51 protein-coding genes, 2 tRNA genes and 1 riboswitch (1 of these 54 running past the window's edge) are annotated in these 57,671 nt (G+C 63.5%); of the genes, 8 read left to right on the top strand and 45 right to left on the bottom strand.

Annotation, left to right across the window (positions count from 1 at the left end):
• The 18 genes from lepB to HMPREF3087_RS01230 form a co-directional block, all read right to left on the bottom strand.
• A protein-coding gene (gene lepB, locus HMPREF3087_RS01315; RefSeq protein ID WP_070427777.1) for a signal peptidase I crosses the window boundary here: on the bottom strand, positions 1-390 show its 5' portion. It extends 210 nt beyond the left edge of the window; 390 of the gene's 600 nt are visible here — the first part of the coding sequence; it begins with the start codon at positions 388-390; its stop codon lies off the left edge, out of view.
• A gap of 57 nt (positions 391-447) precedes the next feature.
• Positions 448-789: a 50S ribosomal protein L19 gene (gene rplS, locus HMPREF3087_RS01310; protein WP_019174827.1), complete on the bottom strand. Its 342-nt coding sequence runs from the start codon at positions 787-789 to the stop codon at positions 448-450.
• A gap of 293 nt (positions 790-1,082) precedes the next feature.
• A complete protein-coding gene (gene trmD / locus HMPREF3087_RS01305) occupies positions 1,083-1,847 on the bottom strand; it encodes a tRNA (guanosine(37)-N1)-methyltransferase TrmD (protein WP_061943773.1) in 765 nt (254 codons plus the stop codon).
• Complete coding sequence (gene rimM, locus HMPREF3087_RS01300; RefSeq protein WP_070427776.1) at positions 1,844-2,350, bottom strand: ribosome maturation factor RimM; 507 nt, start codon at positions 2,348-2,350, stop codon at positions 1,844-1,846. The genes trmD and rimM overlap by 4 nt, the downstream gene beginning before the upstream one ends.
• A 337-nt stretch (positions 2,351-2,687) precedes the next feature.
• On the bottom strand, positions 2,688-2,915 hold the full coding sequence (locus HMPREF3087_RS01295) for an RNA-binding protein (protein WP_019174823.1): 228 nt from the start codon (positions 2,913-2,915) through the stop codon (positions 2,688-2,690).
• Between the two features lie 2 nt (positions 2,916-2,917).
• Positions 2,918-3,349 (bottom strand): 30S ribosomal protein S16, encoded by a 432-nt coding sequence (gene rpsP / locus HMPREF3087_RS01290; RefSeq protein WP_061943767.1) that lies wholly within the window; start codon positions 3,347-3,349, stop codon positions 2,918-2,920.
• A gap of 193 nt (positions 3,350-3,542) precedes the next feature.
• Positions 3,543-5,132 (bottom strand): signal recognition particle protein, encoded by a 1,590-nt coding sequence (ffh, locus tag HMPREF3087_RS01285; RefSeq protein ID WP_070427775.1) that lies wholly within the window; start codon positions 5,130-5,132, stop codon positions 3,543-3,545.
• A 140-nt stretch (positions 5,133-5,272) separates the two neighbouring features.
• Entirely contained in the window at positions 5,273-6,397 is a 1,125-nt protein-coding gene (ftsY, locus tag HMPREF3087_RS01280; RefSeq protein ID WP_070427774.1) for a signal recognition particle-docking protein FtsY, read from the bottom strand.
• 10 nt (positions 6,398-6,407) lie between these two features.
• On the bottom strand, positions 6,408-6,797 hold the full coding sequence (locus HMPREF3087_RS01275) for a hypothetical protein (RefSeq protein WP_040377204.1): 390 nt from the start codon (positions 6,795-6,797) through the stop codon (positions 6,408-6,410).
• A 119-nt stretch (positions 6,798-6,916) separates the two neighbouring features.
• Entirely contained in the window at positions 6,917-10,453 is a 3,537-nt protein-coding gene (smc, locus tag HMPREF3087_RS01270) for a chromosome segregation protein SMC (RefSeq protein ID WP_070427773.1), read from the bottom strand.
• Positions 10,454-10,481: 28 nt separating this feature from the next.
• A complete protein-coding gene (locus tag HMPREF3087_RS01265) occupies positions 10,482-11,546 on the bottom strand; it encodes a ThiF family adenylyltransferase (protein ID WP_070427772.1) in 1,065 nt (354 codons plus the stop codon).
• Positions 11,543-12,409 carry a thiazole synthase gene (locus HMPREF3087_RS01260; protein ID WP_370919310.1) on the bottom strand — a complete coding sequence of 289 codons (867 nt, stop codon included), beginning with the start codon at positions 12,407-12,409 and terminating at the stop codon, positions 11,543-11,545. The genes HMPREF3087_RS01265 and HMPREF3087_RS01260 overlap by 4 nt, the downstream gene beginning before the upstream one ends.
• Entirely contained in the window at positions 12,357-12,593 is a 237-nt protein-coding gene (thiS, locus tag HMPREF3087_RS01255) for a sulfur carrier protein ThiS (protein ID WP_070427771.1), read from the bottom strand. Before thiS ends, HMPREF3087_RS01260 begins: the two co-directional genes overlap by 53 nt.
• Positions 12,590-13,675 carry a glycine oxidase ThiO gene (gene thiO / locus HMPREF3087_RS01250; RefSeq protein WP_070427770.1) on the bottom strand — a complete coding sequence of 362 codons (1,086 nt, stop codon included), beginning with the start codon at positions 13,673-13,675 and terminating at the stop codon, positions 12,590-12,592. The genes thiS and thiO overlap by 4 nt, the downstream gene beginning before the upstream one ends.
• A riboswitch (TPP riboswitch) is annotated at positions 13,661-13,767 on the bottom strand. (Overlaps the previous gene by 15 nt.)
• Positions 13,768-13,829: 62 nt before the next feature.
• Complete coding sequence (gene mutM, locus HMPREF3087_RS01245) at positions 13,830-14,762, bottom strand: bifunctional DNA-formamidopyrimidine glycosylase/DNA-(apurinic or apyrimidinic site) lyase (RefSeq protein WP_070427769.1); 933 nt, start codon at positions 14,760-14,762, stop codon at positions 13,830-13,832.
• Positions 14,762-15,472, bottom strand: a complete 711-nt coding sequence (gene rnc / locus HMPREF3087_RS01240) for a ribonuclease III (RefSeq protein WP_070427768.1) — start codon at positions 15,470-15,472, stop codon at positions 14,762-14,764. Before rnc ends, mutM begins: the two co-directional genes overlap by 1 nt.
• 4 nt (positions 15,473-15,476) lie before the next feature.
• Positions 15,477-15,680, bottom strand: coding sequence for a 50S ribosomal protein L32 (rpmF, locus tag HMPREF3087_RS01235; RefSeq protein WP_019174811.1), 204 nt, complete (start codon positions 15,678-15,680; stop codon positions 15,477-15,479).
• A 2-nt stretch (positions 15,681-15,682) separates the two neighbouring features.
• Complete coding sequence (locus tag HMPREF3087_RS01230) at positions 15,683-16,198, bottom strand: YceD family protein (protein ID WP_070427767.1); 516 nt, start codon at positions 16,196-16,198, stop codon at positions 15,683-15,685.
• A gap of 178 nt (positions 16,199-16,376) precedes the next feature.
• Between HMPREF3087_RS01230 and HMPREF3087_RS01225 the strand changes: the two genes are divergently transcribed.
• Positions 16,377-17,366, top strand: a complete 990-nt coding sequence (locus HMPREF3087_RS01225; protein ID WP_070427766.1) for a DUF808 domain-containing protein — start codon at positions 16,377-16,379, stop codon at positions 17,364-17,366.
• Entirely contained in the window at positions 17,363-18,178 is an 816-nt protein-coding gene (locus HMPREF3087_RS01220) for an aspartate dehydrogenase domain-containing protein (protein ID WP_141738840.1), read from the top strand. Before HMPREF3087_RS01225 ends, HMPREF3087_RS01220 begins: the two co-directional genes overlap by 4 nt.
• An 18-nt stretch (positions 18,179-18,196) precedes the next feature.
• Here HMPREF3087_RS01220 and HMPREF3087_RS01215 read toward each other — a convergent pair whose 3' ends face one another.
• Genes HMPREF3087_RS01215 through thiL form a run of 6 tightly spaced genes read right to left on the bottom strand, consistent with a single transcriptional unit; the run spans position 18,197 to position 25,395 of the window.
• Positions 18,197-19,390, bottom strand: coding sequence for an MFS transporter (locus HMPREF3087_RS01215; RefSeq protein ID WP_070427765.1), 1,194 nt, complete (start codon positions 19,388-19,390; stop codon positions 18,197-18,199).
• On the bottom strand, positions 19,390-19,875 hold the full coding sequence (gene coaD / locus HMPREF3087_RS01210; protein WP_070427764.1) for a pantetheine-phosphate adenylyltransferase: 486 nt from the start codon (positions 19,873-19,875) through the stop codon (positions 19,390-19,392). Before coaD ends, HMPREF3087_RS01215 begins: the two co-directional genes overlap by 1 nt.
• The gene (gene rsmD / locus HMPREF3087_RS01205) at positions 19,872-20,441 is read right to left on the bottom strand and encodes a 16S rRNA (guanine(966)-N(2))-methyltransferase RsmD (protein ID WP_070427763.1); all 570 of its coding nucleotides are present in this window, start codon (positions 20,439-20,441) and stop codon (positions 19,872-19,874) included. The genes coaD and rsmD overlap by 4 nt, the downstream gene beginning before the upstream one ends.
• Positions 20,438-22,531: an ATP-dependent DNA helicase RecG gene (locus tag HMPREF3087_RS01200; protein WP_070427762.1), complete on the bottom strand. Its 2,094-nt coding sequence runs from the start codon at positions 22,529-22,531 to the stop codon at positions 20,438-20,440. The genes rsmD and HMPREF3087_RS01200 overlap by 4 nt, the downstream gene beginning before the upstream one ends.
• On the bottom strand, positions 22,528-24,246 hold the full coding sequence (locus HMPREF3087_RS01195; RefSeq protein WP_070427761.1) for a DAK2 domain-containing protein: 1,719 nt from the start codon (positions 24,244-24,246) through the stop codon (positions 22,528-22,530). The genes HMPREF3087_RS01200 and HMPREF3087_RS01195 overlap by 4 nt, the downstream gene beginning before the upstream one ends.
• Positions 24,247-24,285: 39 nt before the next feature.
• Positions 24,286-25,395: a thiamine-phosphate kinase gene (gene thiL / locus HMPREF3087_RS01190; protein WP_256173008.1), complete on the bottom strand. Its 1,110-nt coding sequence runs from the start codon at positions 25,393-25,395 to the stop codon at positions 24,286-24,288.
• 44 nt (positions 25,396-25,439) lie between these two features.
• Between thiL and HMPREF3087_RS01185 the strand changes: the two genes are divergently transcribed.
• Entirely contained in the window at positions 25,440-25,958 is a 519-nt protein-coding gene (locus tag HMPREF3087_RS01185; RefSeq protein WP_070427759.1) for a DUF3515 family protein, read from the top strand.
• Positions 25,959-26,505: 547 nt separating this feature from the next.
• Here HMPREF3087_RS01185 and HMPREF3087_RS01180 read toward each other — a convergent pair.
• The 7 genes from HMPREF3087_RS01180 to leuC all read right to left on the bottom strand — a co-directional run bounded on the left by HMPREF3087_RS01180 (position 26,506) and on the right by leuC (position 33,566).
• Positions 26,506-27,612, bottom strand: a complete 1,107-nt coding sequence (locus tag HMPREF3087_RS01180; protein ID WP_070427758.1) for a D-alanine--D-alanine ligase family protein — start codon at positions 27,610-27,612, stop codon at positions 26,506-26,508.
• 8 nt (positions 27,613-27,620) lie between these two features.
• Positions 27,621-28,148: a YbhB/YbcL family Raf kinase inhibitor-like protein gene (locus tag HMPREF3087_RS01175; protein WP_061943695.1), complete on the bottom strand. Its 528-nt coding sequence runs from the start codon at positions 28,146-28,148 to the stop codon at positions 27,621-27,623.
• Between the two features lie 60 nt (positions 28,149-28,208).
• Entirely contained in the window at positions 28,209-29,213 is a 1,005-nt protein-coding gene (locus tag HMPREF3087_RS01170) for an NAD(P)H-dependent glycerol-3-phosphate dehydrogenase (protein WP_083271959.1), read from the bottom strand.
• Entirely contained in the window at positions 29,210-30,061 is an 852-nt protein-coding gene (locus HMPREF3087_RS01165; RefSeq protein WP_083271958.1) for a lysophospholipid acyltransferase family protein, read from the bottom strand. Before HMPREF3087_RS01165 ends, HMPREF3087_RS01170 begins: the two co-directional genes overlap by 4 nt.
• Positions 30,058-31,377: a UDP-N-acetylglucosamine 1-carboxyvinyltransferase gene (gene murA / locus HMPREF3087_RS01160; protein WP_062019444.1), complete on the bottom strand. Its 1,320-nt coding sequence runs from the start codon at positions 31,375-31,377 to the stop codon at positions 30,058-30,060. Before murA ends, HMPREF3087_RS01165 begins: the two co-directional genes overlap by 4 nt.
• A 167-nt stretch (positions 31,378-31,544) precedes the next feature.
• On the bottom strand, positions 31,545-32,150 hold the full coding sequence (gene leuD / locus HMPREF3087_RS01155; protein WP_070423918.1) for a 3-isopropylmalate dehydratase small subunit: 606 nt from the start codon (positions 32,148-32,150) through the stop codon (positions 31,545-31,547).
• 12 nt (positions 32,151-32,162) lie between these two features.
• Positions 32,163-33,566, bottom strand: a complete 1,404-nt coding sequence (leuC, locus tag HMPREF3087_RS01150) for a 3-isopropylmalate dehydratase large subunit (protein ID WP_019174794.1) — start codon at positions 33,564-33,566, stop codon at positions 32,163-32,165.
• Between the two features lie 107 nt (positions 33,567-33,673).
• Here leuC and HMPREF3087_RS01145 point away from each other — a divergent pair, with 107 nt between their 5' ends.
• On the top strand, positions 33,674-34,393 hold the full coding sequence (locus tag HMPREF3087_RS01145) for an IclR family transcriptional regulator (protein WP_019174793.1): 720 nt from the start codon (positions 33,674-33,676) through the stop codon (positions 34,391-34,393).
• A 354-nt stretch (positions 34,394-34,747) separates the two neighbouring features.
• On the opposite strand, the gene HMPREF3087_RS01140 is transcribed toward HMPREF3087_RS01145, so the two are convergent.
• The 5 genes from HMPREF3087_RS01140 to HMPREF3087_RS01120 all read right to left on the bottom strand — a co-directional run bounded on the left by HMPREF3087_RS01140 (position 34,748) and on the right by HMPREF3087_RS01120 (position 38,568).
• A tRNA-Glu gene (locus HMPREF3087_RS01140) sits at positions 34,748-34,820 on the bottom strand.
• Positions 34,821-34,844: 24 nt separating this feature from the next.
• Positions 34,845-34,919: transfer RNA gene (locus HMPREF3087_RS01135), tRNA-Gln, on the bottom strand.
• 88 nt (positions 34,920-35,007) lie between these two features.
• Positions 35,008-36,261, bottom strand: coding sequence for an alpha/beta fold hydrolase (locus HMPREF3087_RS01130; protein WP_070427756.1), 1,254 nt, complete (start codon positions 36,259-36,261; stop codon positions 35,008-35,010).
• A 6-nt stretch (positions 36,262-36,267) separates the two neighbouring features.
• The gene (gene gltX / locus HMPREF3087_RS01125) at positions 36,268-37,740 is read right to left on the bottom strand and encodes a glutamate--tRNA ligase (RefSeq protein ID WP_070427755.1); all 1,473 of its coding nucleotides are present in this window, start codon (positions 37,738-37,740) and stop codon (positions 36,268-36,270) included.
• 18 nt (positions 37,741-37,758) lie between these two features.
• Positions 37,759-38,568 carry a fumarylacetoacetate hydrolase family protein gene (locus tag HMPREF3087_RS01120; RefSeq protein WP_061943674.1) on the bottom strand — a complete coding sequence of 270 codons (810 nt, stop codon included), beginning with the start codon at positions 38,566-38,568 and terminating at the stop codon, positions 37,759-37,761.
• Positions 38,569-38,586: 18 nt separating this feature from the next.
• On the opposite strand from HMPREF3087_RS01120, the gene hrpB reads away from it, so the two are divergent.
• The 3 genes from hrpB to glsA all read left to right on the top strand — a co-directional run bounded on the left by hrpB (position 38,587) and on the right by glsA (position 43,287).
• Complete coding sequence (gene hrpB / locus HMPREF3087_RS01115) at positions 38,587-41,028, top strand: ATP-dependent helicase HrpB (RefSeq protein ID WP_070427754.1); 2,442 nt, start codon at positions 38,587-38,589, stop codon at positions 41,026-41,028.
• Positions 41,025-41,933 carry a 3-methyladenine DNA glycosylase gene (locus HMPREF3087_RS01110; RefSeq protein WP_070427753.1) on the top strand — a complete coding sequence of 303 codons (909 nt, stop codon included), beginning with the start codon at positions 41,025-41,027 and terminating at the stop codon, positions 41,931-41,933. Before hrpB ends, HMPREF3087_RS01110 begins: the two co-directional genes overlap by 4 nt.
• Before the next feature lie 67 nt (positions 41,934-42,000).
• Positions 42,001-43,287: a glutaminase A gene (gene glsA, locus HMPREF3087_RS01105; protein WP_070427752.1), complete on the top strand. Its 1,287-nt coding sequence runs from the start codon at positions 42,001-42,003 to the stop codon at positions 43,285-43,287.
• A 100-nt stretch (positions 43,288-43,387) separates the two neighbouring features.
• Here glsA and HMPREF3087_RS10580 read toward each other — a convergent pair whose 3' ends face one another.
• The 9 genes from HMPREF3087_RS10580 to HMPREF3087_RS01065 form a co-directional block, all read right to left on the bottom strand.
• Positions 43,388-43,534 (bottom strand): GPGG-motif small membrane protein, encoded by a 147-nt coding sequence (locus HMPREF3087_RS10580; protein WP_176744992.1) that lies wholly within the window; start codon positions 43,532-43,534, stop codon positions 43,388-43,390.
• Positions 43,535-43,653: 119 nt separating this feature from the next.
• Positions 43,654-44,382 carry a glucosamine-6-phosphate deaminase gene (locus HMPREF3087_RS01100; RefSeq protein ID WP_070427751.1) on the bottom strand — a complete coding sequence of 243 codons (729 nt, stop codon included), beginning with the start codon at positions 44,380-44,382 and terminating at the stop codon, positions 43,654-43,656.
• 51 nt (positions 44,383-44,433) lie between these two features.
• On the bottom strand, positions 44,434-45,099 hold the full coding sequence (locus tag HMPREF3087_RS01095; RefSeq protein ID WP_070427750.1) for a maltokinase N-terminal cap-like domain-containing protein: 666 nt from the start codon (positions 45,097-45,099) through the stop codon (positions 44,434-44,436).
• Positions 45,100-45,144: 45 nt separating this feature from the next.
• Entirely contained in the window at positions 45,145-45,930 is a 786-nt protein-coding gene (gene thyX / locus HMPREF3087_RS01090) for an FAD-dependent thymidylate synthase (protein ID WP_070427749.1), read from the bottom strand.
• Positions 45,931-46,092: 162 nt separating this feature from the next.
• The gene (locus HMPREF3087_RS01085) at positions 46,093-46,572 is read right to left on the bottom strand and encodes a hypothetical protein (protein ID WP_061943273.1); all 480 of its coding nucleotides are present in this window, start codon (positions 46,570-46,572) and stop codon (positions 46,093-46,095) included.
• Positions 46,573-46,628: 56 nt separating this feature from the next.
• On the bottom strand, positions 46,629-47,759 hold the full coding sequence (locus HMPREF3087_RS01080; protein WP_070427748.1) for a lipoate--protein ligase family protein: 1,131 nt from the start codon (positions 47,757-47,759) through the stop codon (positions 46,629-46,631).
• A complete protein-coding gene (locus tag HMPREF3087_RS01075; RefSeq protein WP_070427747.1) occupies positions 47,752-49,899 on the bottom strand; it encodes a prolyl oligopeptidase family serine peptidase in 2,148 nt (715 codons plus the stop codon). The genes HMPREF3087_RS01080 and HMPREF3087_RS01075 overlap by 8 nt, the downstream gene beginning before the upstream one ends.
• An 85-nt stretch (positions 49,900-49,984) precedes the next feature.
• The gene (locus HMPREF3087_RS01070; RefSeq protein ID WP_070427746.1) at positions 49,985-51,367 is read right to left on the bottom strand and encodes an MFS transporter; all 1,383 of its coding nucleotides are present in this window, start codon (positions 51,365-51,367) and stop codon (positions 49,985-49,987) included.
• Between the two features lie 78 nt (positions 51,368-51,445).
• Positions 51,446-52,543, bottom strand: a complete 1,098-nt coding sequence (locus HMPREF3087_RS01065) for a branched-chain amino acid aminotransferase (protein ID WP_070427745.1) — start codon at positions 52,541-52,543, stop codon at positions 51,446-51,448.
• A 274-nt stretch (positions 52,544-52,817) separates the two neighbouring features.
• On the opposite strand from HMPREF3087_RS01065, the gene HMPREF3087_RS01060 reads away from it, so the two are divergent.
• Positions 52,818-57,671 (top strand): G5 domain-containing protein (locus HMPREF3087_RS01060; RefSeq protein WP_070427790.1); only part of this gene is annotated, 4,854 nt, incomplete at its 3' end.

Genomic DNA, 57,671 nt, shown 5'->3' with positions numbered 1-57,671 from the left:
CAATGGCTCACCGTTGACGGTCAGCTGGTTGTCCTCGCAGCAGACGATTTCGTCGCCGCCGATGCCGATGACGCGTTTGACGTAGAAGACGTTCTTCGGTCCGATCCCGAACCACGATGCGATGTTCTGCACCCCGCCGGGACCTGTGCCGGGGATCATGCTGCCGCGGCCGTCGAAGACGACGACGTCGCCGCGTTCAATGTCTCCCTTCAGCGCCGGGACGCGCCAGACGGTGATCTTCTGCCCCGGCTGCAGGGTGGGCTCCATGGATTCAGACGGGATGGAGAATCTCTGCACGACAAAGCCGCGCAGGATGCCGGCCAGCAGGAGGCCCACGATGGCCAGCCATGCGATGACCGGCAGGATGCGGCGAGTGCGTGATGTGTGCATGTTCCGGATATGACGAAGGGCGCGAACCGATCGGTTCGCGCCCTCAGTTCGTCATGCTCAGCGCTTCTCGCGGATGCGAGCGGCCTTGCCGTGACGGTCGCGCAGGTAGTACAGCTTGGCGCGGCGAACGTCACCGCGGGTCAGCACGTCGATCTTGTCGATCGTGGGTGCGTGAACCGGGAAGGTGCGCTCGACGCCGATGCCGAAGCTGATCTTGCGGACGGTGAAGGTTTCGCCAACACCCTGGCCCTGACGGCGCAGAACAACACCGCGGAACACCTGGACACGCGAACGCGAGCCTTCGATGACGCGCACGTGCACGTCAACGGTGTCACCGGCCTTGAAGTTGGGAATGTCGGTCTTCAGCGAAGCCTTGTCGAGAAAATCAAGTTTCTGCATTGGTTTCTCCTGCATGCGCGCCCCGGATCGTACATGCGCGTGTCAGTATCCGCAGAAAGCGGATGGGCGGATGGTCTGCCGGATGGCCTTGCGGCTTCCCTTGTGGACTTGCGAGCCCTCCGAGGCAGGCTGAAGTCAGCAAACGCAGAGACCCAGTTTAGTGCACAGGCGCACGCCTCGCCAAGTCGAGATCAGAACCGCAGATCCGCACCGTGCCGGGCCGGCACCTCGTACGCCCGAGAGCGCCGGCTCAGTGCCGCCAAAGTGCCCGCGCAGTGCGGCACGGCACCTGGTCAGTGCCGGCCGCGAAGCGAGTCGAGGTAGTCGCGGTCCTTCTTGCTGAGGCTGTCCCACAGCTTTTCGAGCATGTCGGGACGCACTTCGCTTGTCCTGCGCAGCCGCTGTTCGTAGCGCCAGCGGGCAATTGCCGCGTGATTCCCCGACAGCAGAACCTCGGGGATGCCGCGGCCGCGCCATTCGGCGGGCTTTGTGTAGGCGGGATATTCGAGCAGCCCGTCTTCGTGGCTTTCCTCGTCCAGTGATTCCGGGTTGCCGATGATGCCCGGGATCAGCCGGGCAATCGCCTCGATCATGACGAGTGCCGCGACTTCACCGCCGTTGAGCACGTAGTCGCCGATGCTGATGAGCTCAACATCGAAGCGGCCATCGTCTGCGGCCCATTCGACGACCCTCTGGTCGATGCCCTCGTAGCGCCCGCAGGCAAACACGAGGTGTTCACGCTGAGCGAGATCGCGCGCGATCTGCTGGGTGAAGGGGACACCCGCTGGGCTGGGCACGATCAGCACGGGCCGCTCCCCTGTTCCCGAGGCGCCCTCGAGTGTGCTTTCCAGGGCCTGTGCCCACGGCTCGGCTTTCATCACCATGCCAGCACCGCCCCCGTAGGGAGTGTCATCAACGGTGTGGTGGCGGTCAGTGGTGTAGTCGCGCGGGTTGCTCACCCGCAAGTCCAGGTGGCCGTCCCTGCGGGCTTTGCCGATGAGGGAAAGGTCGAGCGGGCTTAAGTAGTCCGGGAAGATCGTGAGAACGTCGAGTCTCACGATTCGCCGTCCTGCGGCAGCAGTCCCGCCGGCGGGGTGATCGTCACGGTACCGGAGTCGATGTCGACGTGTGGAACGATTTCCTCAACGAACGGGATAAGAGCCTCAGCCCCGCTGTGCAGGGTGATTTCGAGGAGATCCTGCGCGGGGTTGTTGATGACGTCGGCGACTTTGCCGATCACGGTGTCGTTTTCGATCACGTCGAGACCGATGAGGTCGGCAACGTACCAGGCGCTGTCGTCGTCACTGTCATCCGCTTCGACGCTGATGAGGGTGTTGCGGACCTCTTCCGCCCGCGTGCGGTCGCTGATTTCGGCGAAGGTCAGCAGCAGGCGGTCGCGATGCCACCTGGCGCGGGTCAAGGTGAGAGTGCCGATGTCCGGCTGAGTGGAGAACTCACTGCCGACGAGGAAGCGCTCATCGGGATCATCGGTGCGGACTTCGACGGTGAACTCACCGCGGATTCCGTGTGGCTTGCCCAGCCGGGCGACAACTTGACTCACAGGGGCCTTTCACAGCTTGACGGACCCCTCCAGTGTAACGGCGGGCGGTCTGCCGTGGGCGCGCCCGAGGTCCTGCGGCCCAGCCGCACCCTGCACCCCGGCGGCCGACGAAAACCGGACCTCCACCTCGGCCCCTTCCTGCACCCGCACGCCGTTTAGCAACAAAAACACCCGAAAACAGTGGCGGCTAACGGGAGTTTTTCTTGCTAACGGGTGGGCCCTTGCGGCTAAAGCGCAGATCCGTCGCTAACGGGTGTGCCAAAACTGCGATATCAAACACAACAGCGCCCCGGGAGGAAATCCTCCACGGGGCGCTGTTTGAAGACTGCGAGTGTGATCAGGCTTCGACAAGATCGACGCGCACGCGTTCGCCGGAAATGGCGTTCACGACTTTGCGCAGCGACTTGGCGGTGCGTCCGGCACGTCCAATGACACGACCGAGGTCGTCAGGGTGGACGCGCACTTCGAGGGTCGTACCGCGGCCGCTGCTGCGCTCCCTCACGGAAACGTCGTCAGGATTGTCGACGATTCCCTGTACGAGGTGTTCAAGCGCCTGCGCAAGCATGATCAGGCCTCTTCTGCTTCTTCAGCAGCGGGTGCTTCTTCAGCAGGAGCTTCGGCGGCTTCTTCAGCCGGAGCTTCCTCAGCCTTTTCTTCCTTCGGCTTGATGACCGACTTGGCTTCGGGAGCTTCGAATTCCTGCTTTTCAGCCTGGCCCTCGACGCGGTTGGTGGTGTCACCTTCGCCGGTGAACTTAGCCCAGTCACCCGTGAGCTTGAGCAGAGCCTTGACCTGGTCGGTGGGCTGAGCGCCCACGGAGAGCCAGTACTGTGCGCGCTCCGAGTCGATCTTGATGACCGACGGGTTGTAGGTGGGCTGGTACAGACCGATCTCTTCGATCGGACGGCCGTTCTGGCGGGTCTTCGAGTCAGCCACGACAACGCGGTAGTGCGGTACGTGGACCTTGCCGATGCGGTTCAGACGAATTTTGACTGCCACTTCTGTGGTGTCTCCTTTTGCAATCAGGGTGAAGATCCGAGCGCATGACGTGGGGATGTCAGCGGTTCGTGTCTTCGTGTTCCAGCCTGTCCGCTGGTTGAGAGGGATCAGCGGGCAGACAAGTACAGCAGATTATTGTGCCAGAAAAGACGCTGGCTTGCCACCGGGAGCTGGCCGGGCTTTCCAGCGCCGGTTACTTCGAGAAGCCGCCGAAGCCCTTCGGCAGCTTCGACAGGTCGAACTCTTCGTCATCCCCCAGGTCGATGCCGCCGAAGGATGCGCCCTGCTGGCTGGATGCCTTGCCTTCGCGGCGCAGCTGCGCTTCGCGTTCCTGCTGTGCGCGCTTTGCCGGGTTGCCGGATTTGCCGGCACCACTGCGCTTCTTGCCGCCGGACTTGCGGCGCTGCTTGCGGCCTCCCCCGGCACCCATGCCCGGCATTCCCGGCATGGCGGGCATACCCGGCATCTGCGGCATGCCGCGGCCGCCGCCCATCTGCTTCATCATCTTCTGCATGGCGGCGAACTGCTCCATGAGCTGATTGACGCGGCTGACCTCAACACCGGCACCGCGGGCAATACGGGCCCTGCGGGATCCGTTGAGAATCTTGGGGTTGGCGCGCTCAGCCGGTGTCATCGAGCGGATGATCGCCTCGATACGGTCGAATTCACGTTCGTCGAACTGTTCGATCAGCTGGCGGTGCTGGGCCATGCCCGGAATCATGCCGAGCATCTTCTTCATCGAGCCCATCTTGCGGATGGCGCCGATCTGCTTGAGGAAGTCCTCGAGGTCGAAGCCGTCACCGGATTCGACCTTCTTGGCGAGCTTTTCGGCTTCCTTCTTGTCGAAGGTGCGCTCGGCCTGCTCGATGAGCGTCATGATGTCGCCCATGTCGAGGATCCGGTCGGCCATGCGGTCCGGGTGGAACTGTTCGAAGTCCTTCAGCCCTTCGCCGGTCGAGGCGAACATGATGGGCTTTCCGGTGACTTCGGCGACCGACAGGGCGGCACCGCCTCGTGAATCACCGTCGAGCTTCGACAGGACGACACCCGTGAAGTCGACGCCCTCAAGGAAGGCCTCGGCGGTCTGCACAGCGTCCTGACCGATCATGGCGTCGATGACGAACAGGACTTCGTCGGGGTTGACGGCAGCACGGATGTCGGCGGCCTGCTGCATAAGCTCCTGGTCGATGCCCAGGCGGCCCGCGGTGTCGACGATGACCACGTCGTGCAGCTTCTGGCGGGCTTCTTCGATCGAGTCCTTGGCAACAGCCACGGGGTCGCCCACGCCGTTGCCCGGCTCCGGAGCGTAGACGGGAACGCTGGCGCGTTCACCCATCACCTGGAGCTGGTTGACTGCGTTCGGCCTCTGAAGGTCACAGGCCACGAGCATGGGGCGGTGGCCCTCGCCGCGCAGCCAGTGAGCGAGTTTTCCGGCCAGGGTGGTCTTACCGGCACCCTGCAGACCGGCGAGCATGATGACCGTCGGCGGTTTCTTGGCGAATTCGAGGCGGCGGGTCTGCCCGCCGAGGATTCCCTTGAGTTCGTCACCGACGATCTTGACGACCTGCTGGCCGGGGTTGAGCGCCTGCGAAACCTCTTCCGACAGCGCGCGTTCGCGCACGCGCCCCGTGAAGGAGCGCACCACCGGAAGCGCGACGTCAGCGTCGAGAAGCGCACGGCGGATTTCGCGGATTGTCGCATCGACATCTGCTTCCGACAGGCGGCCTTTGCCGCGCAGATTGCGGAAGGTTGCTGTCAGGCGATCGGAAAGAGAGTTGAACACGGGTTCTGACTGCCTTCTTATGTGGACTGAAACTCAACAGACAAGGATAGACGATGCGCCGGGCCCGGTTTCTCAGCTGTTGCCGTCCGGATCCGCTGTCCCACGGCACCGGTGGGGTCAAGCGGCTGTGCCGGTCCCGGTCAGGATTCGAGCAGCGCGTCGACGAAGCCCTCGGCGGTGAACGGCGCGAGGTCGTCAGCGCCTTCGCCCAGGCCGATGAGTTTGACGGGCACTCCCAGGGCACGCTGAACGGCGACGACGATGCCGCCCTTTGCGGTGCCGTCAAGCTTGGTGAGCACAATGCCGGTGATGTCGACGGATTCGGCGAACACCTTCGCCTGCTGCATGCCGTTCTGACCGGTGGTGGCATCCAGGACGAGCAGAACTTCGTCAACTTCGTGCCCCTCGCCCAGCGGGCGGGTTGCCACGCGCTTGACCTTGCCGAGTTCGTCCATGAGGTCGCGCTTGTTCTGCAGGCGGCCGGCGGTGTCGATGACGACAACGTCAACGCCGTCGCGCTTGCCCTGTTCGACGGCTGCGTAGGCAACCGATGCGGGGTCGACGCCCTCTTCTCCGCGGACGGTCTCGACCCCCACGCGGTCGCCCCACGTGGTGAGCTGCTCTGCGGCTGCCGCACGGAAGGTGTCCGCCGCTCCGAGTACGACCTTGCGGTCTTCGGCTACAAGGACGCGGGCGATTTTGCCCACGGTGGTGGTTTTGCCGGCACCGTTGACGCCCACCACGAGCATGACGGCGGGGTCGCCGGCTGCCTGAGCGGCCTCCGTGCGATCGACGTTGAGCGTGCGGTCCATGGTCGGGTCGACGACTTTGATGAGCTCTTCGCGCAGCAGGGGCTTGAGGTGTTCGGGGTCGCGGGTGCCGAGCACTCGCACCCTTTCGCGCAGCGAGTCGACCAGTTCGGCGGTCGTGTCAACGCCGAGGTCGGCCATGATGAGCGAATCTTCGATGTCTTCCCACGTCTGTTCGTCCAGAGTGTCCTGGGAAAGCAGAGTCAGCAGACCGCGGCCGAAGACGTTGTTGGACTTGGCCAGTCGAGCGCGCAGCCGGGCCAGGCGGGTGGTCGGTTCGGTGGGGGTTTCGTACCGCCGCTCCTCTTCGACCTCAGTGGGTTCGGTGTCCTCGACAAGGTCCGGCACGTGTGCCGGCGGAGTGCGGCGCTTAGTACGCGCAGGGCCGAAGAGCACAAAGCCCACGGCGATGAGAACAATGGCCAGGATGATGCCGACTGTGACAAGAGTGTCCATGGCACCCAATCTAGCGGAACAGAATATTCAGGGTGGTCCTCAGCCCCGCACCGGTTTCCGGGACCTTCCAGTGTCGGGTGCGCGGCCGCAGCGTTGAGAGGCTCGGTGCCGCGTGACGGCGCGGCTGCGGTATGAGCACGTAGTGGTGGTCGGCCATCGCGGTGACGGCGGCTTGTTCGCGCGTGGGAAGGTGCGCGGTTTCTTCGTCTGCACCGAAGAAGCCGTAGTCGTCATAGCCGGTCCACGAGTGAGGCAGGCGGAAGCGCTGCGAGGAGCTGGCCCTGATGCGGCCTTCTTCGCGCAGGCGCGGCACAGCCACAGCGAGCACGATGATGATGCCGATCGTCAGAATGATCGCCAGGCCGATGAGGAGAATGACAAAGCTGCCCAGACCAGCCATCAGCACCCCGTGATTGGGCGGTTGCAGAACATGGGCAGAAGCTCCTCGGCGCGTGATTTCGGCGGATCTCAGAAGACCAGCTTAATGCGACCAAGCTGATAGTTCTATTCGAGAACCACCTATTCGCCTCGCCGGCTGTCGGCCAGCCGCTGTGAGACGACCTTTGAGATTCCATCGCCGCCCATTGTGACGCCGTAGAGGGCATCGGCGATCTCCATTGTGCGCTTCTGGTGGGTGATGACGATCAGCTGCGAGCTTTCCTGCAGCTCTTTGAAAACACCGAGAAGACGCGTGAGGTTCGCGTCGTCGAGTGCCGCTTCGACTTCGTCCATGACGTAGAAGGGGCTGGGCCGGGCTTTGAAGATCGCCACGAGGATGGCAACAGCGACGAGCGAGCGTTCCCCACCCGACAGCAGCGACAGCCTGCGGACTCGCTTTCCGGCTGGCCGGGCGAACACCTCGACCCCGGTCGTGAGCATGTCGTCCGGGTCTGTCAGCGACAGCGACCCTTCACCCCCGGGGAACAGTCGGCTGAAGATGTCGGTGAATTCACGTGCCGTGTCGGCAAAGGCCTCGGCGAAGACCTCTTTGACGAGTTCGTCGATTTGGCTGACCATGCCGCGCAGATCCTCGCGGGTCTCTTCGATGTCGTTGATCTGCTTTTCCAGGTAGTCGTGGCGTTCCTGCAGCGCGGTGAACTCTTCGAGCGCCAGCGGGTTGACCTTGCCGATGCGCTTCATTTCGCGCTCGGCTTTTTTCTGTGCGGCTTCGACTTCAGCGCGCACAAACGGCCGGGTCGGCAGTTCGTCAGCGTCGCTGTCAACGTCAGCTGAGAAGTCGGGGACGTCGAGGTGGGGGCCGAACTGTTCGACGAGGTTCTGGGCCGCCAGGCCGATTTCCTGTTCCGCTCGCCGGCTGAGCTCTTCGAGCTTGAGTACGAAGCGTTCGCGTTTCAGCGCTGCCGCGTGTTCGGCTTCTGCAAGCTTCGCCAATTCTCCGCGGAGCTCTTCCAGGCTTTCCCGCAGCTTTTCGGCACGTTGGTTGGCTTCCTCGCGGCTTGACTGCAGCCGGGCGTGTTCTGCTTCGGCGCTCTTTTCGCGTTCGGCCAGATGTTCGGCGAGTTCTACGGCGATGGCACCGGCGGCTTCGGTTCTGTCTGCCAGCAGCCTGCGCGCCTGTTCTTCGCGCTGCAGGCGTTCGCGTTCGGCCTGTTGGGCGCGCGCTTTGCGGCGCAGGCTGTCGATGCGGTCGGCTAGGAAGCGCACGCGGTCATCGGCTGAGCGGGCCGCGATCCGGGCTTCCATGACCTCTTCGCCCAGCTGCGAGTGTTCTTGTGCCAGACGGTCGCGGTCTTCTGTGTCGGGTTCGGCATCGACGCTGTCGAGTCCCGCAAGGGCTGCCTGGGCTTTGTCACGCTGCTCTTCCGCCTGGGCTCGGCGTTCTTCCAGCTGTGCGCTGCGGGCATCGAGGCGCTCGATTTCTGCCTCCAGCAGCTGCACGCGCTCCTTGGCGGCCGTAACGCTGCCTTGGGCGCGGATACCCTGAGCTTCCGCGTCGCGCCGGGCTTCTTGCGCCTGCTGTTCGTCACTGCGGGCGGTCCGGAGGGCTTCGCGCAGCTTCTCAACTTCCGACGAGGCGTCTGCGGCTGCCCGTGTGAGGTCGCCGATGCCGGCCTGGGCTTCTGCGAGCGCGTTGCGCGCTTCGGCACGGGCGGCTTCCGCCCTGCCGGAGCGGCGCACGCGGTGGGCTTCGATGACGGTTCCCGCCCGCGTCACGCAGGTCAGGTCAGGGTGGTCTTCCAAAAGCGCAAGCGCAGCATCGGAATCATCGACGATGACGGTGCGGCTGAGCACCGACCGCAAGGCGGCGTGCAGTGCGGGATCCGTCGAGGCCACGACGTCAACAGCTCGCCTGCCGCCGCTGACCTCGAGAGCTTCAGGACCGCTGGTCTGGGCCGTGGAGCCGATGACGGTGTCGACGTCGGCACCGTCGTCCGTGCTGTCCAGCAGTGCGAGCCCTGCTGCATGGCTGCTGGCAAACAGTGCCTGCGCAAACGGGCCGAGTGCTGCCGCAGCTGCTGTTTCGAAGCCCGCTTCGATCTCCAGGAGGTCTTCTACTCGTCCGGTCACCCCGTCGATTTCAAGGGCGAGGAGGTCCTCGGCTGATGCCGAATGCGAGGCGCTCAGCTGCAGGGCCTCAATGCGGGCCTCTGTCTTGCGCAGCTGACCGGTCAGTTCGGCACTGCGCGCACTGGCTTCGTCAAATGCCTTCTGGGCTTGCGCGGTGGCTTCCGCCGCGGCCTTCACAGTGTCGTCGATGCCGGTCTGGTCGCCTTCGAGTTCAGCTGCGGCGGCTTCTGCACGCTGGGCTTCGGCGCGTGCGGCTTCGATGTCGGCCAGGAGCTTGTCACGTGCCGGCGCGGCGTCAGCTTTTTCACGGGCAATCCCCTCGAGTGCGCGATTGGCTGTTTCGACATCGGACTCAAGGCCGGCCCGGATGCGGACCTTTTCGGCGATTTCCGCCCGTGCGGCTTTCAGCGCGGCTTCTGCCTGCTCGAGCTTTCCTGAAATCTCCGAGCGGGTCTGCGCCAGCTCTTCGAGGCTCTGTGCCCTCTTGCTCTGCTGGTCTTCGGCATCGCTGAGCTCACCGCGGAAGTGCTCGGCCCGCTCCAGCAGCGCTTCGGGTTCGTCGCCGCTGAGCTTCTGGGCGGGTGTGCGGAGGAATTCCACACGGTCGCGAGCGCGGCCAGCTGCCGCCTTGGCTCGAGTGGCAGCCTGCCCCACCCTGCGCAGCAGCTGTGACAGGCGGTCGTGTTCTTCTTCCGCCTTCACCGCGACGGTGCGCGCCTCAGAGATTTCCTCTTCCAGCTGCGCAATGCGCGCCTCTAGGTGCTGACGCTGCTGAGACTCCGTGTGCGCATCGCCCGTGTTCTGCAGCGCGGCTTCTGTTTGGACGATGTCGTCGGCCAGCAGGCGGGCGTTGGCATCGCGCAGTTCCGCCTGGACGGTTGCGGCACGCTGTGCGGCACGAGCCTGCCTGCCCAGGGGCCCCAGCTGTCGGGCGAGTTCTGCCCGCAGGTCCTGCAGGCGGTCGAGGTTGGTCTGCAGGCCGTTGAGTTTGCGGACGGCTTTTTCTTTGCGCCTGCGGTGTTTGAGGACACCGGCGGCTTCTTCGATGATTCCGCGGCGCTCAAAGGGGTCGGCGTGAAGGACCTGGTCCAGCTGTCCCTGGCCGACGATGACGTGCATCTCTTTGCCCAGACCGGAGTCTGAGAGCAGCTCCTGGATGTCCAGAAGCCTGGCGGGTGCGCCGTTGACGGCGTATTCGCTGCCGCCTGAGCGGAACAGCGTGCGGCTGATGGTGACTTCCGTGTAGTCAATCGGGATGGCCCCGTCGGTGTTGTCAATCGTCAGACTGACTTCGGCCCGGCCCAGGGCCTGCCGTTTCGAGGTGCCGGCGAAGATGACGTCCTCCATTTTTCCGCCTCGGAGGTTCTTCGCTCCCTGCTCCCCCATGACCCAGGCGAGCGCGTCGACGACGTTCGACTTGCCCGAACCGTTCGGTCCGACCACACACGTAATGCCCGGTTCGAGTTCAAGCCGGGTGGCAGACGCGAACGACTTGAAGCCGCGCATCGACAGGGTTTTGAGGAACATTCAGATCAGCATAGTCGCACGTACGGCCTCAGATGGCGTTGATTCCGCCCACAAGACTGGCGGCACCCTCGTGCATTCCTCGGGCTTTGAGAATGTCGAGTGCCTGCAGCGAGCGCACACCGGCCTGACAGAACAGCACCGTCAGCGGCGCCTCGGACTCCGGCAGCTGTGCTCCCTCCAGCAGGGCGCTGAGCGGAACATTGTGCGCCCCGGCAATGGTTCCGGCGGCGTACTCGTCGGCTTCGCGCACGTCAACCAGCAGGGTCGACTGGCCCGCCTGTAGGCGGGCTTCGAGGGCCGCCGGTGTGATGACGGCCGCGGAGTCGAGGTGGTCGACCGGTGCGCGGTCGGGATCTGCGGCAACCGTGAGGCTCCGCATGGTGCTGGCCAGTCCGTCGTAGATGAGAACCGAGCCGAGAGCCGATTCACCCACGCCGGCGAGCAGCTTGATGGCCTCCATCGTCATAAGCGTGCCGATGATTCCCGGCAGCACGCCGATGACTCCGGCTTCCGCACATGTAGGTGTTGAGCCCGGGTCGGGGGCTTCCGGGTAGAGGTCGCGGTAGGTGCCGGTCTTTCCCGCCCAGAAGACGCCCACCTGACCGGAGAAGCGCAGGACCGAACCCTGGATGACGGGTTTGCGCAGCATTTCGCACGCATCGGAAATGAGGTAGCGGGAATCGAAACTGTCGGTGCCGTCGATGACGAGGTCCGCATCCCGCAGCACGTGCAGGGCATTATCGGCGGTCAGTCGGTCGGTGTGGAGGGTCAGTTCGATGCCGGGGAACAGACCGCGGCACACATCGGCGGCTGATTCTGCTTTCAGCCTGCCGATATCGGATTCGGAGTGAATGACCTGGCGGTGCAGATTGCTGCGTTCGACAACGTCGTCATCGATGATCTCGATGTGGCCGACACCGGCTGCCGCCAGGTACTGCAGGACGGGAGCTCCGAGCCCGCCTGCGCCGACAACTGCGACGCGCGACTTCAGAAGCCTGGCCTGGCCTTCTTCGCCGAAACCGGCCAGGCCCATCTGCCGGCGGAAGCGATCCGCGTCCTCCGGTGTCAGATCGAGGTGCGTCTGATCAGTCACTGTGTGACCCCCATTCCGCGGAATCCTTCGGCCGGGTCGTGGCCGGTGACAAGCCCATCAAAGCTGCTGGAAGCAACAGCACCGTGCCGGCGTGTGGGAATCCGGCCGGCGCGTGCGGCCCAGTAGCCGGATTCAACGGCCATGCGCATGGCGCGCGCCATGGCAACGGGGTCTTCGGCGCGCGTGACGGCACTGGCCAGAAGAACAGCGGAACATCCCAGCTCCATGGCGAGTGCCGCCTCGGAAGCGGTGCCGATCCCGGCATCCAGCACCACCGGAACAGAGGCGCGCGAGCAGATGAGCTCGATGTTGTGCGGGTTGAGGATGCCCAGGCCGGAGCCGATCGGCGCACCCAGCGGCATGACGGCCGCGGCACCAGCGGATTCCAGTCGCTTGGCCACGGCAGGGTCATCAGATGTGTAGACGTAGGGCACGAAGCCGCGCTCGGCGAGCATTTCCGTGGCTTCGAGCGTGGCGATGACATCCGGCAGGAGGGTCTTTTCGTCCGCAATGACTTCGACCTTCACCAGCGAGGTTTCGCACGCTTCGCGAGCCAGTTCAGCGGTGAGCACAGCGTCGGCTGCGGTGTAGCAGCCTGCGGTGTTCGGCAGCACCTTGATGTCCAGTTCGGACAGCATGGCGAACAGCGAACCGGCTTCTGTCGGGCTGTAGCGGCGCATGGCGACGGTTGTGAGTTCAGTGCCGGATTCCTGCAGGGCTGCCCGCAGGTTGGTGTGGTCTACTGCCCCGCCGGTTCCCATGATGAGCCGGGAGGTCAGGGTGGTCGGGCCGATTGTCAGCGGCTGCACATCAGCCTCCCTGCACAGCTGTGACGATGTCGATGACCGCCCCGTCTTCAACATCCGTCTGGGCCCACCGTGCCCTTGGGATGACAGCTCCGTTGAGTGCTGCTGCGATGCCGGGTCGGCTGCCGTCTGCGGGTGTTCCGTCCGGGTTGAACTCCTTGTCGGTCGTGCGCGCCACGACGTCAAGCACCGTGAGCTTGCCGTCGAGCTCCTGCTCGGTGCCGTTGACCTTGATGCTCATGGGATCCTTCCTTCCGGGTGGGTGTCGGCGGCTTGGGCCGCCAGGCGGGATACGTACGGGGTCAGGAGGATGCCGTGCCGGGACAGTCCTCCTGCAACAACAACTGCCGAGGTGCCGCTCACCTGAGTCCGTGTCACCACTGGCATGTCGTCTTCTGTTGTGGGGCGAGCGCGGGTGGTCACGTCGATGAGGTCGCAGTCGCGCAACCCGGGAACAACCGTGATGGCATCAGCCAGGAGGTCGGCAACGCTGCCGAGGTCTGTGTCGGGGCGGTCTTCGCGGACGGATGCGCCGATGACGATTTCGCCGCTTGCCCGCGGCACGACGTACACGCTGCGGCCGGTGACGACGGCGCGGACAGTGCGGGATAGCAGCGGGCCGAAGCGCAGACGGTTTTCGGGTACTCGCACGCGGATGACATCGCCGTAGACCGGCCGTAGGCTCAGTGCCGCGTCTTCAGGCAGCCCCGCGATGTCGGCGATGCCCATGCCGGCGGCCACGACTGTCGTGTCGAAGCTGTGAAGAACGCCGTCAGCGGTTTCGACGGCCGCACCCTCTAGGCGGGTGACGCGCTGCCGGACAAGTGCCTCCGGTCCCAGTGCTTCCAGCATGGCGTTCGTGAAACGGCGTGGGTCGATGCGCAGGTCACCGGGGATTTCAGCCCCGGCTGACAGGCCCGGAGCCAGGGCGGGTTCGAGACGCGCGAGCCTGCTGCCGGGCAGGTGGTTGAACGCCAGTCCGCGTTCGCCGTAGGCCCTCTCCATTCGTTCGAGGTGTTCGCGGTCGCCGGGGTCCGCTGCCACCAGGAGGGTTCCGGCGGTTTCGTAGCCGACCGCGTCATGTGGCATCCCGAGCAGTTCCAGGAACTCCGGGTATTCGTCGAGGGCTTTCTGCATGATGGGCAGCAGACTGTCTTGGCCGAACTGGACTTCAGCAACGGGGGCGAGCATGCCGGCGGCCGCGTAGGAGGCTCCGCTGACCGGCGCGGGATCGAAAACGGTGACATCGTGGCCTGCGCGCTGCAGCCGCAGGGCTGTGGCGAGTCCGAGGATTCCCGCCCCGATGACCGCTGTCTTCACCATTCTCCTCACGTCGGCATGATCCGCTTCGAGTGCTGATGGTCGGCCGCTTCGCCCTCTCAGCCGGGCGTGTCCCGGCTCCCATGAACCGCCCTCAGAGTAAGCCTCCGACGGTGCTGGAGCAAATAGCCTGCGCTCTTGGAACAAGCGGGCGGTGTCAGTACCGCCTCTGGGGTTTCTGGCAGGTGGGGCACCAGTGGGATGTGCGTCCGGCAATCGTGCTGCTGCGCACGGTTTCACCGCACCGGGTACACGGACTGCCGGCTTTGCCGTAGACGCCGAGGCTGCGGTCGAAGTATCCGGATTCGCCGTTGACGTTGACGTACAGTTCGTCAAAGCTCGTTCCGCCGGCCTCAATGGCACGGGCCATGACGTCCCGGGCGGCGTGCAGGGTGTTTTCAATCCGGCTGATGCGCAGGCGGTCGGTCCGGGCGGCAGGGTGGACTCCCGCGGCGAAAAGCGCCTCGTCAGCGTAGATATTGCCGATTCCGGACACCACGCCCTGATCCAGCAGAGCGGCCTTGATTGCTGTGCGGCGGCCCTTGAGAGTCCGCGCTAAGCCTTCCGCATCGAATCCGTCCTCGAAGGGGTCCGGTGCAATCCGGGCGGCCGAAGCCGCAACCAGACGCGGCGAGCCAAGCCCCGTCACGAGAGGCTCCAGGCCGATGTGGCCGAAGATCCGCTGATCGACAAACCGCATCTGCCACGGGGTCCCGTCGGCTGAGCACATGTCGAACACGGCCCTGGTGTGCCGATGCACGGCATCGGCGGCGGTGTGGATCCTCACCTGCCCTGACATGCCGAGGTGGAGGGCCACTGCCCAGCCGGCCGGCACCTCGGAAGCGGAGTCGGGAAAGACGGAGCCTGTGGCCAGGGGCAGCCACATGAACTTGCCGCGGCGGCACGCCCCTTCGACACGACCGCCGGGAACAGAGGCGGTCAGACGGTCAACAGCGGTCGCATCGACCGTGCGCTTAGAGGTGGTGCCCAGAATGCGCGGGTCGAGCACCCGCAGGGATTCGATTCGCGAGCCGACCGCCCACGGTTCAAGCCCGCGGCGAACGTGCTCAACTTCCGGCAGTTCCGGCATCAGGCGCGGGACCAGTCGGGGTGTTTCTCCCGGATGGCCTTGACGGCTGCTTCGGCGGCGACGAGTTCGGCGTTCTTCTTCGACGTTCCCTCACCGCTGCCCCACGTGGTGTCGCCCAGCTGTGCTTGCGCCGTGAAGACGCGCGCGTGGTCGGGTCCTTCCGAGGTGATGTCGTAAGTCACGACTCCCAGGCCGAGGTCCGCGGCGGCTTCCTGCAGGGTGGTTTTGTAGTCCATGCCGGCACCGAGGTTGACGGCGTCATCGAGCATGGGGTCAACGAACCTGTGCACGAGGTCTTCCGCTACCTGCCGGCCCTGGCTGATGTAGCAGGCGCCGATGATCGCTTCGACTGTGTCGGCCAGGATCGAGTCTTTGTTGCGCCCGCCGGTGAGCTCTTCGCCCTTGCCCAGCAGAAGGTAGTCGCCGATGCCGTACTGGCGGGCAACAGCGGCCAGAGCACGGGTGTTGACGACGGCGGAGCGCATTTTCGCCAAACGCCCTTCGGCCATTGCCGGGTTGTTGTGGAACAGCCATTCGGTGGCAACCAGCTGCAGCACGGAGTCGCCTAAGAACTCCAGGCGCTCATTGGTGGGGATGCCGCCGTTTTCAAAGGCGTAGGAACGGTGTGTGAGTGAAAGACGAAGCGTCTCGGGATCAATGTCGATCCCGAGACGCTCGTTGAGTTCACGCAGATTCTGCGCTTCAGTCATAGTGTCAGGCGTCAGCGACCTTACGTCCCTTGTATTCAAGGAACAGGGGGTTGCCGTTGGAGTCTTCCACCAGCTTTGCGTGGTGGGGGCGCGAGTACACAACGCGACCGTTCTCCACAGTCTTGACCAGGCCGGGGACCTGAGCCTTCCACTGCGAACGACGGTGGCGGGTGTTGCTGCGCGACATCTTACGCTTCGGAACAGCCACGTCTAGCTCTCTTTCTTCTCTAACTGATGTTTCAGTGCCGCGAGGCGATCGTTGATCGATCCCGCTTCTTCGTCTTCGGGGAATTCGCCGACGGTGTACGAAAATTCGCCATCGTCGTCCGATTCCACCGGGTTGAGCGGAAGCGCCATCACGACTGCATCGCGGATGAGCGGTTCGAGGTTGATCTTATCGCGTTCAACGGCATAGGAGTCTTCGTCTTCTCCGCGTTCGTAGACGAAGAGCTCCTGGACTTCGACTGACAGGGGCAGTTCGAGGTCCTCGAGCGTCCGCGCATCCTGACCTTTGGCCAGGGCTTCGAAGGTTCCCGAGGCGTAGATGCCGTCGACAACGCTTTCCAGCCGCAGACGAACCGTGAGCGGATCCCCTTCCGGGACGCCGATCATTTCGTTCCGCAAGTCCTCAGGGGCGGCAACGGTCACGTCGACATCGGTCCACGCGCCGGGCTTGTCGGCTACGCCGAGCTTGCGCAGGTCGAGCTGCAGATCTTTGCGTTCCACGGCTCTCCCCTTTCGCGTTTCCCAGTGTTTGATGGCCGTCGAAATATGTGCGCCCCTGATGACACACAGCGTTCCATTCTAGTCCAGGCCGCCGTGGCCGGGCAAATTGCTGTGCTCCCGGTGCAGATAGTGCCCGTAGAATCTGTCTGACCCGCATTCCAACAGTGAGGATCCTCCTATGGCCGGTGGTCTTGCCGCCCTTCTTGACGACGTTGTCGCACTGTCGCGCGCAGCTGCCGCATCCGTCGATGACATCGGTGCTGCAGCCGGGCGTGCTTCGGCCAAAGCCGCCGGTGTTGTTGTTGACGATGCTGCGGTCACCCCGCGCTATGTCGACGGCTTTTCGCCGGCTCGCGAACTCCCCGTTGTGTGGAAAATCGCCCGCGGGTCGATCATCAACAAACTGGTGTTCATCCTGCCGGCGATCATGCTGCTCAGCCAGTTCCTCCCGTGGGTGCTCACTCCCCTGCTTATGATCGGCGGGCTGTATTTGAGCTACGAAGGTGCCGAAAAACTGTGGGAACTGGTACTTGGTCGTTCCCATGCGAAAGAGGCTCCGGCGGTCGAACGCGGTCCCGAACAGGAAAAGCAGATCGTCCGCGGGGCTGTGCGCACCGACTTCATCCTGTCGGCCGAAATCATGGTTATCGCCCTGTCCACGGTCGACCACTTGGGCTTTTGGACCAGGCTCATTTCACTCATCGTGGTTGCCCTGTTCATCACAGCCCTGGTCTACGGGGTCGTGGCAGTCATTGTGAAGATGGACGATGTCGGACTGCACCTGGCGAAGAAGCCCTCAACCGAAAAGCTGGGGCTCGGCATTGTGAAGGCCATGCCGATTGTCATGAAGACACTTTCAATTGTCGGCGTCATCGCGATGTTGTGGGTCGGCGGTCACATTCTGCTGGTCGGCATGCACGATCTGGGCTTCAGCCCGATCTACGACTTCGTCCACGCCTGTGAAACCACGGTTGCCGCAGCCACGGGAGCGTTCGGTGCGGCTTTGGGATGGCTGGTCAACACGTTCTTTTCAGCAGTTTTGGGACTCGTGGCCGGAACGATCGCGTTCTGGGTGCTCTACCCCTTGCTGCACAGGAAGAGCGCTGAGAACCTTGACGAAAGCACCGCTTCGGCAGCCGCAAACGGTTCGTCAGGGAGGACACAGTGAAAGCACTGCTTATCGGCATGGGCACGATCGCCAACGACATTCAGAGTCTGCTGGAGGGCCGCCCCGTCGAAGTGTGCGGGGCTGTTGTCCACCGCGACACTGATCGTGAGTCCGACATCCCGATCTTCGGGCAGGACCGTCTGGAAGAGGCGGCTGAGGGCGCCGACGTCATTGTTGAGTGCGCCGGCGGTGCCGCAGTGCGCGCCTACGCCCCGCGAATTGCCGCGATCGGCAAGCCGTTCGTGCTGACCAGTGTGGGAGCGCTGGCTGATCAGCAGACGGCCGAGGTGCTGCTGGGCATGCCGAACCTGGTGGTCACGAATGGTGCGATCGGCGGTTTCGACGTGCTGCGCTCAGCCGCTCTGCTCGGCTTCGATCGCGTGTCCATCACCACGACGAAGAAGGCGTCCACCCTCGTCCAGGACTGGATGGACGATGACGAGCGCACGCGCCTGAAACAGCTGCCGGCTGGGCAGACCGCGCAGGTGTTCGACGGTGACCCGGAAGAGGCAATTGAGAAGTTCCCCTCGAACCTCAACGTGGCAACAGCTCTGGCCTGGGCAACCGCCGAGCGGGGCCTTCCCGACGGCCGTGTGTCGCCCGAGTCCCTGCGCGCATCGCTGACCCGAGTGCGCGTCGAGCTGATCGGGAACGGATCAGACGACCCCACGTTCCACGACATCGAAGCCTCCGGTGCGGCGGGCGACTTCACGTTCCGCATCTCGAGTGCTCCCTCACCGCACAATCCGTCGACGAGTGCGCTCACGGCAATTTCAATCGTGGGCGACCTGCTGGAACTGGCCGGCAGCTGAACCCAGCCGCCCTGCACCTCACCGGTCCGGCACCTCGGCGGTTTTCGGGCGAGGTGCCCGCAGAGTCAGGCCTGCTGCCAACATCAGCACCCCGCCTGACAAGAAGAAGATCGAGCCGACCCCGGCGACGGAGGCCACGGCCGAAGCCGCAATCGGCATGACCACCTGCGACAGGCGGTTGCCGGCCAGGCGGATCGACATCACGGCGGCCCGGTTGCCCGGTGTTGCCAGCATCGACACCCACGTCATCGTCAACGGCTGAGTCAGCCCGAAGCCGAAACCGGACACCACCATGATGATCGCGAGGAACGGCACCCACACCCACAGGGGAATTGCGAAGACCGTAACGCCGGCGGCAAGTGAGGACAGCCACAGCAGAAGCATCGGATCAAACCGAGCTGTGAGCGCACCCATGAACGCACGCGACACGATCGTCGCAACTGTCCGCACCGTGATGAGCGCAGTGACGACGACAACCGACAGGCCGTGCTTTTCGCCGATGACCGGCAGATAGGCGCTCATCAGATCAATTGCCGCCAAGGTGGCCATCGAGGCGAAGATCGCCGGCTTCATCCCCGGCGTGCCCAGCAGCGCCCGCGGCGAAACCGCGGCAGCCTTCGCCTGCGCCCTCCCGACCCGTTTGACGGCGGGACGACGCATGACGACAAAGACACAGGGGAAAGCGAGAGCCGCGAGCGCGCACATGGCCCACAGCCCCGCCTCGGCATTCGGACCGGTTCCGTCACTCGCCCAGGCGGCAACAGCACCCGCCAGGGGCATGCCGAGGGTCTGTCCGATCGACACGCCCAGGGTCAGAGTGCCGAAGCGAGAGTTGAGTTCCTGCGGAGCGAATGAGGCGGGGATGAACGCCTGCGATGACACCGTCATGAGCAGCTGGCCGAGCCCCAAAAGCATGGAGAACAGCACGAGCGCGGGAATCCCCGAACTGAGCGCGGCACCTGCCAGCGCGGCGGTGCAGGCGGCAGTTCCCACCCAAAGAATGGGTACGTAGAGACCGCGGTCCACGAGCCTGCCCACGGTGAGTGCCGCAAAGAGCGGAACGAGCGAATAGGCCGTCACCATCATGCCGACGGCAAAAGCGTCACCGCCCTCAGCCAGCGTCTTATACGACACCATGACCTTCGCGGCATTGAACGTGCCGTGCAGAAGGACGGTATGGAGGACAAGCCCGAAGAACCAACCGGGGCGCACTATGTGTTCTTCAGAGAGTCAAGAGCTGTGAGAACGGGGCCGGGAACCATGGACGAAACATCGCCGCCCAGAGCATGCACTTCGCGGATGAGCGATGACGACACGTGCTCCAAGTGAGGCGAACCGGGCAGGAAAATGGTTTCGACGTCCCCGATTTCGCTGTTCATCCGCGCCATCGGAAGTTCATAGGCGTAGTCGGTTCCGCCTCGGATGCCCTTGACCACACCAACCGCACCCACGTCCTGGCAGTAGTCGACCAGCAGACCACCCGGCACATCGTCGATTGTGAGATTGTCAGGGGCACCGGATTCGGCGAGGGATTCGCGGATCAGCCGAACCCGTTCGGCAACCGGGAAATTGCCGGTTTTGTTGGGATTGTGCACAACGGCAAGAACAACCTCATCGAAAAGCTTGGCCGCACGCAGCGCCACATCGATGTGGCCCAGGGTGATCGGGTCGTAGGAGCCCGGGCAAACGACCTTCATTCTCCGCTCCTCTCAACAAGCCACAGCGCGGTTTCGCCGTGAAGAGACTTCGCGTACACGCTAAGACTATGCGGCAGCTGCGGCTGGGGCGAGCGTGCGCTTCGCTCTATGACAAGAAGCGACGCGTCGTCTTTCAGCAGCCCCGCGGCTGTTTCGAGCAGCTGGGCAAGTTCCGATTCCCCCAGCGGGTAGGGCGGGTCGGCGAAGATGACGTCAAAGCGCTTATCGGAACCCGCGAGGGATTCGACGGCCGGTTGGGCGGCGCGCACCTGGACGGAGCAGCTGTCGTTCAGTCCGAGGGTGCGGATGTTCTTCTTCACGACCTGAGCCGCTTTGCCGGCGCGCTCAACAAACACGGCCCGGGTGGCACCTCGGGAGATCGCTTCGAGGCCCAGGGCTCCAGAACCGGCGAACAGGTCGAGGACGTTGGAGTCGGCGAGCATCCCCAGGGAGTCCAGGCGGGCGAAAAGGGATTCGCGCACCCTGTCCGAGGTGGGGCGAGTGTCAGAGCCGGACGGGGTTTCGATCCTGCGCCCGCCCAGGCTGCCGGCGATGATGCGGGTCATGAAACCTCCATGAGGTCATCGCCCGCGAGGTCATCAACATAGGCCCGCAGTTCGGGCGTGCCCTCCGGGTGGGCGTCCATATAGGCGTGTGCGGCAGTGCGGGCGGCGGCGACGATTCCTTCGTCGCGCAGCACCCGCAGGTAGCGCAGCGAACTGCGCGAACCCCACTGGCCTCGGCCCAGAACATCGCCTTCGCGGCGGTTGTCGACATCGTGTTCTGCAATCCGGAATCCGTCCAAAGTCCCGGCGACCGTACTCAGCCGTCCCACCGCCTCGTCGTCTGTGGTGCGGGAGGTCACGAGGAAGCAGATCGCCTGCTCGCCGTCACGGCCGATCCGTCCGCGCAGCTGGTGGAGGGTAGCTAAGCCGAAGCAGTCGGCGTCGAGGATGACCATGGCGCGGGCCCGGTGGACATCCACGCCGACTTCGATGACGGTTGTGGACACGAGCACGTCGATGTCGCCTGCCGTGAACTCCGCCATGACGGCGTCTTTGTCTTCCTGCGACATCTGTCCGTGCAGTGCGTCAACCCGGCGGCCGGCCAGCCTGGGAACAGCGTTGATCGCGGCGAGTGCAGAGTCGATGCCGAACAGCTCTGGGTCGTCTTCAATCCGGCTGACGACAACATAGGCCTGCAGCCCCGCCTCGACGTGTTCGGCCACGACCTCCCACACGCGGTCCATCCAGTGGGGGTGCGTGCCGAGAGCGACAACGTGGGTGGCGATCTTCTTCGGCCCGCCCGGCATATCGGTCAGGGTGGACACGTCGAGGTCACCGAAGACGGTCATGGCGACTGTCCGCGGGATGGGGGTTGCCGTCATGACGAGGGCGTGTGGGATGACTCCCCCGGCTTTTGTGCGCAGGGCTTCACGCTGGTTGACGCCGAAGCGGTGCTGTTCGTCAATGACGACCAGGCCGAGCGCTGCGAAGATCGTGGTGTCCGACAGCAGCGCGTGAGTGCCGACGATGATGTCGATCTGCCCGCTGGCCAGGTCCAACAGGATCTTGCGCCTTTGGGCCTGTGGGGTTGATCCGGTCAGCAGCGCGATCCGCACACCTTCTGCCTGGGAGAACAGAGTGTCGTCGGTGCGCAGCTGACCGAGCATGCGCGAGAAGCTCTCATAGTGCTGTGCGGCGAGGACTTCCGTGGGCGCCATGATGGCCGCCTGGCGGCCAGAGTCGACAGCCTGGAGCATGGCCCGCATGGCCACGAGAGTCTTACCCGAGCCGACGTCACCGTGCAGCAGCCGATTCATCGGCGAATCCGAATCGAGGTCCTGCGAGATTTCGGTGCCGGCCCGCCGCTGCGATTTGGTCAGCGGCCACGGCAGGGACTCATCAAAGGATGCGAGCAGGCCGTCGACTTTGCCGGGCAGGCGGACGGACTGTTCTGCTTTGGCCCGCTGCCGGCGGCCGTAGAGTTCGGCCTGCAGGGCGAAGGCCTCTTCGAAGCGGAAGCGCTCCATGGCCTCTTTGACATCGGCCTCGTTTTTTGGCCGGTGAATCATGGTGAGGGCTTTGCGCAGGTCAGGCAGGCCGTGGTCGGCGAGCACCTCTGCGGGGATGGGATCGGTGAAGTCTTCTGCGCCGAGGGCATCGAGCACGGTGCGGATTGTCTTTGCGAGCCGGTCAGATGCGAACTGTTTGCTGGACCGATAGATGGGGATGGGGTTTTCGATGTCCCCGCGGTCGATGTAGTCCTCGTGTCCCAGCCAGCGGGGATTCTGGATCTGCAGGGAGTTGCGGTAGACCTTGATGTCGCCGGTCAACACCATGCGGGTGCCGGGCTTGAGCTGTTCGGCGAGGTATTTCTGGTTGAAGAACGTCGCAGTGATTTCGGCGTGTTCGTCTGCCAGTGTCACTTCGGTGATAGTGCCGCGCCGGTTGCGCATGGGCCTGGTGTTCACTGATTCGATGGTGGCGTAGACGATTGCGGTCTGCCCGGCCTCCAAGCGGCTGATTTCGGTGACGGTGCCTGGATGGATGTAGGTGCGCGGGAAGTACCGCAGCAGTTCGCCGACTGAGCTGATGCCCAGCTTGGCGAGTGCTTTTTCATCGCGGCTGCTGACGAAGTCTGTCAGCGGTTTCATTCGACACCCACATCGGCGCAGACTCCGCTGAGGTCTGCATCGAAGATTTCGGCTTCGGCTTCCGGATAAGCGCGGCGCACGGCGTCCTCCATGGCCTCGCGCATCGGAGGCGTTGCCTGTTGGCCGTAGCTGATGGTGATGAGTTCGGGGTCACCGTCGGCGGCCAGACGCGAGATGGCCTCGACGATGGCAGCTTCCGGCGTGTGTTCGATGAAGAGGATGCGGCCCTCAGATAGGACCAGCACGTCGGTTTTCGTGTACACCAGCGGGCCGGCCGCGGACTGTCCGGCGAAGCACAGCCGGCGGATGTCGAGAGAAGCGGCATCGGCCATGTCCTCTGCGACGTCGTCGGCGTCTGCGTGGGGGTCGAAGACCGCCAGTGCGCTGACCATTGAAATGGGGCTGCCGGTGGGGATCGCGTAAACACCGTCGGCGGCTGCGGCGTTGATGGAGGCTTGCCCTTCGGGGCTGTCGGCAACGAGCACCGTTGTGGTGCCGTCTGACAGGACGTCGTGCAGGCTTCCCGCTTGTTCGCCGCGGTCCAGTCGGATGGCTATCGCACCTGTCAGCGCGGCCCGCAGCATGAGCGGCGCTGTGGAAGCCGCGGCCGCTGCGCGCAGCGGCCCGTGGTTTGCGCCGTTGACAAGGTCTTCTGTCCGCAGCTGCGCCAGCCCGTACTGTTCGACGTCGCGCAGCACGCGCAGCGCGTGGGCTTCGCTCGTGACGTGCACGTGCACCATGGGCCACGAAATGACGACCGACCGGGCGTCAGCTTTCGCGAGGATGCGCTTAAGCGGGCGGGTTCGGTCTTTGCTGTCGCTGAGCGTGAACACGAGCTCCAGCGTGTCGGCACCCGTCGCGGCACCAGCACCCGCCACCCCGGCACCTTCCGCGGCACCAGTGCCAGCCGCACCGGCACCCGCCGCCCCTGCACCTTCTGCGGCACCAGCGCCAGCCGCCCCGGCACCAGCCGCACCGGCACCTCCTGCGCCACCACACGTAACCCCATCACCCGTGAGCTTCGGCACGACGGAAGTCAGCCCCGCAATGGGGCTGGAGGTTTCGCCGACCGCTCCCCCGGTGACGGTGAGGTACAGCAGGTCAAAGATTTCGACGATGCCGCTGGCGCCGGCGTCGACCACCTGCGCCTGGCCGAGCACGTCCAGCTGGCCGGTGGTGTCGCGCAGCGCTTCAATCGAGCAGGAGCGCACTGCTTCAATCTGCTGCACGAGCTCCGCGCCTTCGTCGGCCTGGGTGCGCGCGGTTTCGGCCATCGCGTGCAGCACTGTGAGCATAGTGCCGTGTGTGGGTTCGGCAATTGCGGTCTGTGCCCGGTGGGCAGCCAGTTCAATCGCCGAGGCGAAGCGGTCGGGCGTGAGGTCACCTTCGGCGAGAGCCGCCTCGCCGAGTTCGTCAGCGACTCCCCGCAGGGCAACGGCCAAGATGAGACCCGAATTGCCGCGGGCGCCCCGCAGAGCACCGGCGGCCATCGCCTCGACGACCCGCGGCAGAGTTGCCGGCCCGTCAATGGCCTCTACAGCTCGGTAGGCGGATTTCACGGTGGCGTACATGTTCGATCCCGTGTCGCCGTCGGCTACGGGGAACACGTTTATGGAGTCGATGCTGCCGCGCTGGCGGCGCAGTCGCTCCACTGCCTGCTGCGCCCAGCGGGCAGCCAGCCGCCCGCCCCAGCGCATGCTGTTGTCGTTCACCATGTCCGTTTCCGCTAAGCCGTCCGTTTCCGCAAAGCTGTGTCAGAAGTGTTTATAGGCGCTGTCAGCTGCCGAGTGGTCGCCCACCAGAACATCCGGCTGGCCCTCTTCGCACGCGCCTATCCGCGTCCACCCTACCGGAGCACTGCCCGCGGGAGCGCACGCGAGGAAGCCGTGGTCTTCCCCACCGCCGAGCACCCATTCGCGGGCAGCTTCCGGTGTTCCCAAGTGTTCGGCCGCTGGCAGCAGCGGTTCTGCCAGGCGGTCGATTGCGGTTTCGTCCAGGCGGATGCGCACACCGGAAGCCCGTGCCACGCGCCCGAGGTCGCCGGCCAAACCATCCGAGGCATCAATCCCAGCTGCCGCCCAGGTCGCCAGGTTCTGTACTGACTCATAATCAGGACGAGGTGCCAGCTGCACCTCTATAAAAGGGTCGAGGTGGGGGTCGTCTCCCAAGCGCACGCCGGCGAACAGCAGGGCCAGTCCCGCTGCCGCCCAGCCGACAGTTCCTGCGAGGAAAACATCGTGGCCCGGCTTGGCAGCGGACCGGGTGACCGGGGTCAGGCCCCGGTCGATGAAGCCCAGTGCTGTCACGGTCGAGGTGAGGCACTGAGAAGACGACAGGTCTCCCCCGATGACTGTGGCTCCACCTCGTGCGGCTTCGTCAGAAAGTCCCTGTGCCAGGAGTCGGACCGTGTTGACCGGGGTGTCATCCGGGGCGGCCAGCGCAAACAGCAGGCCGTGCGGGCTGGCGCCCATCGAGCAGATGTCGGCGAGGTTCTGCGCGGCGGCCTTCACGCCCAGGCGGTAGGGGTCGAACCATTCGGGCAGGAAGTCAGCTCCCTCTGTGAGGATGTCGACGCTGGAGACCAGATTGCCGGGTGTGTGTGAGACTGCGGCGTCATCACCCGGGCCAACGATGAGGTCACTCGGGCCGGCAACCGGGCTCGAGGCGGAGGTTGCGTGTGTTTCTGGGTCTGCGGGTGGCTGTGCTGGCGGGTGCGCTGATTGTGCCTGCAGGACCGAGAAGATCTGTTCGAGCACGCCGTCTTCGCCGACGTCTTTGAGGGTCAGCTCTGTGGCGTCGCTGGGCGCAACGTCGTTGTTGGGCTGCGGCGCGGTGGGTTCCGGCTGGTTCGGCGTGCTGGGCATGGGCATCAGCCTAGTGCGAATGGCCGGGCGATACCCTTAGGGACATGGTCTTGAGGAAGCTCTCCGCTGCAGCTGTCGGCTTTTCTGCGCTTGTAGGGCTGTCGGCGTGTGCGCCGGTTGTTGTCGTCGAACCGCAGCCTCACGCAACCGATCCCGCTTGTGCGGATGTCATGTTGCGCCTGCCGGAGGTTATCGGCAATCACGAGAAGCGCAAAGCTTCTTCCCAGGCCACAGCCGCGTGGGGTGATCCGAGCGCTGTTGTTCTGCGCTGTGGCGGCGAAATGCCCGGACCGTCGACCGACCATTGTGTGCGTGCCGACGATGTCGACTGGGTTTCCCGCGAAGGTGAAGGCGACACGTGGATTTTTGAAACCTACGGACGCAGCCCCTCGGTGGAGCTGACACTCGACACCACGAAGATCGCCGGCGCTGAGGCGCTGTCGGCTCTGTCTGCTGCTGTTCAGCAGATCGAAGCCGAGCGCGAATGCGTCGGCGCCGAAGACGTAAACGGCGAAGCACCTGAAGACGAGGCGCCCAGCGAGGCACCTGGCGACGGGAACTGACCGGCACCCCGCACTTCCTCACGCAAACACCCGTTAGCCGCAAAAGCACCCATAAGCCGGAATCCACCCTTTAGCCGCAAAAGCACCCCTAAGCCGCACAAAAACTCCCGTTAGCCGGATTTTGTTGGCTTAGCAGTTGTTGCTAAGGCGCAGATTCCGTCTAACGGGAGTGCGCAGGTTTAAGAATGACTTGCCCAAAGGGAAAACCAGGCTGCTTCCCGGAACTTATCGTGCCCTAGTCCCGTCGCGGGGGCACGTGCGATGACACGACGCACGAGGTGGAACTCCACTCCCAGCCCAGGTGCGGTTCCGGTGCCGGCGAAAGCGGCACCTCGTACCTTGCCTGCAGAACCAGTACAGCCCCACACCGGGCAGCAGCAAAAACTCCCGTTAGCCGGAATCCACCCTTTAGCCGAACAAAAACTCCCTTTAGCCGGATTTTGTTGGCTTAGCAGTTGTTGCTAAGCCGCAGATCCCGGCTAACGGGTGTGGGCAGGTTTCGGACCGGGTGCCCCGACAAGCGCGGGCTCCTTCCCTCGCCGCAGCTTCACCTGCGGTTGACGTCGACCAGTGCGATGTCGATGAGGCGTGAAATGAGTTCGGGGTAGTCGATACCTGACTTCCCCATCATGTGCGGGTATCCCGATGTTGGGGTGAATCCCGGCGAGGTGTTGATTTCGTTGACAAGTACCGTGCCATCAGCCTGAACGAAGGTGTCGACTCTAGTCAGCCCGGAGCACTCAAAAGCGCGGAAAGTGTCAGCGGCGATGGCCTGTACTGTGCGGGCCACGTCGTCTGGGATGTCCGCGGGGGCCTCCAGGTGGACATCGTCCGCGGAAAGGTATTTGGCCTCGAAGTCGTAGAATTCGTGGTCGCCGGAGATGACGATCTCACCCGGCACTGATGCAGTGAGTTCGTCGTCCCAGTGGGAGCCCAGGACCGCGCATTCGATTTCACGGCCGTCAATGCCGGGTTCGACTATGACCTTGTGGTCATGTTCGAAGCCCTCGCGCAGTGCGGCGTCGAGGTCTTCAGCCTCCGCAACCTTGGTGATGCCTACGGACGATCCAGCCCGGGCGGGTTTGACGAAAACCGGCAGGCCCAGCGCGGCTAGGCGCTCACGAACGCCGGCCGGATCATCGGCCCACTGCTTTGCGGTGACGGTCTGCCAGTCAGCGGTGGGAATCCCGGCTGAGCGCAGAACCGTCTTCATGAAGTGCTTGTCCATGCCGACGGCAGAGGTCAGCACACCGGGCCCGACGAACGGAACACCCTTGAGCTCCAACAGGCCCTGCAGCGTGCCGTCTTCCCCGAACTGACCGTGCAGAACGGGGAAGAACACGTCGATGTCGCCGAGGTCGCGCACCGTACCGTCGGCGTCACGTTCAAGCAGCGAAACACCCCGCGTGGACGGCGATACGAAAACCGCCGAACCGTTCTCTTCGACTTCCGGCATTGCACCGTCAGCAAAGCTGAACGAGGTTGGGTCTTCGACCGTGACCCACGTGCCGTTCTTCGTAATCCCGATCGGCACGGGACGGTACCGGTCCAGGTCGAGAGCGCCGATGACGCCGGCTGCGCTGACGCAGCTGACCGAGTGTTCACTGGAACGGCCGCCGAAGAGAACGGCGACGGTGGTGCGCTGACTGCTCATAGGGTTTCTCAGAGTTCGTAGTTCGTTTCGATCCAGGCACGCCCGATCGACTTGAAGAAGATGTTGAAGCCGACGAATGCCGGCGTTGCGTTTTCGTCAACGCCCAGCGGCTCCGACAGAGCGTGCACGATGAAGAAGTAGCGGTGCGGTCCGTGGCCTTCCGGCGGTGCGGCACCGACAAAGCGGCGGTCACCGGCGTCATTGCGAACCGTGACAGCACCTTCGGGCAGGAGCCCCGCCTCGGGATTTCCAGCATCCGCCGGCAGCGAGGTGACGGTGCCGGGAATGTCGGTCACAGTCCAGTGCCAGAAGCCGGAGCCAGTCGGCGCGTCCGGGTCGTAGCAGGTGACGGCAAAGGCCTTGGTTTCTTCAGGGAAACCGCTCCAGGAAAGCTGCGGCGAAATGTCTTCGCCGCCGTCAACACCCATGAGCCCGGAGGCCTGAGCCTGCGGAAGGCGCTGACCCTCAGCCACATCGGTGCTGGTCAGTTCGAAGCGCGGTACGTCATTGAGCCTGGCAAAAGGTGAGTTCGACACTGTTCCTCCTCTGTTGGGCTTGCGTGATCCAGCCTACCCGCCATGCCCCTCGAAGGCCCCTCAGCTGCTCTGCGATTCGTCCTTGCGTTTGCGGGCCAGCAGAAGGCCGGCGACATCGTCAACGTGCAGGCGTCCGTGGATGACGGCGGATACGGCCTGGGTGATGGGCAGGTCGACATCGTGTGCTGCGCCGAGACCCAAAACGGCCGGTGCGGATTTCACACCCTCGGCGGTCTGCTTGGTCTTTGCAGCGGCTTCGTCAACGCTTAAGCCTTCGCCCATCAGGCGGCCAAAGGAGCGGTTGCGCGACAGGGGCGAGGCACACGTGGCCACGAGGTCGCCCATGCCGGCCAGGCCGGCCATCGTGTGCGCCTGGGCGCCCATGACCAGTGCTAGGCGGGTGATCTCCGCCAGACCGCGGGTGATGATCGAGGCTTTCGAATTGTCACCGAGTCCCTGACCGTCGGCGATGCCGACGGCAAGCGCGATGACGTTCTTCACAGCACCGCCGAGTTCAACGCCCACAACATCAGAATTTGTGTACGGGCGGAAGTAGGAATTGGCGCTGCGGCGGGCGATCTCTTCGGCGTTTTCAGGGCACGTGCACGCAACAACCGTTGCGGTCGGCTGGTGTTCGGCGATTTCACGTGCCAGGTTGGGACCGGACACAACCGCGATCTGCTTGTCGTCAAAGCCGGTGACTTCGGCGATGACTTCGCTCATGCGCAGGCCCGTGTCCAGTTCGATGCCCTTCATGAGGCTGACGATGATCGCGTCGGAACGAATATGGTCCTTCCACTGCTGGAGGTTGTCCCGCAGCGACTGCGCGGGCACCGCGAGCACAACAACCTCTGCATCGCGCAGAGCTTCAACGGGGTCGCTGGTTGCGGTGATCCTGTCGTTGAAGCGGATGCCGGGCAGGTACTTGGAGTTCGTGTGCTCTTCCCGCAGTTCGCGGGCGGCTTCTTCCGAACGTGCCCAGACGGTCACGGGGAATCCTGCATCGGCGATCACACCGGCATAGGTTGTTCCCCACGATCCAGCGCCCATGACGGCTGTCGTCACGCTTTCCTCCATTCAAGTGCTGTGCGGAACCGATCGGGCAGCGGTACACCGCGCAGGTCGGCAAGCTGGGATGCGATGCGAGCGGTGATGTGCTCGGTCAGCGATGCGACGTTCTCCTTGGTTTCAGGCACGCCTTCGGTGACGATCGGCTCGGAGAAGTCTACGGTCATCACTCGGCGGGGACCAAGGCGCGGGCGCAGCGATTTGCCCGGCAGCGCGTTCTGCACGCCCCAGTGGGCGACAGTGATGATCGGTGTTCCCGTCTGCAGCGCAAGCCTGGCGGTGCCGGATTTTGCGGGCCCCGGCCACATGTCGGGGTCTTTCGTGTGGGTGCCTTCGGGGTAGATCGTGACGGTCTGTCCTGCGGCGAGGGCAGCTTTTGCGTACGCCAGGGAGTCCCCCGCCTCGCGCGAACCGCGCACCACCGGAATCTGACCCAGCGGGCGGGTCACGAGCCCAACCGGGAACGTGAACAGGGTGTGCTTGGCCATGAACCGCGGCAGCCGCCCCTGGTTGTAAATCGAGATGCCCACAACCAGCGGGTCGAGGTTCGACTGGTGGTAGGAGGCCACGATCAGCGGGCCGTCCTGCGGGATGTTCTCGGCACCTCGGACTGCGATCCTGCCCAGCGGCCGCAGGCCGCCGCGCACAAACGGGGCGAGGAAAGACGCACGTCGGAGCTGCTGGCCGGTCGACTTCAGGTCGTAGGCAACCTCGAAGCCGAGGTGCCTGTTCTTTTCGTCTGTGCCGTTCGCCTTGGTCTCGCGGCTCGCCTGGCTGCCGCTCATTTCACGGCGCTCCTCGCCGTTCACCTCGCTGCCCGCTCCCCTGTTCTTGTCTGTGCTCATGTCAGGCTCACCTGTGCGCCGAGGCCGTCGAGTTTGGCGATGAAGTCTTCATAGCCGCGGTTGATGATTTCGATGCCGGACACCTCGGAGCGCCCTTCAGCGGCCAGGGCTGCGATGACGTGCGAGAACCCGCCGCGCAGATCGGGCACGTCGATGTTGGCGCTCTTCAGCGGTGTCGGCCCGGAGATCACGGCGGAGTGGCGGAAGTTGCGCTGCCCAAAACGGCAGGGGGTGCCGCCCAGGCATTCGCGGTACAGCTGGATCTGGGCCCCCATTTTGACGAGTGCGTTCGTAAAGCCCAGGCGGTTTTCGTACACGGTTTCGTGCAGGATCGACAGTCCGGTTGCCTGCGTCAGCGCCACGACAAACGGCTGCTGCCAGTCGGTCATGAAACCGGGGTGGACGGCAGTTTCCAGGGCCAACGACTGAAGGCGGCCACCGGGGTGGGTGAACCGGATGCCGTTTTCCTTCACCGTGAACTGCCCGCCGGCTTTGCGGAACGTGTTGAGGAACGTCAGCATGCTGGGCTGGTCGGCACCTTCGACGAAGATGTCGCCGCCGGTTGCCAGTGCTGCGGATGCCCACGATGCCGCTTCGATCCTGTCCGGAAGTGCCCGATGGGTGTAGCCGTTCAGCGAGTCAACACCCTCAATTCGGATGACCCGGTCGGTGTCAACCGAGATGATGGCGCCCATTTTCTGCAGGATTGCCACCAAGTCGAGGATTTCAGGTTCGACAGCGGCGTTCTTGAGCTCGGTCAGACCCTGAGCGCGCACGGCGGTGAGCAGCACCTGTTCGGTCGCACCGACCGACGGGAAGGGCAGTTCTACTTTGGTTCCCGTCAGCCGAGTGGGGGCGGTGAGGCTGATGCCGCCGGCCGTTTTTTCGATCTGCGCACCGAAGGAGCGCAGGACGTCGAGGTGGAAGTCGATGGGCCGGTCCCCAATTCGGCACCCGCCGAGGTCGGGGATGAATGCTCGTCCCAGACGGTGCAGCAGTGGTCCGCAGAAGAGGATCGGAATGCGCGATGAACCGGCGTGAGCGTCAATGTCCGCGATCGCTCCCTGCTCAACGCGGGTGGGGTCCATGCGCAGTTCGCCATCGGGCCGGTCACCGTCGGGGTGCTGGGTGACGCTGACCCCGTGGAGCTCGAGAAGTCCGGTGACAATGTCGACGTCGCTGATGCAGGGAACACCGCGCAGCGTCGAAGGTGTTTCTGCCAGAAGGCTGGCAACCATCGCCTTGGGCACCAGGTTCTTTGCACCTCTGACGCGAACGGTGCCTGTGAGCGGATTGCCTCCGTTGACCTCGAGCATGTTCCTCCTGTGCCTGAAGCGTATAAGCCGGCTTCTATGCTAGCTCGAACGGCTGAGGCCCAAGACCTGCATGTGTGCTGGTCCTGGGCCTCGCACTCTGCTGCGGCCACCCTCCTGCCGAGTGCCACCAGGCTGCCGCTCAGTCTTCTTTCCAGCCTCCGCCTCGTTCAGTCCTCCGTGCGGGCCGGCAGGGTGAGCGGCTTGTAGCTGGGCCGCTTCGCTTCAAAGGCGTCGATCGCGTCGGCGTCGCGCAGAGTGAGGCTGATGTCGTCGAGGCCTTCCATCAGCCGCCAGCGAGTGAAGTCGTCAATCTGGAACGGCACCGTGACGGTATCGGCAGACACGGTCCGCGTTTCGAGGTCGACGGTGACTTCCGTGTTGGGGTTGTTGTCGATGACCTTCCACAGCAGTTCGATGTCCGACTGTTCGAGCTGTGCTGCAACGAGGCCGTTCTTACCCGCGTTGGACCGGAAGATGTCGGCAAAGCGGCTGGAGAGAACGGCCTTGAAGCCGTAGTCCTTGAGCGCCCACGCTGCGTGTTCGCGGCTCGACCCCGTACCGAAGTCCGGGCCGGCAATGAGCACGGAGCCTGCCGAGAAAGGCTCGCGGTTGAGGATGAAGTCGGGGTCTTTGCGCCAGTGGGCGAAAAGCGCGTCGTCGAAGCCGGTCTTGGTCACCCGTTTGAGGTAGACCGCCGGAATGATCTGGTCGGTGTCGACGTTCGAGCGGCGCAGCGGTACGCCGATCCCGGTGTGCTTGGTGATCTTCTCCACAGCTTTCCTCCCTCAGTCCAGATCCGCCGGGCTTGACAGTGTTCCGCGCACGGCCGTTGCGGCAGCCACGAGCGGGCTCACCAGGTGGGTGCGTCCGCCCTTGCCCTGACGTCCTTCGAAGTTGCGGTTCGAGGTCGATGCGCAGCGTTCGCCCTCGGCCAGCTGGTCGGGGTTCATGCCCAGGCACATCGAGCAGCCGGCAAAACGCCATTCAGCACCGAAGTCTGTGAACACCTTGTCCAGCCCCTCCTGTTCCGCCTGCAGGCGGACCCGAGCGGAACCGGGCACCACGAGCATCCTGACGTTCGGATCTTTGCTGCGGCCCCGGATGATGTCGGCGGCACCTCGTAGGTCTTCGATCCGGGAGTTCGTGCACGAACCGAGGAACACCGTGTCCACCCGGATGTCGCGCAGCGGCGTGCCGGGAGTCAGGCCCATGTATTCGATGGCGCTTTCAGCGGCGAAGCGTTCGGTTTCGTCGGCGATGTCGGCCGGGTTCGGGACGTTTGCCGACAGCGGCAGGCCCTGGCCGGGGTTCGTGCCCCACGTGACGAACGGTTCGATGTCTTCGGCTTCGAGGACGACCTCGGCGTCGAAGACGGCGTCATCGTCGGTGCGCAGGGTCTTCCAGTATTCGACGGCGTCGTCCCAGTCTTTGCCCTGCGGGGCATGCGGGCGGCCCTTGATGTAATCGAAAGTCGTCTGGTCTGGCGCGACCATACCGGCGCGCGCACCAGCTTCAATCGACATGTTGCAGATGGTCATACGGGCTTCCATCGACAGCTTTTCGATGGCTTCGCCGCGATACTCGAGGATGTAGCCCTGTCCCCCGCCGGTGCCGATCTTCGCGATGATCGCCAGGATGATGTCCTTCGCGCTGGAGCCTTCCGGCAGTTCGCCGTTGACGGTGATCGACATGGTCTTGAACGGCTTGAGCGGGAGCGTCTGGGTGGCCAGGACGTGCTCCACTTCCGAGGTGCCGATCCCCATTGCGATCGACCCGAAGGCTCCGTGGGTCGAGGTGTGCGAGTCACCGCAGACCACCGTCATGCCCGGCTGCGTCAGCCCCAGCTGCGGGCCGACAACGTGGACGATGCCCTGCTCTGCATCACCCAGGGAGTGCAGGCGGATGCCGAACTCCTCAGCGTTCTTGCGCAGCGTTTCGATCTGCGTGCGGCTGGTGGGGTCGGCGATCGGCTTGAAGATGTCGAGCGTTGGAGTGTTGTGGTCCTCCGTCGCGATTGTGAGGTCAGGACGGCGCACGGGGCGGCCAGCAAGACGAAGACCCTCAAAAGCCTGCGGCGACGTCACCTCGTGAACAAGGTGGAGGTCGATATAGATGAGATCGGGGTCCCCACCTTCTCCGGCCTTGACCGTATGGTCATCCCATACCTTTTCTGCAAGCGTCCTGCCCACAGTGCACGTCCTTTCGCATCGGCTTCACCTGATGTGAGTTTCACTGTACGAACTATTGTCCAAAGGTCGGACTTGCATCTTGAATCCTGAGACGGTTCAATAGTGGCATGAGCAGTCAAACCGGAAGCGGCGTCGGTGTCATCGACAAGGCATCGGCTGTTCTTGCCGCACTCGAAGCCGGGCCCGCCTCACTTGCAGAACTTGTTGCACTGACAGGCCTGGCCCGCCCCACCGCGCACCGTCTGGCGGTCGCCCTCGAATACCACCGTTTTGTGGGCCGCGACCTGCAGGGACGTTTTATTTTGGGCCCTCGCCTGTCTGAACTTTCTTCCGCTGCCGGCGAAGACCGCCTGCTGGCCGCAGCCGGGCCGATCCTCGCCCAACTGCGCGACCGCACGGGTGAATCGGCTCAGCTTTTCCGCCGCCAGGGTGATCTGCGACTGTGCGTTGCAGCTGTTGAACGCCCTGTTGGTCTGCGCGACTCGGTTCCGGTTGGCGCAACCCTGTCGATGCGCGCCGGCTCTGCTGCGCAGGTGCTGCTTGCGTGGGAAGAGCCGGACCGCCTGCACACGGGTCTGCGCGGGGCGCGCTTTTCGGCCACGATGCTTTCCGGTGTCCGCCGCCGCGGCTGGGCACAGTCGATTGCCGAACGCGAACGAGGTGTCGCCTCCGTTTCCGCGCCCGTCCGCGGGCCGTCGAACCGGGTTGTTGCCGCGGTGTCGATTTCCGGTCCCGTTGACCGCCTGACCCGCCAGCCCGGCCGCCTGCACGCGCAGTCGGTTGTTGAGGCTGGACGCGCTCTGACAGAAGCCCTCACCCGGGCCTGAGCTTCGCGGCGGTGCCGGACGCGAGGTGGCGCTGCCGCCCATCCCTGCCCCCCTCACCTCGACAGGGTGCTGGCTTCCACCTCGCCCGTCCCAGCAGCAGAACCATCCCACAACCTGCACACTCCCGTTAGCCGGAATCTGCGCCTTAGCAACAACTGCTAAGCCAACAAAACCCGGCCAACGGGAGTTTTTGTGCGGCTAAGGGGTGGATTCCGGCTAAGGGGGCGGAACCCGGCAAACGGGTGTTTTAGCGGCTAAAGCGTGAATCCCGGCTAACGGGAGTTTTTGTGCGGCTAAGGCCCGCACACAGAAACGCGAAAGCCTCAGCCGATTGGCTGAGGCTTTCGCGTTTTGCACCCCCGAGCAGGTTCGAACTGCCGTTTCCGCCTTGAGAGGGCGGTGTCCTGGACCACTAGACGACGGGGGCAAGACTATTGAGTTCGTAAGAATTTGGCTGGGGTACCAGGACTCGAACCTAGACTAAGTGAACCAGAATCACTCGTGCTGCCAATTACACCATACCCCAATGAGCTGGCGGGATTTCCCGCTCGGCAACAGAAGTAGACTCTACATCATCACCGAGCGGGAATGCAAAACTGCGCTCAAACAGCCACTCAGCCCGCCGCGTTCATGCCTTCAAGAAGCCCGTTCAGCCGGCGCAGAACCTCGCCGTCGGAAGCCGCAAGACCGTTGTGTTCGTAGGCGTCGGTCTCCCACACTTCGCACTTGGGAAGCAGCCCGGCTGTTTCACGAGACATGTCGCGGGGAACAAACGCATCGTGCGTGTAGACGGCAGCCGCCGTGGGAACATCAGCCTGGCGCAGCTTCTCAACGTCCCACATGACAGGCCAATCCCGTTCGGCGAGCGCCTGTGCGACGTCGTCCCACACGGCCAGCGGACCCGTGCGGAAAAGCTCGGGGTCAACGTGTTCACCCGAAAGCCACAGCGGATCATCGGCAGCTTCAGCCGGGCGTGCGCGCAGCGCCGCCCAATCGGTCTTAGCGCCCGAGGCCCAGCAGGTTTCGTGGAATGCCGCGTACAGCGGATTGCGCGCGCTGAACGGCAGCGAGGCCTGCAGGTCATGCCGCAGGGCGGCTGAATCGACGTCGTGTTCCAGTAGGAAACGCAGCTTCTGGTCGCCTCCGCTGGCTCCCAGCAGGAGGCCGAGTGAACGCACGTGTGCCTCTGCGGCAACCGTGCCATCGGGCAGGGCGATGCCATCGGTGACTGCACGAGCGTGCAGTTTCTTCATGGCCTCGGCCGCACCGGGGTGCTGCGCAAAGAATTTCTGTGATTTCTCTCGCATGATCTGCCACGTGCGGGCGTACGCAATTGCCGGATCAGGGTCAGCACCGGGCTGCGGCACACGTGCCAATCCCCCGGTGATCCGCGCACTCAGCAGAGATTCGGGATGCTCAGCCAGGTAGCGCAGTGACGTGAAGCCGCCGAACGACTGCCCAAGGATCGCCCACTTCTCAACCCCGAGTGCTCGGCGGACAGCCTCAGCGTCCTCAACGATCGCATCAGCCCGGTAGAAGCTCATGCGCTCAGCAACCGCCTCGGGGTCCTGTGCTCCCCCGGTGCCGACAAAACGCCCGTCCACCCAGCCGATCGGCGAAGACAGACCGGTGCCGCGCTGGTCGAGCATGACAACGCGGTGGGTTTTCAGCGCCTCCGGCAGCCACGTGGGGCTGTTCTCTGTCGGACGGAAGGCCTCAACACCGGGACCGCCCTGCAGGTAAAGCAGGTACGGCTTGTTGCCGCTGTCACCATTGCCCACAATCCTCGCGTAGACCTCGATCGTCCCGGGAGTGTCCCCGAAGTGGTCGAGGGGAACCTCAACGCGCAGGTCTTCGCATGTCAGCACCGTGAATCAGCCTTCCAGGTGGTCGAGCAGACCGCGCAGGCGGCCCAGCGTGACGTCCTTGCCGAGGATTTCCATGGATTCAAACAGCGGCGGTGAGATGCGACGGCCTGACAGTGCGGTGCGCAGCGGGCCGAAGGCAAAGCGCGGTTTGATTTCCATCTCTTCGACGAGCTTTGTCTTGAGAACCGTCTGCAGCGTGTCCGTGGTGAAGTCCTCCAGCGGCTCCAGCACCTCGATCGAGGCGCGCAGAACCTCCGGTGCGGTTTCGCGCAGGGTTTTCAGCCCGTCTTCGTGAAGTTCGAACCCATCTTCATCAACAAAGAGGAAGCTCATGAGGTCCGGAGCTTCGCTGAGCAGGTTCATGCGGGTCTGCACGAGCGGCACGGCCTGACGCAGCACCTCCAGCTGACGCTCAGTCGGCTCAGCGTCGACCAGTCCGGCGTTCTGCAGGAACGGCAGGAGCCTGCGGCCGAATTCGTCCTCGTCGAGCATGCGGATGTGGTCGGCGTTGATGGCCGTGGCCTTCTTGACGTCGAAGCGCGCCGGGTTGGGCAGAACGTCGTGGATGTCGAATGCTTCGAGCATTTCTTCGACCGTGAAGACATCGCGGTCGGCAGCAATCGACCAGCCCAGCAGTGCCAGATAGTTGATGAACCCTTCGGGGATGAACCCGTTGTCGCGGTGGTGGAACAGGTTCGATTCGGGGTCGCGCTTCGACAGCTTCTTGTTGCCGTCGCCCATGACGTAGGGCAGGTGGCCGAACTCGGGGGTGAATTCAGCCACACCGATGTCCTTGAGTGCTTCGTACAGCACAATCTGGCGGGGAGTCGAGGACAGAAGGTCTTCACCGCGCAGCACGTGGGTGATGCCCATGAGTGCGTCGTCAACGGGGTTGACGAGCGTGTACAGCGGCTGGCCGTTGGCGCGCACCACCACGAAATCCGGAACGGAGCCGGCTTTGAAGGTGATTTCTCCGCGCACCACGTCGGTGAACGTGATGTCCTCATCCGGCATGCGCACACGCAGAACGGGTTCGCGTCCCTCAGCGCGGTAGGCCGCCTTCTGCTCTTCTGTCAGGTCGCGGTCGTAGCCGTCGTAGCCCAGCTTGGGGTCGCGGCCGGCGGCACGGTGGCGCTCTTCGGTTTCCTCCGGTGTGGAGAAGGATTCATACAGGTGGCCGGCGTCTTTGAGCTTCTGGATGACGTCCTGGTAGATCTCGCCGCGCTGAGACTGGCGGTAGGGGCCGTGGGGGCCACCGACGTCGATGCCCTCATCCCAGTCCAGGCCCAGCCAGTTCATGGCTTCGATGATCTGCTGGTAGGACTCCTCCGAGTCGCGGGCGGCGTCGGTGTCTTCGATGCGGAAGACGAATGTGCCGCCGGTGTGGCGTGCGTACGCCCAGTTGAACAGGGCTGTGCGCACCATCCCGACGTGCGGGGTTCCGGTAGGCGAAGGGCAGAAGCGAACTCGTACGCTCACGTTTTTCCTTTTCTTGTTTTAGGCGTCCATGGCTGGGTTGGACAGCAGTCCCAGCCCTTCGACTGCAATGTTCATGCGCTGACCGGCTTCGACTTTGCCGACACCGGCGGGGGTGCCGGTGAGGATGATGTCGCCGGGCAGCAGGGTGATGGTCTCGGAGATGGCTTCGATGAGTGCGGGAATGTCGAACACCATGTCTGCCGTGGTGCCGTCTTGGCGCAGCTCGCCGTCGACCCAGGAGCGCACTCGCAGGTCTTCTGCGTCAAGTTCGGTTTCGATCCACGGGCCAACCGGGGTCGAGGTGTCGAATCCTTTGGCTCGGGCCCACTGCAGGTCGGTTTTCTGCAGGTCGCGCAGGGTGACATCGTTGGCGACGGTGTAGCCGAGAACGTGCTTCAGCGCGTCTTCCCGGCGGACCTGTTTGGCCACGCGCGAAATGATGACGGCCAGTTCGGCTTCGTAGGACACTTCTTCGGATACCGCGGGCAGGCGGACGGGTTCATTCGGTCCGACGATGGCGGTGTTGGGGATGAAGAAGAACTGCGGGCTGGCGGGAACTTCGTTGCCAAGTTCCCGTGCGTGGTCGGCGTAGTTGCGGCCGACGGCGATGATTTTGGAGCGCGGGATGATGGGTGCGATCAGCCGCACGTCCGCGTAGGGCAGGCGTTCGCCGGTGGATCCGGCTGGGCTGAAGAAGGGGTCTCCTGACAGGACCGCGATTTCCAGACCCGATGTGTCGAAGGTGCCGTCGTCGGCGGGTTCGGGGACATCGCCTTCGAGCACCCCGTAGGTGGGTTCGTCGTTGTGGACAAATCTGACAATGCGCATGCCCCTTAGTCTACTGGGGTGAGTGTTTTCGACCTCGAGGCCATTGGCCGTGGACTTCCGGCGGCTTCTCTTGTCCCCCGCTTGGCTGAAAGCTGTGCTTCTGGGCCGCTGCGCGCGGTTGTCGAGGCACCGCCCGGCACGGGTAAGACGACGGTTGTGCCGCCGGCGGTGGCGAACCTGGTGTCCGGCAGGGTTGTGGTCACGCAGCCCAGGCGCGTGGCGGCTCGCGCTGCGGCGGACCGTTTGGCGGATCTGTCGGGCGAGCGCGTGGGTCTTGCGGTGCGCGGTGAACACCGCCGGGGTGATCGGGTTGAGTTCGCAACGACGGGCGTTCTCCTGCGCCGTCTGCTCAGTGACCCGGAGCTGTCCGGCATCGACGCCGTTGTCATGGATGAGGTGCACGAACGCGCTCTCGAATCTGACCTTGTCTTCGCCATGCTGCGCCAGTTGGCTGATCTGCGCGATGACCTGAGCCTCGTGGTCATGTCGGCGACGGTGGACGCGCAGATGTGGGCTGGTCTTCTGGGCGAACCGGGCACTCCCGCACCTGTTCTGAGCGCCTCGGCTCAGCTGTTTGACCTTAAGCAGCGCTGGGCTCCCGGGCCGCAGGCCCTGGGGGTGCGCGGGGTCGAGTGGGACTTCCTTGATCACGTTGCCCGTGTTGCTGCTGATGAGGCTCACGAGGTGGAGCACGACATCCTCGTTTTCCTCCCCGGTAGGCGCGAGATCACCCGGGTGGCATCAGCTTTGGCGTCGCTGACCGACGCGGAGGTCCTCACCCTGACGGGCAGCACTCCGGCACGTGAACAGCGCAGGATCACCTCCGGCGGCGGTGACCGGCAGCGGATTGTTGTTGCCACGAACGTTGCGGAGTCTTCTCTGACGGTGCCCGGTGTGCGCACTGTGATCGACGCGGGTCTTGACCGGCAGGTGCGCCTGGATTCTGTGCGCGGAATGTCAGGCCTGGTGACGGTCGGAGCGGCCAAGGACTCCATGGTGCAGCGTGCTGGACGTGCGGCCCGCCAGGGCTCGGGAACCGTTGTCCGCTGTATGGCCGAGGCTGATTTCGCAGCACGGCCCGCGCACGCTCCAGCCGAGATCACCACGGCGGACCTCACGCAGGCGGCCCTCGATCTGGCCTGCTGGGGTGCTCCCCGAGGTGAGGGTCTCGCGCTGCCGACTGCACCTCCTGAGCCGGCTCTGGATCAAGCCGAGGCGGTGCTGACCGGACTGGGTGCGCTCGAGGCGGGCCAACCCACGGACTTGGGCCGCCGGCTGGCCGCGGTCCCGGCTGATCCCAGACTGGCGCGCGCCCTGTTTGACGGTGCGGATTTCATCGGCGGGACGGCTGCCGCGCAGGCGGTTGCGGTTCTGGCCTCAGATGTCCGCTCCCCTGGCGGTGCTCTGTGGAAGCGGTACCTGTCGGTTCGTGAGGAGGCCGCTTTCCGCCGGGAGGTCGAGCGCTTCGCGAGCCTTGCCGATGCGGAGGCTGGGCCGAATCTTGATGAGGCCGGTTTGGCTTTTGTCACCGCTCTGGCTTTTCCGGACCGGATTGCTCGTGCGGTCGATGAAACGACGTACAAGCTGGCCAGCGGAACGGCCGGTGAACTTCCGCGTGACAGCGCTCTGCGCGGTCACGAGTGGCTGGCGATTGCGGACATCAGCCGCGCTGACAGCCGCGCCGTCATTGGTGCGGCGGTCCCAATTGACTTTGAGCAAGCCCAGTTGGCCGCGGATTCTCTTCTGGACGAAGACGATCTTGCCCGGTTTGACGGCACAACCGTACGAGCGCGCAGGGTGCGGCGCTTCGGAGCGATTGAGCTGTCGTCTACCCCGGTCCAGGCGAGCGCTGAGGCCACGCGCCGCGCGGTTGAGGACGCTGTCGAGGCTCGGGGTCTCGCCGAGGTCTTCCCGCTGACCGAGCAGGCGGAGTCGCTGCGTAGGCGCATGGCTCTTCTGCACCGTGAACTGGGCGAACCCTGGCCGGATGTCAGCTTCGAAGCGCTGGCGGCGAACCTCGATTGGATTGCCGGTGAAATTCCCACGGTCGCGGCTGGACGGAAACCGGATATGGAACGGGCACTCACCGGCCTGCTGCCGTGGCCGGAAGCGGCTCGTCTGGATGAGCTGGCTCCCGAAAGGATCCAAGTGCCCAGCGGTTCACGTCACCGCGTGCAGTACCCCGACGGCGACGAACCTCCCGTGCTGGCGGTGAAGCTCCAAGAGTGCTTCGGCTGGAAGACCAGTCCGCGGATCGTGGATGGCCGCGTTTCCGTTCTTCTGCACCTGTTGTCGCCGGCCGCACGGCCGTTGGCGATCACCGCCGACCTCGAATCATTTTGGAACGGCGCCTATTCTGATGTGCGTGCCGAAAACCGCGGCAAGTACAGAAAGCACCCGTGGCCAGAAGACCCGTGGAACCACGTGGCAACCGCGAAGACCACAAGGAGACTGGAGTGAACCGGGAAACGGTCCTGGCGCCTCGTGAGTGGAGGGCGCTCAGAGACGCCCACGCGCAGGAGGTCAGCAGCCGAACCGCCGACCACCTGGCCCGGCGGTCTCGGGGTGAGAAGCACCCCGTGCAGGACTTCCTGTTCACCTACTATCCCTTCAAACCGGCCAAAATCGCGCAGTGGAACCCGGCCCCGGGAACCGCGCTGGCGATTGAAACCGAAGATGACCGCCAGTACTTTTCGCGCCGCTGGTACACCGTGACCAATCATGCGCGGGTTGATGCAGCCCAGTGGTGGGAGGATCGCGGTCGCGGTGCGGTGTTCATCCGCGACCTGCTGCGCAGCACCCTGGGGCGCGAGGCCGCACTCGGCTGTTTCGGGCTGCACGAATGGGCCATGGTATACAAACTCAAACCCGGTCAGCAGCGACACGAAGACGTTCCCCTGCGCCTGAGCCAGGAGGAAACCGACCGGGTTGTTGAGAACCACCGGATTCGGTGCACCCACTTCGATGCGTTCCGTTTCTTCACACCCGATGCGCGCGGCCTCAACACCATCCAGCCCACGCGGGAAGGGATGCGGGCCAACGAACAGCCGGGCTGTCTGCACGCCGGAATGGACCTCTACAAGTGGGCAATGAAACTGCAGCCGATGGTGGAGGGCAGCATTGTGCTTGAGGCTTTTGACCTGGCAATTGAGCTGCGCACACTCGACATGGAGGCCTCCCCGTACGACGTTCGGCCGTGGGGCTATGGTGTTGTCGCCATTGAAACCGCGGCGGGCAAAGCCGAATACATGAAGCGCCAGAAGAGCCTGTCTGAAAAAGCCAATAGACTCAGACACGCGATCATCGAATCCATCGACCGGGCAGAAGAGCTCGCCCAAGGTGCTGGCAGCAGCACCAGCCGATGATTCGCCCACGCAGCCGCAGAAGAGCGTACCCAGCAACTCATCCTCAACCAGCTGAACTGAGACCACAGTGAAAAGTCCTGTCAATTCCTTTCTCGAACGCATCTACGCAAGCTGTAAGAACGAAGACTCGGGGAACCTGGCGGACTACATCCCGGAACTTGCCTCGGTCGATCCGCACCGCTTCGGCATTTCGCTGTGCACTCCCGATGGCACCGTGTATTCCGCTGGTGACTGTGATGCGCTGTTCTCCATCCAATCGATCTCAAAGCCCTTCGCCTACGCTCTGGCGCTGCGCGAATGCGGCTACGACACGGTCATGGCCGCTGTCGGCGTTGAACCGTCCGGTGACCCCTACAACGAAGCCTCCCTGCAGGAGGGCACGGGCCGGCCAGACAACCCCATGATCAACATCGGCGCTATTGCCACCCACGGAGTGCTGCGCGAAGCCGTCGGCTGGGAGAGCATCTATTCGGGGCTGTGCGAATTTGCCGGACGTGAACTCGAAATCGACGAGGCCGTCTACGAATCAGAAGTCAACACGGGCTGGCGCAATCTGGCGCTGGCCTCCCTGGTGCGCGCGAACGGCATTTTCGATGCTGACCCGCACGATATCTTCGCCGGCTACATCCGCCAGTGCGCTGCACAAGTCACCGTGAACGACCTTTCAGTTATGGCGATGACGCTGGCCTCCGGCGGCATCAACCCCGTGACGGAGGAGCGCGTCATTCCCGAATGGGTGGCTCGCCAAGTGCTGTCGGTGATGACCACGTGCGGTATGTACGATGCGGCCGGTGACTGGCTGACCGGCATCGGCATCCCCGCGAAGTCCGGTGTCGGCGGTGGGCTTGTTGGTGCGCTTCCCGGCCAGGTGGGCATCAGCGCCTTTTCGCCCAGGCTCGACTCCTACGGGCATTCGGTGCGCGGAGTGAAGGCGTTTCAGCAGATGAGCGAACAGCTCAACCTGCACATCATGGCCACACCCGCTTCGACGGTCGAAGCGGTTTCGCAGCGCTCCACAACGGTTGAAGGCGACACCCTGATTGAGATTCAGGGCGTGCTGGACTTCTCCACCACAGAAATGGTGCTGCGCCACCTGGAGCAGATCGAACCGGACGACAGCGACATCGTGTTCGACGTCAGCTTTGTATCCGCCATTCCCACGGTCGGTGGGGAGCTCATGGCCGAAGCGTTGCGCAGGCTCGCTGCCGAAGGGCACGACATCACGATCGTCGACCCGCACGGCCGTCTGCCCCACAAGATCACTGCACGCTTCGACCTGCTGGAAGAGCGCCCCGAAGGCTACGTGGACGGCCTGGAGATCCAGGAGTGGGAAGAAGCCGGTTCTTCCGACTAATCAGCAGAGTTGCGGCGTTAAAAACTAAAAAGGCGCACAGCTCTAAGCTGTGCGCCTTTCGCGGTCTCGGCTAGCGCGAGGCTTAGCCGACCGCGGTAAGTCATCCGAAGATGCTGACACCACCGGGGCCGACCAGCAGGCCGACGACGATCAGCACAATGCCCCACAGGAACTGGCCCCGGAACAGTGCGAAGATACCGGAAACGACCAGGATGGCTGCGAGGATCCACAGAATAATTGCGAGCATGTTTCTCCTTATCGATGCTTGCGTATTCTAACCACGCTAACGGGGTTTCCACCCAAAGTCACACTCACAGCGGCTTCGGTGACATTACTCACTGGGCCCAGAACAGCCCCCAGCCACGCTCAAAGAAGACTTGCTGCGGCCTCGTCAAGGGCGAAGACAACGTTCGGGTGGTTCTGCAGAACCGATGCGGGAACGTCCTCGGTGACGGGTCCGCGAACCGAGTCGCGAACCGCTTCGGCCTTGTTCTCACCAAAGGCCAGCAGGATGATCCGGCGGGCGTTCATGATGGTTCCAATGCCCTGGGTGACAGACAGGATGGGAACTTCGGCGGTGTGGTCGAAGAAGCGCCTGTTGTCTGCTCGCGTCGACTGGGTGAGAGGCTCGACGTGGGTCACGGAGTCAAACGGTGTTCCGGGCTCGTTGAAGGCGATGTGCCCGTTGGACCCGATGCCGAGGATCTGCAGGTCAATGCCGCCGGCGTCAGCGATTTCGGCGTCGTAGTCGTCAATGACGTCGCCCGTCGAGTGGCCCTCTGCAAACGGCACTCGCACGTTCTGGGGAGCGAGCCCAATCTGCTTGGTGACGTGTTCGTCGATGAAGTAGTGGTAGCTCTGCGGGTGCGTGGTGTCCAGGCCCAGGTATTCGTCAAGCGCGAAAGCACGCAGATGAGTGACGTCAATGCTGTCTGCGTGCACCTGCCGGGCGATTTCGGCGTAGACATCAGCGGGGCTCGACCCTGTTGCAACTCCGAGATTGGCCGTGGGGTTGTCGCGAATCATGTCGCAGATCTGGCTGGCTGCCCACCCACTGGCCGCAGCTTTGTCTGCGAACACTTTGCAGTCGATCACGCTGAAATCCTTTCCTGCCGATTTCGTGATTCTAACGGCAGACTGAACAGCTTACTTCAGCAGGCGCGCGGAAACGTACTCCTCCGCGCCGATTTTCACCTGCAGCTGCCCCGTGGGAGCCCTGAGAGCATCGACTGCGACAGGCGACAGAACCCGGAGGAAGCCGAGCTTCACTTCGCCGAAAACTGCCAGCGTGAGATCGCCGACGGTGTCGACTTTGACCTGCACCCGGTCAGCTTCTTCCCCTTCTGGGAGGTCGGCGATTGTCAGGTTGGGTTCCGAGGTGCCCCAGGCCTCCGCTACGTCCGTGTTCTTCTTAAGGCCGGTGTCTGTCTGCCAGAACTCGTCGACAGAGCGACCTCCCGTGACGATCGCGCGCAGGGTTTCGAGAACACACACGGGATCTGCTGCACCGTCATACACCCAGCGGTGGCCGAGCTTGGGGTGGTCCATTTCGGTGATGAGGTGCTCTTCGGCTCCCGCCAGCGGTGCGCCCCGGTAGGTCAGCGGCACCTGGTAGACGGCGTCGTCACCATCCGCAGCCTTCACGAGGTGGAACTCGACTCCCACCTCGCCGGCGGGGTCGTCAAAGCGGAAGGACGAAACACGGCTCAGCTTGGTGCCGGGCTCAACCTTCGCCCACGGCTGCTTCGGCAGCCACTCTTCGATCAGTTCGATCTTGCCGGGTGACAGTTCGACGTTGTAGAGAATCGCCATGAGAGCCTCCTTGCTCAGGCTTTTCGTTCGTTCAGACTTTATGACTCAGGCTTTGCGCGTGCCGGGAATCCATTTGCCGTCTTCGACGGTGTAGTCAGCGAAAATCGCGGGTGCTTCTTCGCGCATGATCTGTCCGACCTTGTCGAAGATCAAGCGGATTTCTTCTTCCGCGCCCTTCGCGGTGCGCATTTCGATGACGTGGCGCAGTGTGCGCAGGTTGGCGGTGAACACGATCCCGGTGGCCAGGCCCTCCGGGGCGAAGCGGCGCATGAAGCTGGTCATGTGCTTCTTGTGGGTGAAGTTCTGGCCTTCTTCGTCGAGTTCAAAGTGTTCGGCCATCCACCGCTGGTGTTCTTCCAGCTGGTCGAGCAGGGCGAGGCTGCGTTCCATGAGTTCGGCGTCTTCGCGCGCCCAGTCGGGGAACCAGAAGGGGATGTCTTCCAGTCGTACGTAGCGCAGGGATTCCTGCGAGTATGCGGCACCGGCGCGGTGGCGGATGAGTTCGTGGGTGAAGACGCGCGACACGTTGTGGAAGATGAACGTGTAGTTGGCGTGTTCGAGAACCGAGCCGTGCTGAGATCCGATGACGTTGCCCAGGTACTGGGCGGAATCGGTGCGCACACGCGAAACATTGGGGTTGAGGCCGGGCTCCCAGGATCGATAGCACATGCGGCCGGAGAACTCGAGCAGGTCTTCACCGTCAGGTGATTCCTGCGGACGGACACGGTCCGACCATGCGGTTCCGCCGACCTCTTCGAGGTAGCCGGTCATGGCTTCCCAGTCGATGTTCGGGCGCGCAATGAGCTCTACGCGGGGTTCGACCTGGCGCACGGGCACTCCTCTGTCTGCGTCTGCTGTCTGACGTCGATTGTCTGATCAGATCCTAGGCGAGGCCACTGACTGCGACAACAGGAGGGCAGTGCACTTGCTACGCACGCCCGCCGAAAGCCCCCAGCACACCGCCGAGTGTGCTTCTGCTCAGCGCGGCTGCCGTCAGTGCGACTGGATGTTGACGATCGTCAGTTCGGGATTGATGACCCACACCGTGGCGGGCGCGCCCTGCACGGGACGCTGACCGTCGGCTGCAACGGAGCACACGCGCATGAGAGCGCCACCGCAGTCCAGAATCACTTCGAGCTGTCCGCGCACCACTTGGCTGCTGGCAACGCGTGCCGGCTGGCCGGCTTCTGCTGCCTCAAAGTCCGCAAACGCGCGCTTCTGGCGTTCGATCAGGCGAGCGCGCACGGGCAGCTTGCTGAAGGCACGGGCACCAATGCTGCGGTCGGAACGGCCTGCAATGCGGTAGTCCTCGGCGCTCTCCAGGAGCACGCCAGCGTCATCGACGACAGCGGCGAAGGCGAACGGATTGGTCCATGCGGCATCGGCCAGAAGTTCTGGCGGGTACATGGCACCCGCACCGCGCTGGCGAGCGCTGGGGTTCTGAAGTTCGCAGTCGAGGGTGTGTGCAGACATGCCTGCACCATGGCCCACGCGTGTAAAGCGTGAGTCACCCCAATGTGACGGCAAGGTTACGGAACCCTGTGAGTCCATTCTTCAGTCCCGAATTTCTCGGCGACCAGAGTGCGGGCGCGCTCCACCTCGTCAGGGGTGACTTCGCCGAGCTGCGCACCGGTGGTCTTTTGGAACGCGTCGATCATCGTGTCAATGACCTCTTCGCGCGGCATACCGGTCTGACTGCGCAGCGGATCGACCCGCTTCTTGGCCGAGCGGATGCCCTTGTCGGAGATTTTGGCTTTGCCCACGCGCAGCACTTCGAGCATTTTGTCTGCGTCGATGTCGTAGCTCATGGTGTCGTGGTGGAGGATGACTCCCCCGCCGGCGGCTAGGCGCTTCTGCGCGGCTCCGCCGATTTTTCCCTTGTCGGACGTGATGTCGTTGATGGGTTCGTAGAACGCGTTGACGCCCATAGTGGACAGGGCGTTCAGCACCCACTGGTCGAGGAACTTATACGACTCTTCGTAGTCGAGCCCCGCGACCAGCGACAGGGGCGCGTACAGCGAGAACGTCACACAGTTCCCGCCTTCCATGAACATGGCGCCGCCGCCGGAAATCCTGCGCACGACCTCGACCCCGTGGCGTTTGGCGCCCGCGGCGTCGATTTCGTTTTGGAAGGACTGGAACGATCCGATGACGGCGGCCTTGTCCTCCCATTCCCAGAAACGCACTGTCGGGCCGCGGCGGCCGGCGGCGACTTCGCGCAGCAGAACCTCGTCGAGTGCAACGTTTTCACGGGTGGGGCGAACTGTGTCATGGATGACTTCCCATTCATGGTCGTAGAACTCGGTGGCTCCGGCCATGCCGCGTTTGAGCGCCCACGCAATGTCGTAGGTGGTTACACCCTGCAGGTCCGGCCGCAAGGGATCTTCGCCAGCCTCGACCAGTTCGCGGTACACGGTGTCGAAGGCCGCGTCGAGTCGGGCGGCGATATCGGCTTTGGAGTCGCGCAGGCTGACGCCTTCCAGTGCTGGACCCAGAGTGGCGAAGGCTTCTTCGGGTTCGAGGAAGAAGTCACCGGAGATGACAACATCGCGGGCCAGGCCGTCGTCAACCGTGCCGTCGACGATGACGAGTTTGCCACCGGGAACTTTGCGCTGTGCCTGGAATGTGTGTGCTTCTGTTTTCGGCCGTGCCTCAGTCATTGCGGTCCTCTCCCGTCAGTGCCCGCCACATGAATCGGTAGGTCAGTGCGCGGACAGCTGCGATCTGCTTGTTGTCGGATGCTGCCGAGTGCCCGCCCTGCGTGTCTTCGAAGAACCACACGTCGGGGAGTTCTTTGGCCTGCATTTTCGCGGCCATTTTGCGGGCTTGTACCGGTCCTACTCGGTCGTCGGACGTCGCCGTCCAAAACAGCACCGGCGGGTATTCCTCCCGCGGTGCCGCATCCAGCAGGTGGTATGGGCTGAAGTGCTGGATGAAGTCCCAGTCGTCAGTTGCGGGGTCACCGTATTCGGCTGCCCAGGATGCTCCGGCAGACAGTTCGGTGTAGCGCAGCATGTCCAGAAGCGGCACGCCGCAGCTGATAGCGCCGAAGAGTTCCGGGTATTGGGTGAGCATGTTGCCCACCAGCAGGCCTCCGTTGGAACCTCCCGAGGCGCCGATTGTGTCGGCACTGCCGACTCCCCTGTCGCTGAGGTCGCGGGCGATTGCCGCGAAGTCTTCGTAGGAGCGCTGTTTGTTTTCGCGCCGGGCGGCTTCGTGCCAGGCCGGCCCGTATTCGCCGCCGCCGCGGATGTTGGCAAGAACGTACACACCGCTGCGACCAGCGGGAAGGGCACCGGTTCCGTCAGTTGTCTGGTTGAGCCAGGCGATGCCGCTGATGACGGCGTAGGCGGGGGTGCGGGAGACTTCGAAGCCGCCGTAGCCATCGAGGAATACGGGGTTCTTCCCGTCGAGAGCCATGTCACGCGGTGCCACTTGGAAGTACGGGATGCGGGTGCCGTCGTCGGATGTCGCGAAGTGCTGGGTGACTTCCAGGTTGTCAGCGTCGAACCGTGCTGGTGAGGTGCGCACAACCTGCGGTTCGGCAGTTGAGCCGAGTTCACCTCGTGCCAGTGTTGTGGGTGTTGTGAAGCCGCTGATGGTCAGCCACACGTCGTCGCCGACGGCGGGGTCGTCTGCGTCGACGGCGCCGATGCCGATGACGTGGTTGGCCGGTGCTGCCGGTGCGGGGATCTCGATGAAGTCGTCCAGGCGGAGTGCGCGCAGGGTGGACTGCACGTGCTCCATGAGTGAAAGCACCAGGAAGTCTTGTGTAACGGCCCAGCCCTGCAGGGAAGTTGAAGCAGTCGGTTCGAAGATCACCCGCGGGGCGGCCCCGGCAAGGAATTCGTCGAGTTTGACTGCGGCGAGCGCTCCGGCGGGCACGTGGAATTCGGTGCCGTTTGAGGTTGCGCCCGCCCAGTCGGTGCGGGGGCGAAGAAGCAGGAGGTCGCGGTCGATGTCGACAACGACGTCATCGGGCACGTCGATCAGCTGCCATCCGGCGGTGTAGTCGCTGCCTACATCGAGTGGGCGCACCCACAGGCGCGAACGGTAGAAGTCAATGACGTCGACGAACACCATGCGCTCCCAGCCCGGTGTGTGGTCAACACCAACACCGGCGAGGATGTGGCTGCGGTCGACTTCGCCGATCTGCTGGGCCTCGTCCAGGCTGTGGCCGCGCTTGAGGATGCGAGCCGTGGCCGGGTATGAGGATTCGGTCATGGAGTCTTCGCCGAAATCGGTGGTCAGCGCAAGTGTGTCGTCGTCGACCCAGCTGGCTGAGCCCTTTGCTGCGGGGAGGTCGAAGCCGTCCTGAACAAAGGACTTGCCGGGCAGGTCGAATTCGCGGTGGGCGACAGCGTCACCGCCGTCGGGGCTTAAGGCGATGAGTGCGCGAGCGTAGTCGCTGCGGCGCAGGCGTGCTCCACGGAAAACCCATTCGGTGTTCTCTTCTGCCGCGAGCGCATCAATGTCCAGCAGGATGTCCCATTCTGTTGCCGCGGCATTGTCGCGGCCTGCCTGATAGGACTCCCACGTGGTGCGCCTCCACAGCCCGCGAGGGTGGTCGGCGTCCTGCCAGAAGTTGTACAGCCAGTCGCCGGCTTTGCTCACAAAGGGAATGCGGTCGTCGTCATCGAGCGCTTCGCGCAGCTGTTCGGCGAGCGCCTTCGTGTGTGCGTCTGTGAATTCGGCTTGTGTGAGTTCGTTCTGCTTTTCCACCCAGTCGAGTGCTTTTTCGCCGTGGATGTCTTCAAGCCAGAGCCAGTCGTCGTGTGGGTTGTCCGGTGTGAGGCACATGGTTCCAGACTAGACCTTGCCGGCTGATTCTGTCTGGGCCTAGTCAGTACGTGGCTTAGTCGACGCTGGCCTAGCCGCTGCCTGCTCAGTCTGTGCTGACGAGCCCGCGGTCTTCCCGACCCCACATCAGCATGAGCACAAGCCCGATGACGGTCAGGGCGCCGGTTGCCGCAAAGGTGCCGGTCAGCCCGATGTTCGGCAGCAGCCACGCCCCGTAGACAAGGGGTGCAACACCGGTGGCAATCCGAGACACGCTCGAGGCCCACCCGAAGCCGGAGGCGCGCAGGTGGGTGGGATACGCCTCGGACCCGTAGGTGTAGAGGGCCGGCACTGCGGTTTGGATAGTGAAGCCGAAGCTCACGATGGCGAGCTTGGCTGCTGTTGTCAGCTCACCCGGGTGGATGGTGAGCTCTATTGCGAACAGTGTGAGCAGCACGGCGGAGCTCAGGCCTGACAGGGTCAGCAGCAGTCGGCGGCCCACATAGTCGATGACGAGTGCGGCGACGACGACTCCCAGCAGCCCGGCTCCTGTCATGGCACCGGTGACGAGGAACGCAGCCTGGTCGGTTTGGCCCTGTTCGCGCAGGACTTTCGGCAGCCAGGTGAGAGCCGCGTAATACAGCAGGAGGATGCCGACGAACACTGCCCACGTCGATGCTGTGAGCTTCGCGGAGTGTTTCCACAGCAGGCTTAGCTGGCCGAAGGCCGAACTGATGCGGCTGCGCAGTGTGCGCCGTGCGGCGGCTTCGTGTGGACTGGGTTCCGGATGCTGCCAGGTGTCTATCGTGGCTCCGGTGCGTTTGATGAGTCTGCGCAGGACTGCATCAGCTTGTACGTGTTTGCCGGAGGCAGCCAGGTGGAGGGGTGATTCGGGTACGAACAGGCGCACGAAGAACAGCAGGATGACGGGTGCTGCCATGAGAAGCATCATGGTGCGCCAGTTGCCGAACGACAGGATCCACGCGCTTGTCACAGCTGCACCGGTTGCGCCGATGGGCCACCAGCCGTCCATTGCGGTGAGCACTCTTCCGCGATGCCGAGCGGGTGTGAACTCGGTGACGAGTGCATAGTCGACCGGGATTGCTCCGCCCAGCCCAATACCGGCAATGAACCGCAGAACGAAGAAGGTTTCAATGTTGGGGCTGAAGGCTCCGGCCGCGGTGAAGATCGAGAAGATCAGCAGGGTGATGGAAAATGCGGTGCGGCGGCCCAGCCGGTCGGCAATACCGCCCCACAGGACCGCGCCTACTGCCATGCCGATGAGGTTGGCTGTCGCTGCGAATGCTGCTGTGCCCAGTGGGACGTCCCATTCCGCGGCCAGCAGCGGGATGAGCAGACCGCCGAGTGCTACATCCCAGGCATCGAACATGAAGCCCAGGCCGCCGATGATGAACACGGCCCCCTGGGTGTTCCATTTCCACGGCAGGGAGTCGATGACGTGGGCGGGTGTGGGCTTCTGTTGTGTCACGTTTGTGTCCGTTCACGTTTTCGGGCCGCCTCCGCTGTGACGGAGACGGCCCGAAGATTGTTGAGTTTTGAGCCTTGGTCAGCTGTCGCTGAGCTTGACCATCCAGCCTTCGGGGCCTTCTGTGCGGCCGTACTGGATGTCCAGCAGGGTGCTGCGCAGCTTCATGGTGGCTTCACCAGGTTCGTCGCCCATGTCGATGGTGAAGTCGTTGGACTTCAGCTTGCCGATGGGCGTGATGACGGCTGCGGTGCCGCAGGCAAAGGCTTCGACGATTTCGCCGGCTGCTGCGCGGTCGCGCCATTCGGCAACCTCGATGGGTCGTTCTACCGGGGTCAGGCCGATCTGCGGGGCCAGTTCAAGCAGCGAGCGGCGGGTGACACCGTCGAGGATGGCTTCGGAGACCGGCGGGGTGAGCAGTTCGCCGTCCTTGGTGACGAGCATGAGGTTCATGCCGCCGAGCTCTTCGAGGTGAGTCGAGGTCGCCGCGTCGGTGAACATGACCTGCTGGCAGTCGTTGGCGGCAGCTTCAGCGGATGCTGCGAGTGAGGCCGCGTAGTTTCCGCCGCACTTGGCGAAGCCGGTGCCACCCTGGCCGGAGCGCTTGACCTTTTCGGTCAGCCAGATGCTGACCGGCTTGATGCCGCCGCTGAAGTAAGCGCCGGCAGGAGAAGCGATGACGTAGTAGTCGACTTCGTGGCTGGCACGCACGCCGAGGAAGGATTCCGAGGCGATCATGAAGGGACGCAGGTAGAGCGAAACTTCGTCGGCAGCGTCGGCTGGGGTGGGCACCCAATCGCGGTCGAGGCTGACGAGCGCGCGGATTGATTCGAGGAAGTCTGCTTCGTCCAGCTGCGGCAGTGCCAGGCGTTCAGCCGAACGGTTGATGCGCGCCGCGTTGCGCTCGGGGCGGAACGTCCAGATGGAGCCGTCGGCGTGGCGGTAGGCCTTGAGACCTTCGAAGACTTCCTGTGCGTAGTGCAGAACCGCAGCGGCGGGATCCAGCGTCAGGGGTCCGTAGGGAATGACTTCGTGTGCGTGCCATCCTTGGTCGTGCGTGTAGCGGACGTGCGACATGTGGTCGGTGAAGTATTCGCCGAAACCGGGCTTGTCGAGTACGGCCTGACGGAGGGCCGGTGCGGTGAGGTCTTGGCGCTTGCGCAGCTCGAATTCAGTCATAGTCACTCGTTTCCTAAACGTGGGGTCAGGGGTCTGAATGTGATCCTATTCTCACTGTCAAACAGCTTTCGGCGACATCCCGCACAAACCAGCTCGCTTTGCGCGGTACCACACACTGCTGATCAGGTGCATAAGGTATCCTTAGCGGCGAATGTCAAGCCTGCGGGCGGCCGTGTTGCGTCATCTGCAGTGCCGACTCAGCAGGAGCGACGCTCCCCCCCCGGCTTCTGGGGTCACTGTGAGTGTCGCTTGAAATATATGGAAGGACTGAGGGATGAGTTCCTCGAAATCTTCGACACAGCGGAGGCGCTTCTTGCGCTCCCCGATTGCCGCTCTGTCAGCCCTTGCATTAACGGCCGGGGCATTTGCCGTACCCAGCTTGATGTCTGGCGATTCGGCTGCGGCTGCAGAATTCAGCGGAGGTATCCGCGACAAGTCCGGCGCGATAGAGAAGGACGCCCAGAAGGCCTCCGACCTGCCGGCCGGATCGTGTGTTGTTCAGGCAGACAACTCTCAGCAGGGCAGCCAGGCTGGTTTCAGCTGGTATACCTCTGAGCCGAGCGCGAGCAGCCCCAACAAAACCCGGTGGGGCTTGAGTGTGGCCTTCGATAACTCGAAGGACCGCACGTTTGCCGATTGGAACTTTACCAATTCAGGCCTCATGAGTGCGTACCTCGATGCGGGACAGATTCCCTCTATGAATGCTGGTCAGACCTTTGTTGATAAGAAGGTTACGCAAAAGGCTACAGAAGCCCTTGCGATCGATCGCAGTGGCCGACAAACGAACCTTAACCTCAACGCTGAACTGACCGATGCGAAAGTCAAGCAGTTCGCTGAGGCCACTGCCGCGAACCCGGTACGTTACGCCTGGCAGGGCGACTATAAGCAGGAAAACCCTCAAGGGCCAAGGGCCACCCAGGGGGGCAACGCATCGTTTGACGCCCTCGTGAACCCGTGGCCGAGCGAGAACATCGAATGTAACCCGATCACGGTCTCGTGGGAGAACTTCGAGAAGCACGTCATCGTCCCTGGCGCGGGAATCAAGGTCGGTAAGATCAACATCCCGGCTGTGACCGGCCAGGGCACGGATGATTCCATGTCCCGCATGGTCGTGGAGGCCTACGACGGCAACGGCAAGTTCATCGGCACCACCGACCCAGCGGCGTCTGGCGGCACCAAGAACCTGCGCATCGACGAAACAACCGGCGAGATCTACTTCACCTGGCCTGAGTACCGCGGCACCGACCTGGCTACCGATAAGAACGTGAATTTCTCCGTTCTTGCGAAACCGCGTAGCGTAGACGAGCTCAAGGCTGCAGCTAAGAGCAACAATGAGTTTATTGAGCATGACGCAGCCTTCAACAGCTCCAACTCGCTGACCCGCTACAACAAGGCGAACGTCATCGACTCCAAGGCATTCTCCTTGGATGACACCGAGTACCACTCCCCGAAGTACGACAAGACGGACGCCACGATTATCTCCGGCGTCGATAGCGCTACCGGTCCGATTGCTACCGAGCCGCAGAAGGTCACCTTCACCCAGACCCCTGACCTGATCAAGGACCTGGCGAAGAAGAAGGCAGACGGCGGTTACGAAGCCAAGGTCACCCTGGACGAGAAGTACGTATACGAGGGCTGGACCGTCGAGATGGACGAGAACTACAACGTCACCGTCACCGCTCCAGAGGACCCGCGCCCAGGCACCTTCGCGCGCCCTGTGATCACGGTGGAGTACTCCAACGGTTCCACTGACAAGCTTGAACTCCTCGTAGTTGTTGACCCGAACAACACCCAGGTCACCGATCTGGTTCGCCCTGGTCTGACCAAGGGCAAGATCGGGGCTGACCTCACGGCCCAGGTGGGTACCAAGTCGATCATGAAGGGCTACAAGCCGGTTCACCCGGCGAAGTTTGAGATCGACGAGTCCACTGTGCCTGAGGGCTGGACCGTGACGGTCGACGAGACCGGCAAGGTCACCGCGAAGGCTGACGACACCGTGGCACCGGGCACGATCATCACTCCGAAGGTCAAGGCAACCTACCCTGACCAGACCACGGACGAGATTGAGGTCCAGTTCCAGGCGATCGTGGAAATCAAGATCCCGACCTACGACACGGTGGCCGGCCAGCCGAACGCGAGCGTCAGCCTTACTCCTGAGATCCCGGAGCGCGGTCTGAGCGGTAACACGACCGATGAGGCCCCGTCGCGCTACACCTTCGAGGACGGCACCAACCAGACCACCCTTACCAGCAAGGACGGTAAGACCTGGACCGTCTACGTTGACGAGAAGACCGGTGAGATTACGACCACGATTCCGAAGGGTGCGCAGGAAGGCGACATCCTCAACGTTCCGGTCCAGGCTCACTACAGCGATGAAGGCAAGCAGAAGCCACAGACCGTCGTTGGCACCGTCGTCGTTATCAAGGGCGACATCAAGGCGAACTACAACGTTCAGACCACAGCTCCGGGCCAGGAAGTTAAGCACCAGGTTGAGGACACGCCTGACGGCTCCACGTTCTCCTTCGGAAACAAGAATGGTAAGCCGGTTCTTTCTCAGGAAGTCAACGGCTGGAAGTACACCATTGACCCGAAAACCGGTGAAGTTTCCTCCACCCCGCCGGCCGATGCTAAGCCGGGTGACAAGAACACCGTCACGGTGACCGTTAACGCTCCGGGTGGCTTGACCACTCAGGCGCCTGTCACCACCGTGGTGAAGCTGACCAACGCCTGGGAAGCCGAACCGTCCTACCCGGTACAGACCGTGTACCCGGGCGAAACCGCAACGCTGCCAGTTGCACTGGAGAAGCCAGACAACGTCAACGTCGCGGAGGAAAACCCATACAAGTTGGGTGAGATTCCTGCCGGCTGGAATGTCAGCATTGACGACAATGGCCAGATCACCGCAACCGCACCTGAGGATGCGAAGCCAGGCGATCAGGTCAAGATTCCGGTTACTGTGACCTACGAGGACGGCTCTACGGATATCACCTATGCTGTGGTCAACGTCCTCGGAGTGCCTGAACGCGAGGTTCCGTTCAAGGTCGAGTACAAGTACGACGACACCATCCCTGCCGGCGAGTACAAGGTTGAGACCAAGGGCAAGCCTGGCAAGGAGAAGATGAAGAAGGACGGCACCTGGGAGCGCTCCGAAGAGCCTCAGAATGAGATCGTCGTCATCGGCACCAAGCCTGCTGAGAGCGCCAAGGAAGTCACCTGGACGGTTCCGATCCCGTACCCGACCGAGGTTCGCGAGAACCCGGACCTGAAGCCTGGTGAAACCCGGGTTGTTCAGGAAGGTGAGAACGGCGAGAAGACCTTCACCGCTAAGTTCACCGCTTCGGGCGATCAGGCTGAGGTCGTCGAGGAAGAGACCACCAAGGAGCCTGTCAAGCGGATCGTCGAGTACGGCCCTGGCATTGCTCCGAGCGAGCTCGTGACCAAGATCGAGAAGCCGATTCCGTTCGAGACCAAGGTGATCTTCGACGACACCCTCGAAGCCGGAAAGCAGGTTGTTGACCAGAAGGGTGAGGTTGGTACCGAGGTCGAGACCTCGACTCAGAAGCTCGTGGACGGCAAGCCTTCGGGCGACCCAGTCGTGACCTCTGAGCGCACCAAGAAACCGACCGAGCAGATCATCCGTGTGGGCACCAAGACCACCGGCACCACCACTGAGACGGTTACATCTGAGGTTCCGTTCGGTGTCAAGGTCGAGTTCGACCCGAACATGCCTGCCGGTACGTCTGAGGTTGTAACCGAGGGTGTTCCTGGTGAGAAGACGGTGACGATCACGCGCGATATCATCAACTCGCAGCCTGGCGACCCTCAGATCACCGAGGAAATCACCAAGAAGCCAGTTGACCAGGTCATCAAGGTCGGTACCAAGCCATCCGAGGCATCTTCGACGGTCACCTGGACTGCCCAGGTTCCGTTCGAGGTTATTACCCGCCCGAACCCGGAGCTGAAGCCGGGCGAGATCAAGGTCGTCCAGAAGGGCATCCCTGGCGAGAAGACCTACACCGCTGACTTCACGGCCAACGGCGACCAGGCAACGGTCACCCCTGAAGAGAAGCAGACCAAGGACCCGGTCGACGAGATCATCGAATACGGCCCAGCAGCTGAGGACACCGAAGTGGTGACCAAGGTTGAGAAGCCTGTTCCGTTCGAGACTGAGATCGTCTTCGACAACACCCTGGAAAAGGGTAAGCAGGTTGTTGACCAGGAAGGTGAGCTTGGTACCGAGGTTGTGACCTCGACTCAGAAGATCAAGGATGGCAAGCTGGATGGCGACCCAGAAGTATCTACTGAGCGCACCAAGGAGCCTGTCAAGCAGATCATCCGTGTGGGTACCAAGACCACAGGCACCGAAACTTCCGAATACGAGGTCGAAGTGCCGTTCGAAACTGAAATCCAGTTCGACGACACGATGGAAACCGGCACGCAGGAAACTGTTCAGGAAGGCAAGCCCGGTAAGGACAAGGTCACCACAACCAAGACCATCGAGAACTCGAAGGTTGTGGATACCAAGACCGAGACCGAGCGTGTGACCGAGCCGGTCAAGAAGATCATCAAGGTCGGCACCAAGGGCAAGCCCGCCTCCACGCAGATCGAGTGGACTGAGCAGACTCCGTTCGGTGTTGAGGTCCGCATTAACCCTGAACTGCAGCCGGGTGAAACCAAGGTTGTTCAGGAGGGCAAGCCCGGCGAGGTCAAGCACTCCGTCGGTGTCGAGGTTGACGACAAGGGCAACGTCACCAAGGGCGAGCCTAAGTCTGAGACTGTGAAGGAACCGGTCAAGCAGATCATCGAAGTCGGCCCAGCTAAGGACCACGAATCCACGCTTACCGATAAGCACACGGAGAAGACTCCGTACGACACCATCATCGAGTACGACCCGAGCCTCGAGGTTGGCAAGGTTGTTGAAGACCAAGCTGGTGCCTTCGGTGAGAAGGAAATCACCAAGACCTGGAAGCTCAAGAACGGCAAGCCAGTCGGCGATCCGGAAACCTCCGAAAAGGTCGTGAAGGATCCGCAGCCGCGCAAGCTGCGCGTAGGCACCAAGTGCAACTGCGAAACTCCGACGGAAGAGCCCTCGCAGGATCCGACCGAGGAACCGAGCAAGGACCCCTCT

Source organism: Brevibacterium sp. HMSC22B09, assembly GCF_001806795.1.
Lineage (GTDB): Bacteria > Actinomycetota > Actinomycetes > Actinomycetales > Brevibacteriaceae > Brevibacterium > Brevibacterium ravenspurgense.
The sequence above is the reverse complement of the archived record's forward strand: the minus strand, read 5'-3'. Positions and strand labels throughout refer to the sequence as shown.

Coding starts and splice junctions, on each gene's coding strand:
- rplS (WP_019174827.1), bottom strand. CDS start 789: ATGCAGAAACTTGATTTTCTCGACAAGGCTTCGCTGAAGACCGACATT.
- HMPREF3087_RS01295 (WP_019174823.1), bottom strand. CDS start 2,915: ATGCTTGCGCAGGCGCTTGAACACCTCGTACAGGGAATCGTCGACAAT.
- ftsY (WP_070427774.1), bottom strand. CDS start 6,397: ATGGACACTCTTGTCACAGTCGGCATCATCCTGGCCATTGTTCTCATC.
- HMPREF3087_RS01275 (WP_040377204.1), bottom strand. CDS start 6,797: ATGGCTGGTCTGGGCAGCTTTGTCATTCTCCTCATCGGCCTGGCGATC.
- smc (WP_070427773.1), bottom strand. CDS start 10,453: ATGTTCCTCAAAACCCTGTCGATGCGCGGCTTCAAGTCGTTCGCGTCT.
- HMPREF3087_RS01260 (WP_370919310.1), bottom strand. CDS start 12,409: ATGTTGAAGACGGGGCGGTCATCGACATCGTCACAGCTGTGCAGGGAG.
- thiS (WP_070427771.1), bottom strand. CDS start 12,593: ATGAGCATCAAGGTCAACGGCACCGAGCAGGAGCTCGACGGCAAGCTC.
- thiO (WP_070427770.1), bottom strand. CDS start 13,675: ATGGTGAAGACAGCGGTCATCGGGGCGGGAATCCTCGGACTCGCCACA.
- mutM (WP_070427769.1), bottom strand. CDS start 14,762: ATGCCGGAACTGCCGGAAGTTGAGCACGTTCGCCGCGGGCTTGAACCG.
- rnc (WP_070427768.1), bottom strand. CDS start 15,472: ATGACTGAAGCGCAGAATCTGCGTGAACTCAACGAGCGTCTCGGGATC.
- HMPREF3087_RS01225 (WP_070427766.1), top strand. CDS start 16,377: ATGGCCGGTGGTCTTGCCGCCCTTCTTGACGACGTTGTCGCACTGTCG.
- coaD (WP_070427764.1), bottom strand. CDS start 19,875: ATGAAGGTCGTTTGCCCGGGCTCCTACGACCCGATCACCCTGGGCCAC.
- rsmD (WP_070427763.1), bottom strand. CDS start 20,441: ATGACCCGCATCATCGCCGGCAGCCTGGGCGGGCGCAGGATCGAAACC.
- HMPREF3087_RS01200 (WP_070427762.1), bottom strand. CDS start 22,531: ATGAAACCGCTGACAGACTTCGTCAGCAGCCGCGATGAAAAAGCACTC.
- HMPREF3087_RS01195 (WP_070427761.1), bottom strand. CDS start 24,246: ATGGTGAACGACAACAGCATGCGCTGGGGCGGGCGGCTGGCTGCCCGC.
- thiL (WP_256173008.1), bottom strand. CDS start 25,395: ATGCCCAGCACGCCGAACCAGCCGGAACCCACCGCGCCGCAGCCCAAC.
- HMPREF3087_RS01185 (WP_070427759.1), top strand. CDS start 25,440: ATGGTCTTGAGGAAGCTCTCCGCTGCAGCTGTCGGCTTTTCTGCGCTT.
- HMPREF3087_RS01180 (WP_070427758.1), bottom strand. CDS start 27,612: ATGAGCAGTCAGCGCACCACCGTCGCCGTTCTCTTCGGCGGCCGTTCC.
- HMPREF3087_RS01165 (WP_083271958.1), bottom strand. CDS start 30,061: ATGAGCACAGACAAGAACAGGGGAGCGGGCAGCGAGGTGAACGGCGAG.
- murA (WP_062019444.1), bottom strand. CDS start 31,377: ATGCTCGAGGTCAACGGAGGCAATCCGCTCACAGGCACCGTTCGCGTC.
- HMPREF3087_RS01145 (WP_019174793.1), top strand. CDS start 33,674: ATGAGCAGTCAAACCGGAAGCGGCGTCGGTGTCATCGACAAGGCATCG.
- HMPREF3087_RS01120 (WP_061943674.1), bottom strand. CDS start 38,568: ATGCGCATTGTCAGATTTGTCCACAACGACGAACCCACCTACGGGGTG.
- HMPREF3087_RS10580 (WP_176744992.1), bottom strand. CDS start 43,534: ATGCTCGCAATTATTCTGTGGATCCTCGCAGCCATCCTGGTCGTTTCC.
- HMPREF3087_RS01095 (WP_070427750.1), bottom strand. CDS start 45,099: ATGGCGATTCTCTACAACGTCGAACTGTCACCCGGCAAGATCGAACTG.
- HMPREF3087_RS01085 (WP_061943273.1), bottom strand. CDS start 46,572: ATGTCTGCACACACCCTCGACTGCGAACTTCAGAACCCCAGCGCTCGC.
- HMPREF3087_RS01080 (WP_070427748.1), bottom strand. CDS start 47,759: ATGACTGAGGCACGGCCGAAAACAGAAGCACACACATTCCAGGCACAG.
- HMPREF3087_RS01075 (WP_070427747.1), bottom strand. CDS start 49,899: ATGTGCCTCACACCGGACAACCCACACGACGACTGGCTCTGGCTTGAA.
- HMPREF3087_RS01065 (WP_070427745.1), bottom strand. CDS start 52,543: ATGACTGAATTCGAGCTGCGCAAGCGCCAAGACCTCACCGCACCGGCC.